Raw genomic sequence first — 57,671 nt, 5'->3', positions numbered from 1 at the left:
CTACCGCGGTGAGTGGGAGTGGACCGACGACGACCTGCCCGCGGGCGCGCGACGTCTCGAGACGTGGCGCGACGCCGTGTCCGGCAACGGCGGCCCGGACGCGACCGCGACGCTCGCGGCCGTGCGCGCGGCGCTCGCCGACGACCTCGACGCCCCGACGGCGCTCGCCGCGGTGGACGCCTGGGCCGCGGAGTCGCTGCGCCCCGGACGTGACACGTCGCGCGACGAGGAGGGCGCCCCGGGCGTCGTCGCACGCGCGGTGAACGCGCTGCTGGGCGTCCGGCTCTGACGAGCCGCCCCGCGCGCTGACGCACCCGCCCCGCGGGCGGCGCGTGCGTCAGACCGTCGGGCCCTTGCCCGGGTTGCCCCGGTCGCGGCGGCGCAGGTAGCGCTCGAACTCGCGCGCGATGGCCTCGCCGCTCGCCTCGGGCAGCTCCGCCGTGTCCTTCGCCTCCTCGAGCTGCTGGACGTACTCCGCGATCTCCGCGTCCTCCGCCGCGAGCTCGTCGACGCCGTGCTGCCACGCCTCGGCGTCCTCCGGCAGGTCGCCCAGCGGGATCGGCTCGGACAGCAGCTCCTCGATGCGCGCGAGGATCGCGAGCGTCGCCTTGGGCGACGGCGGGTGCGCCACGTAGTGCGGCACGGCCGCCCAGAGCGACACCGACTGCATCCCTCGCTCCGCCGCGGCGTGCTGGAGCACGCCGACGATGCCCGTCGGGCCCTCGTACGTGCTCGGCTCGACGTCGAGCACGGCCTGCAGGCCCACGCTCTCCGACGTCGCCGTCATGGGGATCGGCCGCGTGTGCGGCACGTCGGCGAGCAGCGCCCCGAGGGTGACGACCGTGCGCACGCCGTGCTCCTCCGCGATGTCGAGCAGCTCGCGGCAGTACCGGCGCCAGCGCATGGACGGCTCGATGCCGTGCACGAGCACCACGCGCCGACCCGTCGGCGAGAGGACCGCCGACGCGATCGTCGTCGTGGGCCACGTGATCTCGCGGCGCCCGTCGTCGTCCGTCGTGACGACCGGGCGGTTCACCTGGAAGTCGTGGTACTCCTCCGGGTCCAGCTCGTCGACGTCCTCGGCGCCCCACACCTCGTGCAGGTGCTGCAGGGCGGCCGTGGCGGCGCTCCCGGCGTCGTTCCAGCCCTCGAACGCCGCGATCATCACGGTCTGGCGGGTGCCCTCGGTCGCGTTCTCGGTCATCACCCCAGCCTATGCGGCCGGGCCCGACGACGTCGGGGCGGGTTCGCGCCCGGCGTAGCCGCCTCAGCCGCAGTCCAGCGCCGGGTAGGCGACGTCGTCCGACGACGAACGCCCGTCTCCCGTGGCCGTCACCCGCGCGCTCCCCGCGTCGAGCGCAGCCGAGCGCGCCGAGAACGACTGGTACGCGGACGCGCCGGGTGCGACGCCTGCCACGGTGCGCTCGCCGAACGGCGTGCTCAGCGTGACGTCGACGGGGGCCGTGCCGTCGTTCGTCGCGCGGACCGCGACGTAAGCCCGCCCGGCCAGGCACCGGGGGACGGCGGTCGCGGAGACGTCGGGGCCGTCGTGGGCGGCTGACAGCGCGAGGACGCCGAGCACGGCCGTGGTCGACCGCACGACGCTCGCCGCGGCGCCGGCGTCCTCGACCGCCGTGGAGCCGAGGGACAGCGCCTCCCGGACCTGGATCTGCGCCGCGTCCCAGTCACGCCGGTCCGCGGCCTCCAGCGCGTGCCGCATGCGGTCCTGGACCTGCGCCCCGACCTCCGGTGCGACCGTGCCCGCTGTGACGCGCTCGTCGACGAGGTCGACGACGTCGGTGTACCAGGAGGGGTCGGCCGCGACGTCGGTACCCACGAAGCCCGCCTCGACCGCGGCGCTGGTCGACGCGACGACGGCGTCGCGGTACTCCTCGGCGTCCGGGTACCAGGCCGCGAGGGTGGCGTCGTCCACCGGGCGGGAGCCGCCGTCGAGGAAGCAGAAGCCCGGGCCCGCGTTGGCGCCGGAGTTGATCCGCGTCGGGACGTCCTGCTGCGCGAGCCGGACGCCGCCCAGGCCCAGGCCGCGCTCGTCACGCACCACCTGGCGCGGCGTCTGGTCGGTCAGCGTGATGGGCGCCGCCGACGGCGGGGCCGTCCCGTCCGCGACCCACGCGGCCACGTGGTCGTACACCGACGCCTGGACGAGGTGCTGAGGTACCCGGGAGCCGGACGGCTCCTCGCAGGTCTTCGGCGTCCCGGGGTAACCACCGGGCGCGGAGCCGATGTCGCGGATCCGCAGCCGCCCGTAGTCGGTGATGAGCTTCCAGTCGCCGTGCGACGCGCCCGCGACCTCCCACGTGCGCCGCAGGTCGGTGTCCGGCTGGCGCTGCGCGGCCCCGAGGAGGTCGATCGCGACGTCCGTCTCGCTGTTGATCTTGAACACCGGCGTCTCGAGGTCGTCGCGCAGCAGGCCGCCCCCGCCGTGCAGCACGACGGCGTCGACCACCCCCGCGAGCGGGTCGACGGAGTTCACGTAGGACCACAGCCGCCCCGCCGACTGCGAGTGCCCGGTCGCGACGACGCGATCCGCCTCGAGCGGCCCGAGCGGCGCCGTGCCCGCGGGGTCCCGCACCGCAGCCACGGCCTGGCTGAAGACGTCCCACGAGAGGGTGTCGTCGGTCACGGTGCCGCCGTCGGTGAGGTCGAGCGTGCCGTAGCGCTCCGGGCTCCAGGCCCGCAGGCCGGTGGGGGAGTGCACGCCCGCGCGCTGCGCCGACACCCCGACCCATGCGTAGCCCTCGCGCACGAGGTGCTCGTGCGTCTGGAACCAGTCGACCTCCTGGTCCCACTGGTTCGAGACGTTGTACCACTCGGCGATCACCGTGCCGTTGAACGTCGCGGGGTCGACGGGCCGGCGCACCACGACGCGCGTGCGGAACGCGTGCCCGGTGCTGAGGACCGTCGCGTCCGTGACGCCGTCCGCCTGGTAGCGGGTCGCCTCGCCCTCGACGAAGAACTCCTCCTCGACGTAGCCGTGCGCGGCGAGGTCGTCGTCCGTCGCGAGGAAGGGGTACCCGTGCGCGGGGTCGCCGGGCGCCGTCGTCGCGGGCACCGGTCCGGTCACCACGGGGTCGGGGACGGCGGCGCTCGCGGGGAGCGCTGTCCCGGCGAGCAGGAGCACCCCGGTGAGGGTGAGCGCGAGCGGGCGGCGGACGGGGGGTGCGGACATGGCGACTCCTTCGTCGGGCCCGACGGCGGTGGCGGGCGCTCAGCAGCCTAGGGAAGCCTCACGCTTCTGTCGACCGGCGTATGAGTTCGGGAGCAGGGTCGCCAGAAGCCGGTGTTGCGCACCGGCACCCGCCCAGAGGCGGGAGAGCGAACCGCGTCGGGAGCCGTGGCGTTCCTGAGCGGGACGGACTGGCACGGGCCCCGACGGGCACGTCCTCCCCGACCTGCGGCGCGGCCCGGCGGCACCGCCGTGCGGTTAGGGTCGACGGTGCAGGGTTCGACGCACGACCAGTGATGGAGACCGCTTTGCCTTCTCGTTCCGACAGCACTTCCGCAGGTCAGCGCTCTGCTGACCGTCCCGAGGTCCCCGCGCTGCCCGAGGCGGTCCTGTGGGACATGGACGGGACGCTCGTCGACACCGAGCCCTACTGGATCGCGGCGGAGCACGAGCTCGTCGCCGCGCACGGCGGCACGTGGACGCACGACGACGCGATGTCGCTCGTCGGGAACCCGCTGCGCGAGTCGGCCCGCATCCTGCGCGAGCGCGGCGGCGTCGACCTGCCGGTCGACGAGATCGTCGCGTTCCTCATCGGGCGCGTGATCGAGCAGGTGCGCGTCGAGGTGCCGTGGCAGCCCGGCGCGCGCGAGCTCCTCACGGCGCTGCGCGAGGCGGGCGTGCCGTGCGCGCTCGTCACGATGTCCTACCGCGAGCTCGCCCAGCCGGTCGCCGAGATGGCGCCACGCGACGCGTTCCAGGTGCTGGTCTGCGGCGACGAGGTCGAGCGCGGCAAGCCCGACCCGGAGCCCTACCTCCTCGCGGCGCAGCGCCTCGGGGTCGACGTCACGCGCTGCGTCGCGATCGAGGACTCGCCCGCGGGCATCGCCTCGGCCCGCGCCGCGGGGGCCGCGACGCTGGGGGTCGAGGCGGTCGTCCCGGTCCTCCCGGCGCCCGGCCTGAGCCGGACGCCGTCGCTCGAGCTCGTCGACGTCGCGCTTTTGTCGCGGCTCGTCGCGGGCGACGCCGTCGACCTCATGGAGGACGACGCCGCCTGAGGGGCCCCTGTCCGTGCCGACCGCCGCCCGACGGCGTCGGGCCGTGCCCGCCGAGCGCATAGGCTTCCAGGGTGGACGGACCCGAACCTCGAGCACCCCGCACGCCCGCACCGGCAGGCCCGCGCACGAAGGGCTGGGTGATCGGCCGGGTCGTCGGCGCACCGGTGATCCTCACACCGTCCTGGTTCCTCGCCGCGGCGATCCTCACGGTCCTGTTCGCGCCGACGGTGCAGCGGCTCGCCCCGCACCTCGGCCCCGAGATCTACCTCGTGTCGTTCGCGTTCGTGCTGCTGCTGTTCGCGTCCGTCTTCCTGCACGAGGTCGCGCACGCGCTCGTCGCGCGCGCCCGAGGCCAGCACGTGACCGAGCTCGCGGTGACGCTCTGGGGCGGCCACACGGCGTACTCCGGGACGTCGGCGCGCCCGCTCGACGGCTTCCTCATCTCGGTCGTCGGCCCGCTGACCAACCTGGCGCTCGCGGTCGTGTTCTGGGTGACGTTCCAGGCGCAGCCGACCTTCTCCGTGCCTGCCCTCCTGCTGTACGCGGGCGCGTTCTCCAACGCCTTCGTGGGCTTCTTCAACCTCCTCCCTGGCCTCCCGCTCGACGGCGGCCAGATCCTCGAGTCCGCCGTGTGGGCCGCGACCGGGTCGCGGACGAAGGGGACGGTCGCGGCCGGCTGGGTCGGGCGCGCTGTCGCCGTCGGGGTCGTCGCGTGGGCGCTCGTGTGGCCGCTGTCCTACGGCGGGCGGCCGGACCTGTGGACCGTCGCGTGGGCGGCGCTCATCGGGGCGTTCCTGTGGAGCGGCGCGGGGCAGGCCATCTCCGTCGGCCGCACCCGGGAGGCCGTGTCCGGGCTCACCGTCCGCACCCTGGCGCGGCCCGCGGTCGCGGTGCCGTCCACGGCGACGGTCGGAGCGGTCGGGCGCGCGGTGGCGCTCGCGGGCGGACCGCACGTGGTCGCCGTGCTCGTGGACGGGGCCGGTCGGCCCCTCGGGTACGTGGACCCGGCCGCGGCCGCGGCGGTGCCGCCCGACGCCGCCGAGACGACCCCGGTCGGCGCCGTCGCCGTGCCCCTGCCCGGTGACGCGACGATCGACGCTCACCGCGAGGGGCAGGACATGCTCGCCGAGCTCTCGCGCGTCGGGCGGGACGCGGCGGTCGTCGTCGTGACCGACGGCGGCCGCGTCGTCGGCGCGCTCGAGGTCGCCCAGGTCGTCGCCGCGCTGCGCGACGCCCGGCGCGGGCGGTGACCGCCGGGTCGTCCGCGCGCGCGACCGACCGGCGTCGGGCGCGGGGCGGACGGCCCGTAGGATGGTCGCCCGTGACCTCCGAGCCCGCCACCACGCCCGGCCACCCGACCCCGCAGCCCGGTGGGGACGGCGCAGCCGCCCCCGCGCGCGGCGCGTCCGACCGCCCCGGCGCGACGGGCGCGGACGAGCGCCGCGGCCCGCTGCGCGTGGGGGACAAGGTCCAGCTCACGGACCCGCGCGGGCGTCTGCACACCATCACGCTCGCGCCGGGTGCGACGTTCCACACGCACAAGGGCTACCTGCGGCACGACGACCTCATCGGCCGCCCCGAGGGCAGCGTCGTGCGCAACACCGCCGAGATCGAGTACCTCGCGATGCGCCCGCTCCTCGCGGACTACGTGCTCTCGATGCCCCGCGGCGCCGCGGTCGTCTACCCGAAGGACGCCGGCCAGATCGTCGCGATGGCGGACATCTTCCCGGGCGCACGCGTCGTCGAGGCGGGCGTGGGCTCCGGCGCGCTGACGATGTCGCTCCTGCGCGCCGTCGGCGACGCGGGCGAGCTGCACTCGATCGAGCGGCGCGAGGACTTCGCCGCCATCGCCCGGGGCAACGTCGAGACGTTCTTCGGCGGTGCGCACCCGGCCTGGACGCTGTCCGTCGGCGACCTCGCCGACGTGCTCCCGACGGTCGCCGAGGACGGCACGGTGGACCGCGTCGTGCTCGACATGCTCGCGCCCTGGGAGAACCTCGACGTCGTCGCCCGCGCGCTCGTGCCCGGCGGCGTCCTCGTCTGCTACGTCGCCACGACGACCCAGCTCTCGCGCCTCGCCGAGGACCTGCGTGCCGACGGCCGCTACGCGGAGCCCGTCGCGTGGGAGTCGATGGTGCGCGGCTGGCACCTCGAGGGCCTCGCCGTGCGGCCGCAGCACCGCATGATCGGGCACACCGGGTTCCTGCTCACCGCACGGCGCCTCGCGGACGGCGTCGCGCCGCCCGAGCGCAAGCGGCGCCCCGCCAAGGGCGCGTACCCGACCGACGCCGAGCAGTGGTCGCCCGAGGAGCTGGGCGAGCGACCGGTCTCCGAGAAGAAGATCCGGCGCGTGCGGCGCGACGTCGGCCAGGGCCCCGAGCAGGCGTCCGGCCCGGGCGCCGGGCCGGACGTGGACGGCGTCGCGGAGCACGGCGTGCAGCAGGTCGGGGACGAGGCCGGCGAGGCGCCCGACGTGTCGGGCGCGTGACGGTCCGGTAACGATCGGGACGCCGCCGTCTCACCCTGGGTGTCGTCCGTGTGCACGGGCCAGACTTGTGCCTAAGGTCTACACCCGACCGCCGGACGATGGTCGGCACGGGCGCCTCGCGTGGCCCGTCGTCCGCCGTCCACCCCCGTGGTCGGGCGAGCCGGCGGCGAGAGGGACACCCGATGAGCGAGACATTCGGCCGTAGCGACGAGGCCCCGCAGAGCGGCGCGCGCGAGCTCGCGCTGCTCTCCGCGAAGAACGAGCGGCTCGCGGAGGCGCTGCGCGCGGCCCGGGACCAGATCCTCGACCTCAAGCGGCAGATCGACGACCTCGCCAAGCCACCGGGGACGTACGCGGTGTTCCTCGCCGCGCACCCGGACGGGTCGGTCGACGTCTCCGCGGCGGGGCGCAAGATGCACGTCGGCGCGAGCCCCAGCCTCGACGTCCAGCGGCTGCGCCCGGGCCAGGAGGTCAAGCTCAACGAGGCGATGACCGTCGTCGCCGCGGGCGGCTACGAGCGCACGGGCGAGATCGTCACGGTCAAGGAGATCCTCGACGCCGAGCGCGTGCTCGTCGTCGGTCGCGCCGACGAGGAGCGGGTCGTGCGGCTCGCCGGCTCGGTCGCGCGCACGGCGCTCCGCGTCGGGGACTCGCTCACGATCGACACACGCAGCGGCTTCGTGTTCGAGGTCATCCCGAAGTCCGAGGTCGAGGAGCTCGTCCTCGAAGAGGTCCCGGACATCGAGTACGAGGACATCGGCGGCCTCGGCCCGCAGATCGAGCAGATCCGCGACGCCGTCGAGCTGCCCTTCACGCACCCCGACCTCTTCCGCGAGCACGGACTGCACCCGCCCAAGGGCGTGCTGCTGTACGGGCCGCCCGGGTGCGGCAAGACGCTCATCGCCAAGGCCGTCGCCAACTCGCTCGCGCACACCGTGGCGCGGGCGCGGGGCGAGCAGGTCGCGGACGGCTCGGGCGCCGCCCGCAGCTACTTCCTCAACGTCAAGGGCCCCGAGCTGCTCAACAAGTACGTGGGCGAGACGGAGCGGCACATCCGGCTGATCTTCGCCCGCGCGCGGGAGAAGGCCTCCCAGGGGACGCCCGTCGTCGTCTTCTTCGACGAGATGGAGTCGTTGTTCCGCACCCGCGGCACGGGTCTGTCGTCCGACGTCGAGACGACGATCGTCCCGCAGCTCCTCGCCGAGATCGACGGCGTCGAGCGGCTGGACAACGTCATCGTCATCGGGGCGTCGAACCGCGAGGACATGATCGACCCCGCGATCCTGCGGCCGGGGCGCCTCGACGTGAAGATCAAGATCGAGCGGCCCGACGCCGAGGGCGCGAAGGAGATCTTCGCCAAGTACCTCACGGAGGACCTGCCGATCCATGCGGCCGACCTCGCCGAGCACGGCGGGAACCAGCGTGCGGCCCTCGACGCGATGATCCGCTCGGTCGTGGAGCGCATGTACTCCGAGGAGGAGGAGAACCAGTTCCTCGAGGTCACCTACGCGAGCGGCGACAAGGAGATCTTGTACTTCAAGGACTTCAACTCGGGCGCGATGATCCAGAACGTCGTGGACCGGGCGAAGAAGTCCGCGATCAAGGACCTCCTCGCCACGGGGCAGCGCGGCATCCGCGTCGACCACCTCCTCGCCGCGTGCGTCGACGAGTTCAAGGAGAACGAGGACCTGCCGAACACCACCAACCCGGACGACTGGGCGCGGATCAGCGGGAAGAAGGGCGAGCGCATCGTCTTCATCCGCACGATCGTCCAGAAGAAGGGCGAGGGCGGCTCGCCGCGCACCATCGACACGGTCACGAACACCGGCCAGTACCTGTAGCGGGGCGCGGTCGGCACGCCCGTGGACAGCGCGGCGCGGCGTCGGGCGGCCGACATAGGGTGAGCGCGTGAGCGTACGACGGGTCATGGGGATCGAGACGGAGTACGGCGTCCTGCAGCCGGGCAAGCCGATGGCGAACCCGATGCTGATGTCGAGCCAGGTCGTCACCACCTACCGGGCGCTCGCCGCGCGCAGCGACGGCGCCCGGGGCCGGGCGCGCTGGGACTACGACGACGAGGACCCGCTGCAGGACGCACGAGGGTTCCACGTGCCGCGCGCGTCGGCGCACCCGTCCCTCCTCACGGACGACCCGTCGCGGCCCGCGCCGTCGGGGCCGGTCGGGCGGGCCGCAGAGGGCGGCGCCGCCGAGGCCTCGCTGCAGGAGGTCGCGCGCCCGACCACGGAGGAGTACGACGACCCGAGCGCGGCGAACGTCATCCTCACGAACGGCGCCCGGCTCTACGTCGACCACGCGCACCCCGAGTACTCCTCGCCCGAGGTCACGGTGCCGCACGACGTCGTGTGCTGGGACGTGGCGGGGGAGCGGGTCATGCTCGCCGCGTCGCGCGAGCTGGCCCAGGTGCCGGGCGGCGGCGTCGTGCTCTACAAGAACAACGTGGACGGCAAGGGCGCGAGCTACGGCACCCACGAGAACTTCCTCGTCGACCGCGAGGTGCCGTTCGGCGTCCTCGTCGAGATGCTCACGCCGTTCCTCGTGACCCGGCAGGTGTTCGCCGGCTCGGGGCGCGTGGGCCTCGGCCCGGCGGGCGAGGAGCACGGGTTCCAGATCTCCCAGCGCGCGGACTACGTCGAGGCGGAGGTCGGCCTGGAGACGACGCTGCGCCGGCCCATCGTCAACACGCGCGACGAGCCGCACGCGGACCGGCAGCGCTGGCGCCGCCTGCACCTCATCATCGGCGACGCGAACATGTTCGAGACGGCGACGTACCTCAAGACGGGCACGACGTCGCTCGTGCTCTTCGTCGTCGAGCACCTGGAGGAGCTCGGGCAGGACGTGCGCGCCCGCCTGTCCGGGCTGCGCCTCGCGGACCCGGTCGCGGACGTCCAGCGCGTGAGCCGCGACCTCGAGCTGACGCGGCGCCTCGCGCTCGCGGACGGGCGCGAGCTGACGGCGCTCGAGATCCAGCGCGAGTACCTGGAGGTGGCGGTCGACGCGGCCGAGCGCCTCGCCGGGCCGGACGGGGTCGACGCCCCGACGCGCGACGTGCTCGCGCGGTGGCGCTCGGTGCTCGACCGCCTCGCGACCGACCGCGACGCGTGCGTGCGCGACGTCGAGTGGGTCGCCAAGCTGCGGCTCCTCGACCGCCTGCGGGAGCGCGACGGTCTCGACTGGGGCCACTCGCGCCTCGCGGCGATGGACCTCCAGTGGTCGGACGTGCGGCCCGAGCGCGGCATCTACCACCGTCTGCTCGCCGCGGACGCCGTGGACCGGGTGGTCACCGAGCGCGAGGTCGGCGCGGCGGTGCACCACGCGCCCGAGGACACGCGCGCGTTCTTCCGCGGCGAGGTCATGGCGCGCTACGGCGACCAGGTCTCCGCGGCGAGCTGGGACTCCGTGATCTTCGACGTGCCGGGCGCGCCCTCGCTCCAGCGCGTCCCGATGATGGACCCGCTGCGCGGGACGCGCGCCCACATCGGCGCGCTCCTCGACGCGAGCCCGGACGCGGCCGCGCTGCTGGCGGGTCTCGCGGGCCCGTCGTGACCGGCGGCGACTAGGCTGGACGCACGACGGCGCCCGCCCTCCGTGGAACGGGCGCCGCGTGCGAGCAGGGCCGGGAAGGGCGCGAGCCCGGACGGGGTTGGAACGGACAGAGCGTCGGCGCGAGGCCGGCCGACGGACGAGGAGGCAGCCATGGCGGGTACCGAACGCACGCACGCGTCGCACGAGGACCGGCGTCCTGACGACGAGCCCGAGGCCCCGGCGACCCCGGTCGCCCCGCAGGCGCAGTCGCGCGACGCGGAGGTGGACGCGCTCCTCGAGGAGATCGACGAGGTCCTGGAGACGAACGCGGAGTCCTTCGTCCGGGGCTTCGTGCAGAAGGGCGGCGAGTAGGAAGGGTGACGGCAACCCGATGAGCACGGACCAGCCCGGGCGCCTGCCCGACGCGTTCACGACCCCCGGGTCGTCGTCCTTCCTGGACTTCCTGTCCGGGCACGCCCCCGACCTGCTGCCGTCGCACCGCACGGCCGGGCACGCGGCGTCCGGCACGATGCCCGACGCGCCGCACGCCACCACGATCGTGGCGCTGACGTTCGGCGCCGAGGGCGTGGGCGCGGGCGTCGTCATGGCGGGGGACCGTCGCGCGACGATGGGCTCGATGATCGCGAACCGCGAGATCGAGAAGGTCTTCCCGGCCGACGAGTACTCGGCCGTGGGCATCGCCGGGACGGCGGGCATCGCCGTCGAGCTCGTGCGGCTGTTCCAGCTCGAGCTCGAGCACTACGAGAAGATCGAGGGCGCGCTGCTCTCGCTCGACGGCAAGGCCAACCGCCTGTCGACGATGATCCGGCAGAACCTCGGCCTCGCCATGCAGGGCCTCGCGGTCGTGCCCCTCTTCGCGGGGTTCGACCTCGATCGCGGCGCCGGCCGGATCTTCTCGTACGACGTCACGGGCGGCCGGTACGAGGAGCGGGCGTACCACTCGGTGGGGTCGGGCTCGGTCTTCGCGCGCGGCTCCCTGAAGAAGCTGTGGCGGACGGGCCTCGACCGGGCGGCCTCCGTGCGCGTCGCGGTCGAGGCGCTCTACGACGCGGCGGACGACGACTCGGCCACGGGCGGCCCGGACCCGGTCCGCCGGATCTGGCCGGTGGTCGCCGTCGTGACGGCCGACGGTTACGAGCGCGTGCCCGACGACGAGCTCGCGGCGGTCGTCGAGCAGATCGTGGCGGAGCGCTCCGGGGCGGGCGTGGAGCGCGGCCGTCCCCCGGTGACGAACGCCGAGGCCGTCCCGCACGACCTCCCGCAGGACCACCCGACCGGAGGTGACGACGCGTGAACATGCCCTTCTACGTCTCGCCCGAGCAGCTGATGAAGGACCGGGCGGACTTCGCGCGCAAGGGCATCGCGCGCGGCCGGTCCGTCGTGGTCCTCGCGTACGAGGACGGCATCGCCTTCGCGACGGAGAACCCGTCGCGCGCGCTGCACAAGATCTCGGAGATCTACGACCGCATCGCGTTCGCCGCGGTGGGCAAGTACAACGAGTTCGAGAACCTGCGCGTCGCCGGGGTGCGGTACGCAGACCTGCGCGGCTACTCCTACGACCGGACGGACGTCAACGCGCGCGGCCTGGCGAACGCGTACGCCCAGACGCTCGGCACGGTGTTCACCACGGAGTCGAAGCCGCTCGAGGTCGAGCTCGTCGTCGCGGAGGTCGGTCGCACGGCGGAGCAGGACCAGCTCTACCGGATCTCCTACGACGGCTCGGTCGCCGACGAGCAGGGCGTGGTCGTCATGGGCGGCCAGGCCGACCAGCTCGGCCGGGTCCTCGAGGACGCGTGGCGGCCCGGTCTCGGCCTCGCCGAGGTGCTGCGCCTGGCGGTGCACGCGCTCGCGTCCGGCGGCGACGGGGACGAGACGCGCACCATCCCGGCCGCGCAGCTCGAGGTGGCCGTCCTCGACCGCACGCGACCCCGGCGTGCGTTCCGCCGGCTCACGGGCGCCGTCCTCGAGGGCCTCCTCGCTGATGCTGATGCTGATGCTGACGGAGACGACGCGGCGAGCGCCACGGACGGGCCCGCCGAGGGTGCGCCCGGCGACGCGACGGGCGCCGGCCCGACGGACGAGGGGTAGCGCCGCATGGACCGCAGGATCTTCGGGCTGGAGACCGAGTACGGCGTGACGTGCGCGTCCGACGACGGGCGCGGGCTCTCGGCGGACGAGGTCGCCCGGTACCTGTTCCGCAAGGTGGTCGCCTGGGGCCGCTCGTCGAACGTGTTCCTGCGCAACGGCTCCCGGCTGTACCTCGACGTCGGCTCGCACCCCGAGTACGCGACGGCCGAGTGCGACGACGTCCGCCAGCTCGTCGCGTACGACCGCGGCGGCGAGCGGATCCTCGAGGGCCTCGTCGCGGACGCGCAGCAGCGGCTCGAGCACGAGGGCCTGCCGGGCCGGATCCACCTGTTCAAGAACAACACCGACTCGGCGGGCAACTCGTACGGCTGCCACGAGAACTACCTCGTGCGACGACAGGGCGACTTCGCGCGCCTGTCGGACGTCCTCGTGCCGTTCCTCATCACGCGCCAGGTCCTCACGGGCGCCGGCAAGGTCCTCGCGACGCCTCGCGGCGCCGTGTACTGCCTGTCCCAGCGCGCCGACCACATCTGGGAGGCGGTGTCGAGCGCGACGACCAGGTCGCGCCCGATCATCAACACGCGCGACGAGCCGCACGCCGACGCCGAGAGCTACCGCCGCCTGCACGTGATCGTCGGCGACTCCTCGATGGCGGAGACGACGACCATGCTCAAGGTCGGCTCGACCGACCTCATCCTGCGGATGGTGGAGGCGGGGGTCCCGATGCGGGACCTGGCGCTCGAGAACCCCATCCGGTCGATCCGCGAGATCAGCCACGACATGACGGGCAAGCACCCTGTCCAGCTGGCGAGCGGCCGGACGGTCACCGCGATCGACCTCCAGGGGGAGTACCTCCAGCGGGTGCGCGAGTTCGTCGAGCAGGACGTCTCGCCGACGCCGGTCGTCAAGCAGGTGCTCGACCTGTGGGAGCGCGGGCTGCGCGCCCTCGAGACGGGCGACCTCTCGCTCGTCGACCGCGAGCTGGACTGGGTCATCAAGTACCGCCTGATCCAGCGCTACCAGGCGAAGCACGGTCTCGAGCTCGACGACCCGCGGATCGCGCGCCTCGACCTCGCCTACCACGACATCTCGCGCACCGAGGGGCTGTACAACCTGCTCGCGGCGCGCGGCATGGTCGAGCGGGTCACCACGGACCTCGAGGTGTTCGAGTCGACGGCCGTGCCGCCGCAGACCACGCGAGCCAAGCTGCGCGGCGACTTCGTGCGCGCCGCCCAGGAGGCCCGCCGCGACTACACGGTGGACTGGGTGCACCTCAAGCTCAACGACCAGGCGCAGCGCACCGTGCTGTGCAAGGACCCGTTCCGGAACGTCGACGAGCGCGTGGAGCGCCTCATCGAGTCGATGTGATGCAGGACGTGATGTGACGAACCTGGCCCTCGCGGCCGGGCGCCCTCCGGGCGTCCGGCGCGCTCGTCGTGCGCCCGCGTCCCGGGCAGTGCTCGTGCTGCTCGTGGCGTTCCTCGCCGCCGTCGTGCTCGGTGCGTGCACGGAGCCCGAGGACGCGACGGAGACGCCGCTCAACACCGACCTCACGGTCGCCGGATCGTCCGGCGCGCCCCCGGCGCTCGAGTACCGCGCCCCGCTCGACGTGCCGGACGCGTCGTCGGAGGTGGTGTGGCCGGGCGCCGGGGCCGAGCTCGTGGACGGCGGGCCGCTGCTGCTCAACCTCTACGCGGAGGACCTGCGCGACGGCACCGTCCTGCAGAACACGTACACGGACGCGCCGCGCTGGCGCACCCTGACCGACGAGTCGGTCGGCCGCGAGCTGCGAGACCTCCTGCGCGGGCAGCGCGTGGGGGCGCGCCTCCTGCGCCTCGAGGTGGACGACGGCGTCCCCGTCGCCCTGGTCGTCGACGTCCTGCCGACGCGCGCGTCCGGGGAGGCGGTCGAGCCGATCGACGGGCTGCCCACCGTCACGCTCGACGCGGAGGGCGCGCCGAGCGTCGCCGTCCCGTCGGAGGCCGCGGCGCCCGCGGGCCTCGTCGTGCAGCCGCTCGTCCGCGGCGACGGCCGTCAGGTCGAGGTCGGTCAGGTGGTCACCGTCCGGTACACGGGCGTGCGCTGGTCCGACGGCGAGGTCTTCGACTCGACGTGGACGGAGGGGACCGCGCCCCTGTCGGTGATGATCGGCATCGGCGAGGTCATCGAGGGCTGGGAGCAGGGGCTCCTCGAGCAGTCGGTGGGGAGCCAGGTGCTCCTCGTCGTGCCGCCCGACCTCGCCTACGGCGCGACCGCCAACCCGCTGGCGGGCGAGACGCTCGTCTACGTCGTCGACATCCTCGACGCCCAGTTCCCCGTGACCGAGGAGAGCGCGCCCGAGAGCCCGGGCGGCACCGACACGGCCGACGACACGACCGGCACCGACACGACCGGCACCGACACGACCGGCACCGACACGACCGGCACCGACACGACCGGCGCAGCGCCGGCCGACCGAGGAGAGTCCCCATGACCGTCGCGATCCGCGTGATCCCGTGCCTCGACGTCGACGCGGGACGCGTCGTCAAGGGCGTGAACTTCGAGAACCTGCGGGACGCGGGCGACCCCGTCGAGCTCGCCGCCCGCTACGACACGGAGGGTGCGGACGAGCTGACGTTCCTCGACGTCTCCGCGTCGTCCGGCAACCGGGAGACGACGTACGACGTCGTGCGCCGCACCGCCGAGCAGGTCTTCGTCCCGCTCACGGTCGGTGGCGGGGTCCGTTCGGCGGACGACGTGGACCGCCTCCTGCGCGCGGGCGCGGACAAGGTCGGCGTGAACACGGCGGCGATCGCCCGCCCGGAGCTCATCGCGGAGATCGCCGACCGCTTCGGGAGCCAGGTGCTCGTGCTCTCGGTGGACGCGCGCCGCACGACCGGCGACGTGCGGACGGAGTCCGGCTACGAGGTGACGACCCACGGCGGGCGGCGCGGCACGGGGATCGACGCCGTGGAGTGGGCGTCTCGCGCCGCGGGGCTGGGCGCGGGGGAGATCCTGCTCAACTCGATGGACGCGGACGGCACCACCGCCGGCTTCGACCTCGAGATGCTCGCCGCGGTGCGCTCGGAGGTGCGCGTGCCCCTCGTCGCGAGCGGCGGCGCGGGCACGCCCGAGCACTTCGTGGCGGCGGCGCGCGCCGGGGCGGACGCGGTGCTCGCCGCGAGCGTCTTCCACTTCGGCGCCCTCACCGTCGGCCAGGTGAAGGACGCGATGCGGGCGCAGGGCGTGCAGGTGCGCTGACCGGCGCGGACGCCCGGCGGCGGTGTCGGGAGCCCGTGAGAGGATCGGGCCACCCCCTGAACGAAAGACGAGGACCGTCCCGTGCCCGGCAGCAGGACGCGCCCCACCGGCGCCGACGCCCCGCCCGCCCCGACCGACCCGCCGGCCACCGCCGCCCGGCACGACCAGCCCCGCGACCGGCTCCCCGCCGAGCCGTCGGTCCGGCGCCCGCACGCCCTCACCGGCTCCCGCGTCCGCCGCTCGCTCGCGCTCATGGGGCGCGGCATCCGCGACGAGCCGCGCACGTACGTGCTGGCGATCGGGTCCTCCGCGCTGTTCGGCGCGCTGACCGTCGCCGTGAGCAGCGCGGTCGGCAGGGTCACCGACGAGGTCGTGGTGCCCGCGCTCGCGGGCGACGCGGCCGCACGGAGCCGCATCTGGGTCGCGGGCCTCGTGCTGGCCGGCATCGCGCTCTCGCTCGCGGTGAGCGTCGCCGCGCGGCGCATCTTCGCGGGCAACGGGTACGCCGCGCTGCAGGCGCGCCACCGCACCGCGGTGACCCGCCAGTACCTGCGCCTGCCGATGTCGTGGCACCGCTCGCACCCGGCCGGACAGCTGCTGTCGAACGCGAACTCCGACGTCGAGGCGGCGACGGGCGTCTTCAACCCGCTGCCGTTCGCGCTGGGCGTCGTCGTCATGATCGGCGTCGCCGCGGTGATGCTCTTCCGGGTGGACGTCTGGCTCGCGTGCGCGGCGCTCGTCGTCATCCCCGTCGCCGTCGCCGTGAACATCGTGTTCCAGCGCTACATGTCGCCGGCCATCACGCGGGCGCAGCAGCTGCGCGCCGAGGTCTCGGACGTCGCGCACGAGAGCTTCGAGGCCGCGCTCCTCGTCACGTCGCTCGGCACCGCGGACCGCGAGGAGCGCCGCTTCGCCGAGCGCACCGACGAGCTGCGCGCCGCGAACGTGCGGGTCGGCGTCGTGCGGGCGTTCTTCGACCCCGTCATCGAGCTCCTGCCGTCGCTCGGCACGCTCCTCGTCCTCGGCGTGGGGACGGTGCGCCTCACCGCGGGCGACGTCGCGCCGGGCGACATCATCACCGCCGCGTACCTGCTGACCGTGATGGCCGTGCCGGTCCGCGCGTTCGGCTGGGTCCTCGGCGAGCTCCCGCGCGCGCTCGTCGGGTACGAGCGCATCAGCCGCGTCGTCGACGCGGGCGGCGTGCTGCGCCCCGGGACCACGGCCCTGACCGGGTCCGGTGCCGGGCTGGGCGTGCGGCTCGAGGGCGTCGGGGTCGACGTCCGGGCGGGCGGCCGCGAGCTCACGCTGCTCGACGGCGTGGACCTGACCGTCGCGCCGGGGACGACCGTCGCCGTCGTCGGCCCGACGGGTGCCGGCAAGACGACGCTCGTCTCGCTCCTCGCGCGGCTCTCGGACCCGACGCGCGGGCGCGTGCTCCTCGACGGCACCGACGTGCGCGACGTGCGCGAGGCGGACCTCACGACGCAGGTCGCCCTCGTCGTGCAGCAGGCCTTCCTGTTCGAGGACACGGTGCGCGCCAACGTCACGCTCGTCGACGAGGGCGACCCCGGCCCGGACGACGCGGAGGTCTGGGCGGCCCTGCGCCTCGCGCGCGTGGACGACGTCGTCGAGCGGCTCCCGGAGGGTCTCGACGCCCCGCTCGGGGAGCGGGGGGCCAACCTGTCCGGCGGCCAGCGCCAGCGTCTCGCGATCGCGCGGGCGCTCGTCCGGCGGCCGCGCCTGCTCGTCCTCGACGACGCGACCTCGGCCGTCGACCCGCGGGTCGAGCAGGAGATCCTCGCGGGCGTCGCGCGGGGCGGCGACGACCGCCCGACGGTCGTCATGGTCGCCTACCGCATGTCGAGCGTCGCGCTCGCGGACGTCGTCGTGCACGTGGAGTCCGGGCGGGTGGTGGACGTCGGCACGCACGACGAGCTGCTCGCTCGCGACCCCGGGTACCGCGAGCTCGCGACCGCGTACGCGCGCGAGGCGGAGCGCCGCGAGCACGAGCGCGCCGACGCCACGGACGACTCCGTCCGCGACGCAGGCGAGGACGAGCAGGTCCGTGACGGCCGCCGCGAGGACGACCTCGTGCGGCAGGAGGAGACGGAGGAGGACGACGTCGTGCGGCACGTCGAGACGGGGGCGCTGGAGGAATGACCCGGACCACCACCACCCGACCCGGGCGGGCGCCCCGCCGGGCCGCGGGTGCCGCCGTCGACGGCGGTGCCGCGGACGTCCGCACCGGCGACGCGCGCATCGCCTCGGCGAGCTCCCTGGGCGTCCTCGCGACGCTGCGTCGCGGCGTGCAGGTGTCGCCGCAGATCCTCACCGGCATCTGGGTGACCCTCGGACTCGCCGTCGCCGCCGCGCTGGGCCGGGTCGTCGTACCCGTGACCGTGCAGCAGACCATCGACACGGGCGTGCTCGCCGACGGCGGTCCGGACACCACGCGTGTCGCGGTGCTCGTCAGCGTCGCCGCCGGGATCCTCGTCCTCGCGGGGCTGTGCTCGGCGCTCGTCAACGTGCGCCTGTTCCGGTCGACCGAGGCCGGCCTCGCCGCGCTGCGCGTGCGCGCGTTCCGCCACGTGCACGACCTGTCGGTCCTCACGCAGAACTCCGAGCGACGGGGGTCGCTCGTCTCGCGCGTCACGAGCGACGTCGACACGATCTCGCTGTTCGTGCAGTGGGGCGGCATCATGCTGCTCGTCTCGGTGCTCCAGATCGGCGTCGCGACGGTGCTCATGGCGGTGTACTCGTGGCAGCTCACGCTCGTGGTGTGGGCGTGCTTCGTGCCGCTGTTCCTCGTCCTGCGCCCCGCGCAGGCGCGGGTCAACGACGCGTACACCCAGGTCCGCGCGCGGGTCGGCGCGATGCTCGGCGCCATCTCGGAGTCCGTCGTCGGTGCGGAGACCATCCGCGCGTACGGCGCCGGGGCACGGACGGCGCGTCGGGTCGACGCCGCGGTCGACGCGACCCGGCGCGCGATGGTCCGGGCGCAGAAGCTGGTCGCCGTCGTCTTCTCGAGCGGCGTGCTCGTCGCGAACCTCGTGCTCGCGGTCGTCGTGGTCGTCGGCTCGCTGCTCGGTGTGGCGGGCGACATCTCGGTGGGCCAGCTCCTCGCCTTCCTGTTCCTCGTCCAGCTCTTCACCGGGCCGGTCCAGATGGCGACGGAGATCCTCAACGAGCTGCAGAACGCGGTGGCGGGCTGGCGCCGCGTCCTCGCCGTCCTGGAGACGCCGGTCGAGGTCACCGACAAGGGCGCCGACGGCGTGCGCAGCCCACGCGGCCCGGCCCACGTGCGTCTCGAGGACGTCCGGTTCGCCTACCCCGACGGGCCCGAGGTGCTGCACGGCGTCGACCTCGACCTGCCGGCGCGTGCGTCGGTCGCCGTCGTCGGCGCGACCGGCTCGGGCAAGACGACGATCGCGAAGCTCGTCACGCGGCTCATGGACCCGACGGGCGGACGCGTCCTCCTGGACGGCACCGACCTGCGAGACCTGTCGGTCGCGTCCCTGCGCGAGCGCGTCGTGCTCGTGCCGCAGGAGGGCTTCCTCTTCGACGGGACGCTCGCCGACAACGTCGCCTACGGGCTCCGCGGTGCGGCCGAGGAGGAGCCGGCGGCCGCGCGTCGCGCCCGGATCGAGGCGGCCGTCGAGCGGCTCGGCCTCACCGACTGGGTCGCGGACCTCCCGGACGGGCTCGACTCCTCGGTCGGGCAGCGAGGCGAGTCCCTCTCCGCGGGCGAGCGGCAGCTCGTCGCGCTCGTGCGGGCGTACCTGGCCGAGGCGGACCTGCTGGTCCTCGACGAGGCGACGTCCGCCGTCGACCCGGCGACGGAGGTCCGGATCGCGCGGGCGCTCGCGTCGCTCACCGCGGGCCGGTCGACCCTGACGATCGCGCACCGCCTCTCCACGGCCGAGGCGGCCGACCTCGTCGTCGTCGTCGACGCCGGCCACGTCGTCGAGGTGGGTCACCACGACGACCTCGCCCGCGCGGGCGGGGTCTACGCCCGCATGCACGACGCCTGGGTCTCCCAGACCCGCTGACCGTCCGGGCCGGGCGACCGACGTCACGCCCGGTCGGGCGAGACGGGGGACCGGCGGCGGCCCGGCGTCTGGCAGGATTCTCGGGTGCCCGACTCCACGACCGGCCCGCAGACCACGACCCCGTCCGCGCTCGACCCCGAGGTCGCCGCGCGGCTCAAGCGCGACGACGCCGGACTGGTCGCCGCGATCGTCCAGCAGCACGACACCGGCGAGGTGCTCATGCTCGGCTGGATGGACGACGAGGCGCTCCACCGCACCCTGACGACCGGCCGGGTGACGTTCTGGAGCCGGTCGCGCCAGGAGTACTGGCGCAAGGGCGACACCTCGGGGCACGTCCAGGTGGTGCGCTCGGTCGCGCTCGACTGCGACGGCGACGCGCTCCTCGTGCGCGTGCACCAGGTCGGCGCTGCGTGCCACACGGGCACGCGCACGTGCTTCGAGGCCGGGGGAGACTTGGGCGCCGTCGTCGGCGAGCTGCCGTCCGCACCCGGTGCCCCGGGAGCTGCCCCGGGACCGGACCCCGAGGAGGAGAACCAGTGAGCACGACCGTCGACCCGGCCGGCACCACCACCGTCCCCGCGGGCGGGCCCGCCTGGGGCACGACGTGGCCCGTGCTCGACGGCTTCCGCGCGCTCGCCCGCTCCCGCCGGGTCGTCCCGGTCGTGCGGCGCCTCCTGGCCGACGACGTCACCCCCGTCGGGCTCTACCGCACACTCGCGCAGGGGCGCCCGGGCACGTTCGTGCTCGAGTCCGCGGAGTCGGACGGGCGCTGGGCCCGGTACTCGTTCGTCGGCGTCGCGTCCCGCGCGACCCTCACGGCACGTGACGGCCGCGCGGTGTGGTCGGGCGACGTGCCCGCCGGGGTACCGCGCGAGGGCGACGTGGTCGACGTGCTGGAGGCGACGCTCGACGTGCTGCGCACGCCCGCGGTCGACGGTCTCCCGCCGCTCACGGGCGGGCTCGCCGGGGCGATCGGGTGGGACGTCATCCGGCACTGGGAGCCGACGCTGCCGTCGCACGCGCCCGACGAGCTGGGCGTCCCGGAGCTCACGCTGTGCCTCGCGACGGACCTCGCGGTCGTCGACCATGCGGAGGGCAGCGTGTGGCTCGTGGCGAACGCGATCAACTTCGACGACACGGACGAGCGGGTCGACGAGGCGTACGCCGACGCGGTGCGGCGCCTCGACGCGATGCAGGCGCGCCTCGTCGCGGGCGGTGCGCACGTCGCGTCGGTCGTGGCCGCCGACGCCGTCGAGCCCGAGCTCGAGTTCCGCTCGACGCGCGACGAGTTCGAGGCGTCCGTCGTGGCGGGCAAGGACGCGATCCGCGAGGGCGAGGTCTTCCAGGTCGTCCTCTCCCAGCGCCTGGACCTCGACTGCCCGGCGGACCCGCTCGACGTGTATCGGGCGCTGCGCACGATCAACCCGAGCCCGTACATGTACTACTTCCAGCTCACGGACGCCGACGGGCGCGACTTCGCGGTCGTCGGGTCGAGCCCGGAGACGCTGGTCAAGGTCGAGGACGGGCGGGTCACGACGTTCCCCATCGCGGGCTCGCGGCCGCGCGGCGCGACGCCCGAGGAGGACGTCGCGCTCGGGGAGGAGCTGCGCGAGGACCCCAAGGAGCTCGCGGAGCACATCATGCTCGTCGACCTCTCGCGCAACGACCTCGTCAAGGTCTGCGAACCGACGTCGGTCGAGGTCGTGGAGTTCCTGGCGACCAAGCGGTTCAGCCACATCATGCACCTGTGCTCGACGGTCGTCGGCACGCTGCGCGACGGCGCGACGGCGCTCGACGCCTTCCGGGCCACGTTCCCCGCGGGGACGCTCTCGGGCGCGCCCAAGCCGCGCGCCATCGCCCTCATCGACGAGCTCGAGCCCGCCTCGCGCGGGATCTACGGTGGGACGGCCGGGTACTTCGACTTCGACGGGAACATGGACATGGCGATCGCCATCCGCACGGCGCTGATCCGCGACGGGCGCGCGAGCGTCCAGGCCGGCGGCGGGATCGTCGCCGACTCCGTGCCCGCGCTCGAGTACGCGGAGTCGCGCAACAAGGCGGCCGCGGCAGTCCGCGCCGTGCAGGTCGCGGCGCGGCTGCGGGAGCTCGCGTGAGCCGCCCGGGCGGTCCGGCCCGCCGCACGGCCATCTGGGTCCTGCTGCTCCTCGGTGGCGCGACCCTCGCCGCGGCCGTGCCCACGTGGCTGCGCACGACGGGTGCCACCGCGCTGGACCCGCAGGTCGACGTCGCGGTGGCCGGCACGTCGGCCGCCCCCGGCGTGAGCGCGGCCGCGCTCGTGCTCGTCGCAGCCGCGCTCGCGCTCGGTCTCGTGGGGCGGGTCGGCCGGTGGGTCGTCCTGGCGGTCGCGGCGGCCAGCGGCGTCGTCGCCACGGTCTCCGCGCTGAGCGTCGCGATCGACCCGGAGCCGACCGCCCGGTCGGCGGTCGCCGAGGCGACGGGCGTGACGGAGCTGACCGCACCGGTCGAGCTCACCGCGGCGCCCTGGGCGGCAGCGGTGCTCGGTGTGCTCACGGTGCTCGTCGTGGTGTGGGTCGCCCTCGGTGCACGGTCGTGGGCGGGCGCCTCGACCCGGCACGAGCGGGCCGGGGCGGCACCCGCGACGGGAGCCGGCACACCGGCGGGCGAGACGTCCGAGGCCGCGGGTGCGACGGGCCCCAGCGACGTCGACGACGTCTCCGACCACGACGCGTGGGACGCGCTCTCCCGCGGCGAGGACCCGACGGACCGCTGAGCAGCGCGGACGTGTCCGACGCGACGTGCGCCCCGCGACGGGACGGGCCCCGGCCCGGTCCGATAGGCTCTGACCACATCTTGACGAAAGGCACGACCCTCATGGCCGAGAACCAGCAGACCACCGAGATCGCCTACCTGCCGCCCGCGGCACCGCCCACGAACCACGGCCACACCGTCGCCGCGTGGTTCACCATGATCGGCATCATGGTCGGCGCGTTCGTGGCCGCGATCGGTGTCCTCCTCCCGGCCATCGCTCAGGTGTCCGGCGTCTGGCTCTTCTGGGTCGGCATGGGCGTCGTGGCCGTGGCGCTCGTCGGCGGCCTCGTGCTCCGGAACATGGGGTACGGGCAGAAGAAGCAGGGCGCGCGGTGACGCAGCCGCCGGGACCGGGCGCTCACGACGGCACGCCCCCGCAGGACGGGTCGCAGGCGCCGTACGGCTCGTCGGTGCCCGGCGGCCCGCAGCACCCCGGCCCGCAGGGGCCTGACCAGGGCTACCCCGGGCAGCAGCAGCCCGGCCAGCCGTACCCGGGCCAGTCGCAGCAGGCGTACCCGGGCCAGCAGTACCCCGGACAGCAGTACCCCGGACAGCAGTACCCCGGACAGCAGTACCCCGGACAGCAGTACCCGGCGGGCGCCTACGCGCCGCCGCCGTACTACCCGAAGAACAACCTCGCGATCTGGTCGCTCGTCCTGGGCATCGCCGCGTTCGTGCTCAGCTGCGGCTTCTTCACGGGCATCCCCGCGGTGATCGTGGGCAACGCGGCGAAGCGTGCCGTCGCGGAGGGCCAGGCGGACAACGACGGCATGGCGACGGCGGGGATCATCCTCGGCTGGGTCGCGATCGGCCTGTCCGCGCTCGGCCTGGTGCTCCTGCTGGCGTTCTTCCCCGCCGTCCTGGCCTGGGTCGGCACGATCCCCGACCAGTACTGACGGGGACGGTCACGTGACGTCCGAGGCGGTGGGCCGACGGCGGGTGCCGCGCGAAGCCATGGCGCCGCTCGCCGTGGGCGCGCTCGTCGCCGCCGCGACCGCTTACGTGGGGGCTGTCGACCCGAACCGCCCCGGCCACTACGTCACGTGCCCGCTGCTCGCACTGACGGGCCTCGCGTGCCCCGGGTGCGGAGGCCTGCGCGCCACCCACGAGCTGGTGCACCTCGACCTGGCCGCGGCGTGGTCCATGAACCCGATCTGGGTCGTCGTCGCCCCGCTGCTCGTCGTGCTGTGGGGCCTGTGGCTCGTGCGCGCCTGGCGCGGGCGTCCCGGACCGCGCGTGCCGGCGTGGGTGGCGTGGACGTCGCTCGCCGTGCTCGTGCTCTTTGGGGTGCTGCGCAACGTGCCCGCCCTGGTCCCGTGGCTCGGTCCGCTGGCCGCCTGAGCAGACGGCCGCGACCACGAGCTGCCGCGCTGCGCGCGTCTCGGGGGCTGGGCCGTGGTCATCGTCACTCGGGGGCGGCTCTACGATGGCAGGTACCTCCCTGTCAACGGGTCGGCCCGAACCTGTGGGTGCACGCCGGCCGACCGGCCCGGCAGGGGGCGGACGACACGGGGAGTGGTGGGACGATGACGGTGCTGGACGACATCGTCGCGGGCGTGCGCGAGGACCTCGCGGCACGCCAGGCGACGACCTCGCTCGACGAGCTCAAGGAACGAGCCGCCCGCGTCCCCGGTGCGCTCGAGTGCGTGAGCCGGCTCAAGGCGGACGACGCGGTGGCCGTCATCGCCGAGGTGAAGCGGTCGAGCCCCAGCAAGGGTGCGCTCGCGTCCATCTCCGACCCGGCCGAGCTCGCGGGAGAGTACGAGAAGGGCGGCGCCGCCGCGATCTCGGTGCTCACCGAGCAGCGGCGTTTCAACGGGAGCCTCGCGGACCTGGACGCCGTCCGGGCGCGGGTCGACGTCCCCGTGCTCCGCAAGGACTTCGTCGTGACGCCGTACCAGGTGTGGGAGGCACGCGCGCACGGCGCGGACATCGTGCTCCTCATCGTCGCCGCGCTCGAGCAGACGGTGCTGACGTCGCTCGTCGAGCGCGTGCACTCGCTCGGCATGACCGCGCTCGTCGAGGTCCACACGCTCGACGAGGTGACGCGCGCGCTCGACGCCGGGGCCCGGGTCGTCGGCGTGAACTCGCGCGACCTCAAGACGCTCGACGTCGACCGCACGACCTTCGCGCGACTCGCGCCCGCGATCCCCGACGAGGTCGTCCGTGTGGCCGAGTCCGGCGTGCGCGGCCCCCACGACGTCATGGACTACGCCCGTTCCGGCGCGCACGCGGTGCTCGTCGGCGAGGCGCTCGTGACCGACGACGCGCCGCGCGCCTCCGTCGCCGACCTCGTCGCGGCCGGGTCGCACCCGTCGCTGTGGTCCGTGCGGCCCTGAGGCACGACGGCACCGTCCGTCACGTCACAGGCGCCGCGCCCCGGCCCAGCACACCCCACCATCCAGGAGGACCGGCCCCGTGCCCGACTCGACACCATCGACCACCCCGCGGAGCGACGCGCACTCCGTCCGTGCGGACCTGACGCGCTCCCTCGCGACCCAGGAGGGTCCCTACTTCGGCGAGTTCGGCGGGCGCTTCGTGCCCGAGGCGCTCGTCGCCGCGCTCGACGAGCTCGAGACCGAGTACCGCAAGGCGCTCGACGACCCGGCGTTCGTCACGGAGCTCGCGCGCCTGCAGCGCGAGTACACGGGCCGCCCGAGCCCGCTCACGGAGGTGCCGCGCTTCGCGGAGCACGCCGGGGGCTCGCGCGTGTTCCTCAAGCGCGAGGACCTCAACCACACGGGCTCGCACAAGATCAACAACGTCCTCGGCCAGGCGCTGCTCGTGAAGCGCATGGGCAAGAAGCGCGTGATCGCCGAGACGGGCGCGGGCCAGCACGGCGTCGCGACGGCGACGGCCGCGGCCCTGCTCGACCTCGAGTGCGTCGTCTACATGGGCGAGGAGGACACGCGGCGCCAGGCGCTGAACGTCGCGCGCATGCGCCTGCTCGGCGCCGAGGTCGTCCCCGTGACGATCGGCCAGCGCACCCTCAAGGACGCGATCAACGAGGCGCTGCGCGACTGGGTCGCCAACGTCGACACGACGCACTACCTGCTGGGCACCGTGACCGGGCCGCACCCGTTCCCCGAGATGGTGCGCGAGTTCCACCGCGTCATCGGCGAGGAGGCGCGCACGCAGATCCTCGACCGGATCGGGCGCCTGCCCGACGCGCTCGCGGCGTGCGTGGGCGGCGGCTCGAACGCGCTCGGGCTCTTCAACGCCTTCCTCGACGACGAGGGCGTGGAGCTCTTCGGCTTCGAGGCGGGCGGCGAGGGCATCGAGACGGGCCGGCACGCGGCACGCTTCAGCGGCGGCGCACCGGGCGTCCTGCACGGCGCGCGCTCGTACCTCCTCCAGGACGAGGACGGACAGACGCTGCCGAGCCACTCGGTGTCCGCGGGCCTCGACTACCCGAGCGTCGGCCCCGCCCACTCGTGGCTCCACGACCTCGGGCGCGCGACGTACCTGCCCGTGACCGACTCCGAGGCGATGGACGCCTTCCGCCTGCTGTGCCGCACGGAGGGGATCATCCCCGCGATCGAGTCGGCCCACGCCCTCGCGGGCGCGCTGCGGATCGGGCGCGAGGCCGCGGCCGCAGGCCGCACGGACCACGTGATCCTGGTGAACCTCTCGGGGCGCGGGGACAAGGACGTGGCGACCGCCGCCCGGTGGTTCGACCTCGTGGACGACGACGCGATCGCCGAGACGGCGACGGGCACGGAGGGACAGCTGTGAGCGCCGCCCAGACCCAGGACGCACCCGGGGCGCCGGCGACCGCGTCGGCCACCGCGCGACGCCTGCTCGAGCTGCGCGCGGAGGGACGCGCGGGGCTCGTCGGCTACCTGCCCGTCGGCTTCCCGACGGTCGAGCGCTCCGTCGAGGCGGCGCTCGCGCTCGTCGAGTCGGGCGTGGACGTGCTCGAGCTCGGCATCCCCTACACGGACCCCGTCATGGACGGCCCCGTCATCCAGGCCGCGGCCCAGGCGGCGCTCGACGGCGGCGCGCGCGTCGCGGACGTCTTCCGCGTCGTCGCGGCCGTCACGGAGCGCACGGGCGGGCGCGTGCCGGTGCTCGTCATGACGTACTGGAACCCCGTGCTGCGCTACGGCGTCGACGCGTTCGCGCGCGACCTCGCCGCGGCCGGGGGAGCCGGTCTCATCACGGCCGACCTCGTCCCCGACGAGGGCCGCGACTGGCTGGACGCCGCCGAGGCGCACGGCCTGGACCGCGTCTTCCTCGTCGCGCCGAGCTCGACGCCGGAGCGCCTGCAGCTCACGGCGCGCGCGTCGCGCGGCTTCGTCTACGCCGCCTCCACGATGGGCGTCACGGGCGTGCGCGCCGCCGTCGGGCCCCAGGCCGCACGGCTCGTCGCGGACACGCGGGCGGCGGGCGCCGACCTCGTGTGCGTCGGCCTCGGCGTCTCCACGGCAGAGCAGGCCGCGGAGGTCGCGCGCTACGCCGACGGCGTCATCGTCGGGTCGGCGTTCGTCCGTCCCCTGCTGGGCGACGCGCCGTGGGACGAGCGGCTCGCCGCGCTCCGCACGGTCGCCGCCTCGCTGGCCGCCGGGGTGCGCTCCGCCCGCCCCGCGGAACCCGGGACGACGACGCCCGGCGGGGTGGTCGCATGAGCGCCGCGCTCGCCGTCGGGCAGCTCGTGGAGGCGGCGGGTGCCCTGCCCGCTGCGATCCCGAGCCCGAGCCAGCACACCTGGTACCTCGGGCCGTTCCCGATCCGCGCCTACGCGCTCGCGATCCTCGCCGGGATCGGCGTCGCCCTGTGGCTCACGCGCCGCCGCTGGGTCGAGCGCGGGGGAGAGGCCGACGACGTCCTGGAGATCGCCTTCTGGGCGGTCCCGTTCGGGATCGTCGGCGGGCGGCTCTACCACGTGTTCTCGACGCCCGACCCGTACTGGGGCCCGAACGGCGACCCCGTCCGCGCGCTGTACGTGTGGGAGGGCGGCCTCGGCATCTGGGGCGCGGTCGCGCTCGGTGCCGTCGGCGCGTACATCGGGTGCCGGCGCCAGCGAGTGAGCTTCCCGGCGTTCGCGGACGCGCTCGCCCCCGGCCTGCTGCTCGCGCAGGCCGTCGGTCGCCTCGGCAACTGGTTCAACCAGGAGCTGTTCGGCTCGCCCACGACGCTGCCGTGGGGCCTGCGGGTCGACGACTCGGTCGCCGCGGCGGCCGGCTACCCGCCGGGCACGCTGTTCCACCCGACCTTCCTCTACGAGATGGTCTGGAACATCGCCGCTGCCCTGCTCCTGATCTACCTGGACCGTCGGTTCCGGCTCGGTCATGGTCGGGTATTCTGGCTCTACGTCTTCGTCTACACGCTCGGTCGGGTGTGGATCGAGATGCTGCGCATCGACGAGGCCGAGCTCGTCCTCGGTCTCCGGCTGAACGTCTGGACCTCGATCCTGGTCGGTGTCGGTGCGTTGGTAGCGTTTATCGTTGTCGGGCGTCGCCACCCCGGGCGCGAGGAGACGGTGTCCCTCGACGCGCCGGGCGAGGCGCCCGCCACGGAGACCACGGAGCCGGTCGAGGAGTCGACCGACGCCGCGGACCCCGAGAAGACCGCGGACTCCGACGACTCGGAGGAGTCCGAGCAGGCAGATGCCGCGCGACCAGACCCCGGTCGCTGAGCCTCCGTCACTCAACGGCGAATCCGCCGGGCGACCGCCCGGTGGTTCCGTCATGTCCACCAGGGCCGACGACGTCCCGAACCCCCCAGCTGGAACCAGCCCGGCCGTCTCGGTCGGGCGCCTGTGAGGACGGTGTTGATGACCACGCCGCAGTATCGGGACGCGCACCGGGCACCCGCCCTGTCCGCCCCTCCCACGGCATCCGGTCTGTACGACCCCGCCGCCGAGCACGACGCGTGCGGCGTCGCCTTCGTGGCGACGCTCCGCGGCACGCCCGGACGCGACATCGTGGACGCGGGGCTCACGGCCCTGCTCAACCTGGACCACCGCGGCGCGGTCGGCGCCGAGGAGAACAGCGGTGACGGCGCGGGGATCCTCACGCAGATCCCCGACGCCTTCGTCCGCGACGTGGTCGACGCCGAGCTCCCGCCCGCCGGGCACTACGCCATCGGCATGGCGTTCCTCCCGCAGGACCCCGAGGCGGCCGCGACCACCGCCCGCGCGGTCGAGGCGATCGCCGCCGAGGAGAAGCTCGAGGTCCTCGCCTGGCGCGACGTGCCCGTGACGGCCGACCTCGTCGGCCCGAGCGCCCGAGCGTCGATGCCCCTGTTCCGTCAGGTCGTCGTGGCCGACCCGTCGCGCGAGCTCGCCGGGGTCGACCTCGACCGCCGGACCTACCGCCTGCGCAAGCGGGCGGAGAACGAGCTCGGTCTCTTCTTCGCGTCGCTGTCGGCCCGCACGCTCACCTACAAGGGCATGCTCACGACGGCGCAGCTCGAGCCGTTCTTCCCGGACCTGTCCGACCCGCGGTACGCGAGCGAGATCGCGCTCGTGCACTCGCGGTTCTCGACGAACACGTTCCCGTCCTGGCCGCTCGCGCAGCCGTTCCGGATGATCGCGCACAACGGCGAGATCAACACGGTGCGCGGCAACCGGAACTGGATGGCCGCGCGCGAGGGCACCCTCGCGAGCGACGCCCTCGGCGACCTCGCGCCGCTCCTGCCGGTGTGCTCCGACGGCTCCAGCGACTCGGCGAGCTTCGACGAGGTGCTGGAGCTGCTGCACCTGTCGGGCCGCTCGCTGCCGCACGCCGTGCTCATGATGGTCCCGGAGGCGTGGGAGAACCACGCCGAGATGGACCCGGACCTGCGCGCGTTCTACGAGTACCACTCGACGCTCATGGAGCCGTGGGACGGCCCCGCGTGCCTCAACTTCACCGACGGCACCCTCATCGGCGCGGTCCTCGACCGCAACGGCCTGCGCCCCGGGCGCTACTGGGTCACGGAGGACGGCCTCGTCGTGCTCGCGAGCGAGGCGGGCGTGCTCGACCTCGACCCGGCGACGATCGTCCGCAAGGGCCGCCTCGAGCCGGGCCGCATGTTCCTCGTCGACACCGGCCAGGGCCGGATCATCGAGGACGAGGAGATCAAGTCCCAGCTCGCCGCGCAGCGCCCGTACGCGCGGTGGGTCGCGGAGAACGCGGTCTACCTCGACCAGCTGCCCGAGCGCGAGCACGTCGCGCACAGCCCCGCGTCGGTCGAGCGCCGCCAGCGTGCCTTCGGGTACACGCAGGAGGAGCTCAAGGTCATCCTCACGCCGATGGCCAACACGGGCGCCGAGCCGCTGGGCGCCATGGGCACCGACACGCCCATCGCGGTCCTCGCGAAGCGGCCGCGCCTGCTCTTCGACTACTTCACGCAGATGTTCGCGCAGGTGACGAACCCGCCGCTGGACGCGATCCGCGAGGAGCTCGTCACGTCGATCGGCGGCGCGATCGGCCCCGAGCCGAACCTGCTCGTCGACACCCCGGAGCACGCGCGCAAGCTCATGCTGCCGTTCCCGGTGCTCGACAACGACCAGCTCGCGAAGATCATCCGCGTCGACAAGGACCCGAACCTCGCGGGCGTCTTCCGCGCCGTGACGATCAAGGGCCTGTACCGCGTCGCGGGCGGCGGCGAGTCGCTGCTCGCCCGGCTCGAGGAGATCTTCGCCGAGGTCGACGCGCACGTCGCCGCCGGCGCGAGCTTCATCGTGCTGTCGGACCGCGACTCGGACGCCGAGCACGCGCCGATCCCGTCGCTCCTGCTGTCGAGCGCGGTGCACCACCACCTCCTGCGGCGCCACACGCGCACGCAGGTGTCGCTCGTCGTCGAGGCGGGCGACGTGCGCGAGGTGCACCACGTCGCGCTCCTCATCGGCTACGGCGCGGCCGCGGTGAACCCCTACCTCGCCATGGAGACCGTCGAGGACCTCGCGCGCCGCGGCTACCTCGCGGTCGACCCGGCCAAGGCCGTCGCGAACCTCATCAAGGGCCTCGGCAAGGGCGTCCTCAAGGTCATGAGCAAGATGGGCATCTCGACCATCTCCTCGTACCGCGGCGCGCAGGTCTTCGAGGCCGTGGGCCTGTCGCACGACCTCGTGCAGGCGTTCTTCACGGGCACGACGTCGCGTCTCAGCGGCATCGGCCTCGACGTCGTCGCGGCCGAGGTCGCGGCGCGCCACGTGGACGCCTACCCGCGCTCCGGAAACCACCGGCCGCACGTCCGCCTCACCACGGGCGGCGAGTACCAGTGGCGCCGCGACAGCGAGGAGCACCTGTTCGACCCGGAGACGGTGTTCCGGCTCCAGCACTCGACGCGCGAGCGCCGGTTCGACATCTTCCGCGAGTACACGCACCGCGTGGACGAGCAGTCCTCGCGGCTCATGACCCTGCGCGGCCTCCTCGAGCTCCGCGAGGGCGAGCGCCCCGCGGTCCCGCTCGACGAGGTCGAGCCGGTGAGCGAGATCGTCAAGCGCTTCAACACCGGCGCGATGTCCTACGGCTCCATCTCGGCCGAGGCGCACGAGACCCTCGCGATCGCGATGAACCGCCTCGGCGGCCGGTCGAACACGGGCGAGGGCGGCGAGGACCCGGAGCGCCTGTACGACCCGGAGCGTCGCTCGAAGGTCAAGCAGATCGCGTCAGGGCGCTTCGGCGTCACGAGCGAGTACCTGACGAACGCGGACGACATCCAGATCAAGCTCGCCCAGGGCGCCAAGCCCGGCGAGGGCGGTCAGCTCCCGGGCCACAAGGTGTACCCGTGGGTCGCGAAGACCCGGCACTCGACGCCGGGCGTCGGCCTCATCTCGCCGCCGCCGCACCACGACATCTACTCGATCGAGGACCTCGCGCAGCTCATCCACGACGCGAAGAACGCGAACCCGGCCGCGCGCGTCCACGTCAAGCTCGTCTCCGAGTTCGGCGTCGGCACGGTCGCGACGGGCGTGTCGAAGGCGCACGCGGACGTCGTCCTCATCTCGGGTCACGACGGCGGCACGGGCGCGAGCCCGCTCACGTCGCTCAAGCACGCGGGCACGCCGTGGGAGATCGGCCTCGCCGAGACGCAGCAGACCCTCGTGCTGAACAACCTGCGCGACCGCATCGTCGTGCAGGTCGACGGGCAGATGAAGACCGGGCGCGACGTCGTCGTGGCCGCGCTGCTCGGGGCCGAGGAGTTCGGCTTCGCGACCGCGCCGATGGTCGTCTCGGGCTGCGTCATGATGCGCGTGTGCCACCTGGACACGTGCCCGGTGGGCGTCGCGACGCAGAACCCGGAGCTGCGGGCTCGGTTCACGGGCAAGCCGGAGTTCGTCGTGAACTTCTTCGAGTTCATCGCGGAGGAGGTGCGCGAGTACCTGGCGCGCCTCGGGTTCCGGAGCATCGAGGAGGCGATCGGCCACGTCGAGTACCTCGACACGCGCCAGGCGATCGACCACTGGAAGGCGCAGGGTCTCGACCTCGCGCCCATCCTCGAGAAGCCCGTCCCCGTCGAGGGCGCGTCGCTGCGGAACACCACGACGCAGGACCACGGCCTGGAGAAGGCGCTCGACAACCAGCTCGTCGCGCTGGCCGAGGACGCGCTGGAGCGGCGCGAGCCGGTCCGGATCTCGCTGCCGGTGCGCAACGTCAACCGCACGGTCGGGACGATGCTCGGCCACGAGGTGACCAAGCGCTTCCGCGGCGAGGGCCTGCCGGACGACACGATCGACGTCACCCTCACCGGGTCCGCCGGCCAGTCGCTCGGCGCGTTCCTCCCGCGCGGCGTCACGCTGCGCCTGTTCGGCGACGCGAACGACTACGTCGGCAAGGGCCTGTCAGGCGGCCGGATCGTCGTGCGGCCGGACCGCAACGCGGTCCTCACCGGGTCGAGCAACGTCGTCGCGGGGAACGTCATCGGCTACGGCGCGACGTCGGGCGAGATCTTCCTGCGCGGCCGGGTGGGCGAGCGCTTCGGCGTGCGCAACTCCGGTGCGACGCTCGTCGTCGAGGGCGTGGGCGACCACGGGTGCGAGTACATGACGGGCGGCACGGTCGTCGTGCTCGGCCCGACCGGGCGCAACTTCGGCGCCGGCATGTCCGGTGGCACCGCCTACGTGCTCGACCTGCGCGAGAGCGCCGTGAACACGAGCGCGCTCGCGACCGGCGAGCTCGGGCTGAGCCCGCTCGAGGACGCCGAGGTCGCGCTCGTCGAGCAGCTCGTCCGCCGTCACCACGAGGAGACCGGCTCGCCGCTCGCGGCCGAGCTGCTCGAGGACTTCACCACGGCGGTGCAGCGCTTCACGCGCGTGCTGCCGACCGACTTCGCCCGCATGCGGTCGGCGCTCGAGAAGGCCGAGTCGGCCGGTCTCGACCCGGCCGCGCCGGGCGTGTGGGACCAGATCTTGGAGGTGGCCCGTGGCTGACCCCCGCGGATTCCTGAAGGTGCGGGAGCGCGAGCTCCCGCCCAACCGCCCGGTGGCCGTGCGCCTGCGGGACTGGAAGGACGTGCACGCGCACCTCGAGGAGGGGCAGCCGTTCCTCAAGGAGCAGGCGGGCCGCTGCATGGACTGCGGCATCCCGTTCTGCCACCAGGGCTGCCCGCTCGGGAACCTCATCCCCGAGTGGAACGACCTCGTCTACCGCGAGCAGTGGGCCGACGCGATCGACCGCCTCCACGAGACGAACAACTTCCCGGAGTTCACCGGTCGCGTGTGCCCGGCGCCGTGCGAGTCGAGCTGCGTGCTCGGCATCAACCAGCCGCCGGTGACGATCAAGAACGTCGAGGTCTCGATCATCGACGAGGCGTTCGAGCGCGGGTACGTCACGCCGCAGGTGCCCCAGCGGCTCACGGGCTTCACGGTCGCGGTCGTCGGGTCCGGTCCCGCCGGGCTCGCCGCCGCGCAGCAGCTCACGCGCGCCGGGCACACCGTCGCGGTCTACGAGCGCGACGACGCCGTCGGGGGTCTGCTGCGCTACGGCATCCCCGACTTCAAGCTCGAGAAGCACCACATCGACCGTCGCGTCGCGCAGATGGAGGCCGAGGGCACGCGGTTCCGCCCCGGCGTCGAGATCGGCGTCGACATCACGTGGGACGACCTGCGGGCGCGGTACGACGCCGTCGTGGTCGCGACCGGCGCGACCGTGCCGCGCGACCTGTCGGTGCCGGGGCGCGAGCTGGGCGGCATCCACTACGCGATGGACTTCCTGCACCAGGCGAACGCCGTCGTGGCCGGGCGCGAGGTGCCCGACCAGATCACGGCCACCGGCAAGCACGTCATCGTCATCGGTGGTGGCGACACGGGTTCGGACTGCCTCGGCACCTCGCTGCGCCAGGGCGCGGCGAGCGTCACGACGCTCGCGATCGGCAAGCAGCCGCCGCTCGAGCGGTCCGCGACCCAGCCGTGGCCCACGGACCCGATCGTGTTCGAGGTGTCCTCGTCCCACGAGGAGGGCGGCGAGCGTGAGTTCCTCGCGTCGACCGTCGCGTTCCTCGGCGACGAGAACGGGGCCGTGCGCGCGCTGCGCGTCGCGGAGACCGAGTACCTGCCCGACGGCCGTCGCGTGCCCAAGGAGGGCACCGAGCGCGAGATCCCCGCGGACCTCGTGCTCGTCGCGATGGGCTTCACGGGGCCGGAGACGGCTGCCCTCACGACCCAGACGGGCGCGGACCTCACGGGGCGCGGCCTCGTGGCGCGCGGCGACGACTTCGCGTCGTCGCTGCCCGGGGTCTTCGTGGCCGGCGACGCCGGTCGTGGGCAGTCGTTGATCGTGTGGGCGATCGCCGAGGGGCGGGCGGCGGCGGCATCCGTCGACGCCTACCTTCAGGGAGGGACCGAGCTGCCCGCGCCCGTGCGCGCGAACACCGTGTCCTTGCGCGCTTGACGTGCACCCCGACGTCGGATGTCCGGCGCCGGGACGATGAGCGGGGCATCCTAGGGAGGGGCACCCCGCGACGACCGGCTCCTGGCCGGTCGGAAGACTAGAGGCTGGAGATATGCGCAGAGCAAAGATCGTCTGCACCATCGGACCCGCGACCGAGTCGAAGGAGCAGCTCCGCGCGCTCGTCGACGCGGGCATGGACGTGGCGCGGATCAACCGCAGCCACGGCAGCGCCGAGGAGCACGCGGCCGTCTACCACGGCGTGCGCGAGGCCGCCGCCGAGTCGGGCCGCTCCGTGGCGGTCCTCGTCGACCTCCAGGGGCCGAAGATCCGTCTGGGCCGCTTCGCGGGAGACGAGAAGCACTGGCTCGAGGAGGGTGACACCTTCACGATCACGACCGAGGACGTCGTCGGCACCAAGGAGCTCGTCTCCACGACGCACAAGGGCCTGCCGGGCGACGCCCGCGTCGGTGACCCGATCCTCATCGACGACGGCAAGGTGCTCGTCCGCGTCACCGCCGTCGAGGGCCCGCGCGTCGTCACGCGCGTCGAGGTCGCCGGCCCGGTGTCGAACAACAAGGGCCTGAACCTCCCGGGTGTCGCGGTCTCCGTGCCGGCGCTCTCCGAGAAGGACCAGGACGACCTGCGCTGGGCCCTCAAGCTCGGCGCCGACATCATCGCGCTGTCGTTCGTGCGGTCCGCGAAGGACTTCGAGGACGTCAAGCGGATCATGGACGAGGAGGGCCGCACGGTCCCCGTCGTCGCGAAGATCGAGAAGCCGCAGGCCGTCGAGAACCTCGCCGAGATCGTCGACGCGTTCGACGGCGTCATGGTCGCCCGTGGTGACCTCGCGGTCGAGCTCCCGCTGGAGCAGGTGCCGCTCGTCCAGAAGCGCATCGTCGAGCTCGCGCGTCGCAACGCGAAGCCCGTCATCGTCGCCACCCAGGTGCTCGAGTCCATGACGAACTCGCCGCGCCCGACGCGCGCCGAGGCGTCCGACTGCGCCAACGCCGTCCTCGACGGCGCCGACGCGGTCATGCTCTCGGGCGAGACGAGCGTGGGCGAGTACCCGATCCTCACGGTCCAGACGATGGCCCGGATCATCGAGGCGACGGAGGAGGCGGGCCGCGAGCGCATCGCGCCGCTCGGCTCGACCCCGCACACCCGCGGTGGCGCCATCACGCGCGCTGCGGCCGAGATCGGCGAGATCCTCGGTGCGAAGTACCTCGCGACGTTCACGCAGTCGGGCGACTCGGCGCGCCGCATGTCGCGCCTGCGCTCGTCCATCCCGCTGCTCGCGTTCACGCCGCGCGAGCACGTGCGCAACGTCCTGTCGCTCACGTGGGGCACCCAGACCTACCAGGTGCCCGAGGTGGAGAACACCGACGCGATGGTCGGCCAGGTCGACACGACCCTGCAGGCCAACGGCCTCGCCGAGGTCGGCGACCTCGTGGTGGTCGTCTCCGGCGCCCCCGTGGGCCAGCCGGGCACGACGAACTCGATCCTCGTGCACAAGATCGGCGACCACTCCGACACCCGGAACTGACGTCCGGAGCTCGCACCGGAGCTGACGCCGCGCGCCCGACCCGGGCGCTCGTGCTGCCCGACGGCGGCGCCCCCTGCGCGGGGGCGCCGCCGTCGGTCGTCCTGCGCCTCCGGGAAAGCCCGCGACACGGCCCGCGGCGCACCCCTACCCTCGCGGGATGCGTGCCGTGCCTGCGTCCCTGGACCCCGCGGTCGTGCGTCGGGTCGACGCGCGGCTCGACGCCGTCGTGCGCGACGAGGGCGTGACGGTGCCGCTCGCGGTGGAGAGCGGCAGCCGGGCGTGGGGGTTCCCGTCGCCGGACTCGGACTACGACTGCCGCTTCGTGTACGTGCGGTCCGAGGCCGACTACCTCGACCCCTGGCCGCGGCGCGACGTCGTCGAGACGCCGCTCGACGCGGTGCTGGACGTCAACGGGTGGGACCTCGTCAAGGCGGTGCGGCTGCTCGTGCGCGGGAACGCGACGCTGCTGGAGTGGCTGCGCTCGCCGATCGTGTACCGCGGCGACGTCGCGTTCCAGGCGGACCTGCTCGCGCTCGCCGAGCGGGTGGTCCACCGCGACGCCCTGCGGCGGCACTACCTGCACGTCGCGCTCTGCCAGCGGGAGCGCTGGTGGACGGCGGACGACGTGCCGCTCAAGAAGTTCTTCTACGTCCTGCGCCCGGCCGCGACGCTGCGCTGGCTGCGCGTGCGGTCGGACGCCGTCCCGCCCATGCGCCTCGCGACGCTGCTCGACGAGGGCGAGGCGCCGAGCGCGGTGGTGCGGGAGGCGTCCGGGCTCGTCGCGCTCAAGGCGGTCTCGCGCGAGATGGGCGCGGGCCCCGTCCCGGCCGTGCTCCGCCGGTTCGTCGACGACGAGCTCGCCGCCGCCTCGGCGGCCACGACGGCGCCGGGGGCCGAGCCTCTGACGGCTCGGTCGGTGGCGGGGGAGCTCTTCCGGTCGGCGGTCGCCCGGTACGGCCCCGGCGGGTCGCGGTCGGCGCCGACGAACGGGCACGGCGTCCGGTCGGCCTCGGTGCCGTCCGACGAGCGGGGGCCTCGCTCGAGCGAGCACGGCAGGTCGGCCCTACCCTCACGTGGGTGACCAGCGAGCAGATCGAGGACGTCGACCAGGACCTGTACGCGGCGGCGAGCGACCCCGACGCCGACGGCGCGGCGGCAGCCGCGCGCGAGGCGACCTTCCGCGCGCTCGTCGCGCGCCGGGACGCGCGCGAGACCGCGGAGGCGGCCGCGAGCGTGTGCGAGCAGGTGCAGCAGGTGGCGGAGGCCGCCGAACGGAGCGCGCAGGACGCGCTGACGTCCGCGACCGTCGCGCGCTCCGCCGCTCTCCTCGGCGACGAGGCGATCGCCCGGCAGGCGGCGCGCGACGCGAGCGCCGCCGCCCGGGAGGCCGCGCGCGAGGCGGTCGTGCTGGACTCGGCACGGCCCGAGCTCTAGACGCCCGTGCTTCCCGCAGGCGGGGCCCGCCGTCCGTCCGTGCCGTCCGGAGTCCCGCGGTGGCGCGCGTCCGCGCCCTCTACAGTGGTGGCCCAGCGCTCGGCGACCGCTCGGTGCTGACCACCCAGCCACCGGTCGACGGTGGGAGAGCGAGGTCTGCCGTGCCCCGAGCGCGTCGGCGTGAGCGCTCGTCGGCGGGCACGGTCCTCCCGGCCCTCCAGGAGCGGTACGACCTGATCGACGGGGTGCGGGTGTACTCCGTCGTGGCGAAGCCGGGCCGGGCGGACCGCCCGGAGGGCCGCCACGTACCCGCCGACGTGGTCCTCGTGCACGGGCTCGCGCTGTCGACGCGATACCTGGAGCCGGGTGTTCGGCGGCTCGGTACGGACCGTCGCACCGCCGCCCTGGACCTGCCGGGCGTCGGCCGCAGCGGCCGCCCGCCGCACCTGCCGTCGATGGCCGAGATGGCGGACGTCGTGGCCCGCTGGATGGACGGGCTCGGCATGACGGGCGCGGACGTCGTCGGGCACTCGTTGGGCTGCCAGATCGTCAGTCATCTCGCGGCGGAGCGGCCCGACCTGGTCCGGCGGGTCGTCCTCGTCGGTCCCTCCCGGGACCCGGAGCACCCCCGGTGGTGGCAGAGCGCGTGGCGCCTGCTCCTCGACGGCCCGCGCGAGAGGTGGTCGCTGCTGCCGATCGCCGTCGTGGACTACCTGCGGGCCGGTCCGGTCGCGGCGGTGCGGGCCCTGAAGCAGGCGCGCCGCGCCGAGGTCAGCCACCTGGTGCAGAGCATCACGCAGCCCGTCCTCGTGCTCGTCGGGGACCGCGACCCGCTCGTCTCGGGGACGTGGGCCCGCCGCCTCGTCGACGCGCTGCCCGACGGGCGGCTCGTCACGGTCCCGGGGGCTCCGCACGGGCTGCCGTACTCCAGCGTCGAGTCGTTCGTCGCGACCACGCGGGACTTCCTCGACCGCGAGGAGCCGTGACGTCGAGCACCGCACGTCCACCGAGATGAGGGGTGCCCCGGGTGGGATTCGAACCCACACTGGATCGGGTTTGAGCCGAACGCCTCTGCCGGTTGGGCTACCGGGGCCGTGCGCGGAGCGGACCTGTCGGTCTCCGCCGCGCGGGCACCATCGAACCACACACGCGTGCCTTCACGAGAATCACACTCCCCGGAGGGTGAAACGCGGGGGCGGCACCCGGTGCGGCGCACTACGATGAGTCCCGTGAGTGACCAGACAGCGCAGCCCGAGGACAAGCAGCCGCTCGACCTGCCCCCGATGATCGAGCCCGAGCCCGCCGCCACCCCCGCCCCGTCGGGTCGTGCCGCGCGCCGCGCCGTCGTCGCGGAGGACGAGGCCCTGATCCGTCTCGACGTCGTCGAGACGCTGCGGGACGCCGGGTTCGACGTCGTCGGCGAGGCCGGCGACGGCGCGACGGCGGTGAAGCTGGCGCTCGAGCTCAAGCCCGACGTCGTGGTCATGGACGTGAAGATGCCCGAGCTCGACGGCATCTCCGCGGCGGAGCAGATCGGCAAGGCGCACGCCGCCCCGGTCGTCCTGCTGACGGCGTTCTCGCAGGCGGAGCTCGTCGAGCGGGCGCGCGACGCGGGCGCCATGGCGTACGTCGTCAAGCCGTTCACGCCGGCGGACCTGCTGCCCGCGGTCGAGATCGCGATCTCGCGCTACTCGCAGATCACGGCCCTCGAGTCCGAGGTGGCCGACCTCGCGGAGCGCTTCGAGACGCGCAAGCGCGTCGACCGCGCGAAGGGCCTGCTCATGACCAAGATGGGCCTGTCGGAGCCGGAGTCGTTCCGCTGGATCCAGAAGACGTCGATGGACCGCCGCCTCACGATGCGCGAGGTCGCGGACGCCGTCATCGAGCAGGTCGGCGGCGCCTGAGCCGCCGGCCGCGCCCGGTGCGCCGCGCGGGGTCCTGATCAGGACCTTTGTCACGGGGCTCCGGGCGGGCTATCGTCTTGGACTGGCGTCCAGCAGTTCCGGGGCGGTGAACACGGTCGCCACGTAGTGCTCAGTCGACGGCCGACGGTGCTGTCCGAGCGACGTGGACCTTTTCACGCCCCACGTCCCTCGGTGCCGCCGGTCCACGGTGCGAACGAGGAGGAGCGCAGTGCGCCCAGCAGTGGAGGTCAGGCCCGCGGTCGGCGACGACCTGCCGGGGATCGCTGTGCTGTGCTCGGAGGCACGCCGCGAGTCGGCGTCGGGGGCGCAGATCTGCGCACCCGACGAGGACCGCCTGGTCCGGCACCTGTCGGTGCTGCTCACCCTGCCCGGCGGCAACGTGCTCGTCGCCCTGCACGACGGCCGCCCCGTCGGGTTCGTCCTGGCCCGCGTGCTCGACCCGCACCTGTTCGCGGACGAACCGAGCCTGTACGTCGAGGCGGTGTACGTGGGGGAGGACGCCCGGCGCCGCGGGGTGGGCCACGCGCTCCTCAGCGCGACGGCCGAGCTCGCCGCGTCGTCCGGCGCGACGCACGTCTACTCCGTGCCGATCCCCGGTTCCCGTGGGGTGCAGCGCTTCCTCGCGCGGCTGGGCTTCGGCCCGGTGGCCGGGCACCGCGTCGTCTCGACGGCGGTCCTGCAGCGCCGGCTCGCGGCCGACCTCACCCCCGCCCGCCGGGGCACGCGCTCGCTCGAGGACCTCATCGCGCGCCGTCGGCGCGCCCGCACCGAGACCATGTCCGGGCCGGTCGACCTGCGCGAGTTCCAGGCCGAGTACAACCGCCGCGCGGGCGTGGTGACGCCGGCCGACACGCGCGAGACCCTGCCCGGCTGAGCCTGGCGCCCGCGTCCTGCGGCCGGTGTCGCCCGGTCAGCCCTGCGCGAGGATCAGGCACGTGAGGCGCGCCGTGCACACGCGGCGACCCTCGTCGTCGGACACGACGATCTCGTAGCTTGCCGTCGTGCGTCCGCGGTGCACCGCCACCGCCTCGCCGTGCACCCAGCCGTCGCGCACCCCCCGGTGGTGCGTCGCGTTCACCTCGATGCCCACGGCCGCGCGGCCGGGCCCCCCGTGCAGCTGCGCGGCGATGGACCCCAGCGTCTCGGCGAGGACGACGGACGCACCCCCGTGCAACAGCCCCGCGGGCTGCGTGTTGCCCGCCACGGGCATGCGGGCCGTGACACGGTCGGCCCCCACCTCGCCCAGCTCGATGCCCATGCGCTCGATGAGCGTCCCCTCGGTGCGCAGGCCCATCGCCTCGTAGGCGTGGCGCGGGGTGTCGGGTGTCGACGGGGTGGCGGGGGACGGCGTCCCGGTCGGGGCGGCGTTCTGGTCGGAGCCGTGCGTGTGGGTCATGGGCGATAGGTTGGCACCCGTGACGACCTCCGCGCGACCTCGCCTCCTGCTCATCGACGGACACTCCATGGCCTACCGCGCGTTCTTCGCGCTCCCGGCGGAGAACTTCTCGACGACCACGGGGCAGCACACGAACGCGGTCTACGGGTTCACCTCGATGCTCATCAACCTCCTGCGGGACGAGGAGCCCACGCACGTCGCCGTCGCGTTCGACGCCGGGCGCCAGTCCTTCCGCACCGAGATCCTGCCCAGCTACAAGGGCACACGGGAGTCCACGCCCGAGCCGTTCCGGGGCCAGGTGCCGCTCATCAAGGAGATCCTGGAGACGCTGCACATCCCCACGCTCGAGCGCGAGGGCTACGAGGCCGACGACATCTTCGCCACCCTGGCGACGCAGGGCGCCGCCGCCGGGATGGAGGTGCTCGTCTGCTCGGGGGACCGGGACTCGTTCCAGCTCGTCGGCCCGGACGTCACGGTGCTCTACCCGAAGAAGGGCGTCTCGGAGCTCGCGCGCATGGACAGCGCCGCCGTCGTCGAGAAGTACGGCGTGCCGCCCGAGCGCTACCCGGACCTCGCCGCCCTCGTCGGCGAGACGTCCGACAACCTGCCGGGCATCCCCGGCGTCGGCCCCAAGACGGCCGCCAAGTGGATCACGGCGTACGGCGACCTGGACGGCCTGCTGGACCACGCGGACGAGATCAAGGGCAAGGCGGGGGAGAACCTCCGGGCGCACCTCGACCAGGTCCGCCTCAACCGACAGCTCAACGCGCTCCTGCTCGACCTCGAGCTGCCCGTCGGCCCCGACGACCTCGCGACCCGTCCCTGGGACCGCGAGGCCGCCCACCGCGTGCTCGACGCCCTCGAGTTCCGCGCCCTGCGCGACCGGCTCTTCGCGATCGCCCCCGAGGGCGAGGTCGAGGCCGAGGCGGGGTTCGACGTCGCGCTCGCCACCGTCCTGCCGGGGGGCCTGGGCGCCTGGCTGACCGAGCACGGCGCGCGCCCGCTCGGCGTCGAGGTGGCCGGCAAGGCCGTTCCGGGCGGCGGGGACGCCTGGGGCCTCGCGGTGTCCGACGACGCGGGGGCGGCCGTCGCGCTCGAGCTCGCCGACGTGGCGGGCGCCGACGACGAGGCGCTCGCCGCGTGGCTCGCCGACCCGGAGCGGCCCAAGGTCGTGCACGGTGCGAAGTCGGCCTGGCACGAGCTCGCGGCGCGGGGCTACGACCTCGCCGGCGTCACGTTCGACACGGAGCTCGCCGCGTACCTGTGCCACCCCGACCAGCGCGGCTACGACCTGGGCGACCTCGTCGTGCGGCACCTGCACCGTGAGCTGCGCCCGGACACCGAGGCCGGCAACGACGCCCAGGGCGCGCTCGACCTCTCGCTCGACGGCAGCGGCGAGCAGGAGAGGGACGCGGTGCGTGCCCTCGCCGTCGCCCAGCTCGGCGAGGTCCTCGCGGGGGAGCTCGAGGACCGGGGGGCCACGACGCTCCTCGCCGACCTCGAGCTGCCGCTGTCCCAGGTGCTCGCGCGCATGGAGCAGCGTGGGATCGCGGCGGACGTCACGTACCTGCGCGAGCTCGAGCAGCACTTCGGCGACCTCGTCGCGACGGCCGCGTCGGAGGCGTACGCCGTCATCGGGCGCGAGGTGAACCTGGGCTCTCCCAAGCAGCTCCAGGAGGTGCTGTTCGACCAGCTGGGGATGCCCAAGACGAAGAAGATCAAGACGGGCTACACGACCGACGCGTCAGCGCTCGCGGACCTCTTCGTCAAGACGCAGCACCCGTTCCTCGAGCACCTGCTCGCGCACCGCGACGCCTCGCGGCTGCGCCAGACGGTCGAGGGGCTGCTGAAGTCCGTCGCCGACGACGGCCGCATCCACACGACGTTCCAGCAGACGATCGCGGCGACGGGCCGGCTCAGCTCGACCGACCCCAACCTGCAGAACATCCCGATCCGCACCGAGGCAGGCCGGCGCATCCGGCGTGCGTTCGTCGTCGGCGAGGGCTACGAGACCCTCATGACGGCTGACTACAGCCAGATCGAGATGCGCATCATGGCGCACCTCTCGGGCGACGAGGGCCTCATCGAGGCGTTCCGGTCCGGGGAGGACCTGCACTCCTACGTCGGGTCGCGCGTGTTCGAGGTCCCGGCGGCCGAGGTCACGCCCGCGATGCGCTCGAAGATCAAGGCGATGTCGTACGGCCTCGCGTACGGGCTGTCGGCGTTCGGGCTCTCGCAGCAGCTCACCATCGAGGTGGGCGAGGCCCAGAAGCTCATGGACGACTACTTCGAGCGCTTCGGCGGCGTGCGCGACTACCTCACGGGCGTCGTCGACGAGGCGCGGGCCACGGGCTACACGGCGACCATCCTCGGGCGCCGCCGGTACCTGCCCGACCTCACGAGCGACAACCGGCAGCGCCGCCAGATGGCGGAGCGCATGGCCCTCAACGCGCCCATCCAGGGCAGCGCGGCCGACATCATCAAGGTCGCGATGCTCAACGTGCAGCGCGCGATCGACGAGCGCGGGCTCCGGTCGCGGCTGCTCCTCCAGGTGCACGACGAGCTCGTGGTCGAGGTGGCTCCGGGCGAGCGCGACGCGGTCGAGGAGGTGCTGCGCACGCAGATGGGCGCGGCCGCCGAGCTGGACGTGCCGCTCGACGTCTCGGTCGGCGTCGGGGCCACGTGGCACGAGGCGGGCCACTGATCCAGGCGACTCAGCCCGGGAGGCGCGTGCGGAAGATCGCCGTCCCGGGCAGGTAGGTGCCGCGCACCGGGCCCCAGCCGCCCCACACCTCGGAGTTTTCGGCGGGCCACTCGGGCTCGACGACGTCGCGCAGCTCCAGCCCGGCGGCGACGACCTCGCGCACGTGGTCGCCCAGGGTGCGGTGGTACTCGGCGTAGACGACCCGGCCGGCGGCGTCGGTCTCGACGTAGGGCCTGCGGTCGAAGTAGGAGCGGTTCGCGGTCAGCCCGTGCTCGCTCGGGTCGTCGGGGAACGCCCACCGGGTCGGGTGTGTCACCGAGAACGTCCACGTGCCGCCGGGCCGCAGCACGCGCGCGACCTCGCGGTGGACGGCCGCCGCGTCGGGCACGAACGGGATCGCGCCGAACGACGTGAACGCCGCGTCGAACGTGGCGTCGGCGAACGGGAGCCGGCGCGCGTCGGCCTGGACGACCGGGACGCGCACGCCCGTCGCCCGGTCCAGGGCCGCCCCCGCGGCGAGCATGCCGGCGGACACGTCCGTCGCGACGACCTTCGCCCCCTGCGTCACGAGCCAGCGCGAGCACTGCGCCGCGCCCGCGCCGACCTCGAGAACGCGGCGCCCGGCGACGTCGCCGAGCAGCCGCGCGTCGCGCTCCCGCAGGCCCTCCGGGCACCAGCAGAAGTCCGCCGCGCCGAGGAAGGACCCGTGCTCGTCGAGGTACTCCTGCGCGTTCGCGTCCCACCACTCTCGGCCGGCACGTCCGCCCTCGGACGCGGGCACGTCGCGGTAGCCGGCGTCGGCGGTCGGCCCGGGCGGGATGGCCGCGGAGGGCGGCACGGACGAGGAGGACGCGCTCATGCGCCCATTCTCCCGGTCCACCGCGATGCCGCCCGGCACCTCGACGACCACGTCGCCCACCGACGCCGCTGACCGCCGTCGCCCACCGACGCTGCCGACCGCCGTCGGCCACCGCCGCCACCGCCCACCGCAGCCGCCCACCGCCGTCGGCCTCACGTCGGCGTCCTTGCGGGCGGGAACGGGCCGGCGACCGAACACGGGGCGCCCGCCGCACGGCCCGTCCGGTCGGGACCTTGGTCGTCGGCGTGCCCGCGGACCGGGACGGGCGGTGACCTGTCGCGCGGGGGTGGCTAGGGTTGAGGGTGACGCGGTGCCGCGGAGGTCGGCACCTCCGTCGACGCCCGGCATGCGCGCGAGGACGCGCGACGCGACGACGAGACGGAGGAACAGGTGCGCATCGGACTTCTCACCGGCGGGGGCGACTGCCCCGGCCTGAACGCGGCGATCCGGGCCGTGGTCAAGCAGGGGACGGGGGAGTACGGGCACACCATCATCGGCTTCCGCAACGGCTGGCGCGGCGTCGTCGACGGCGACGTGCACCCGCTCGGCCGCCAGGACATCCGGAACGTCCTACCCGTGGGCGGCACGCTGCTCGGCACGGCGCGGTTCCACCCGCGCGAGGAGGACGGCAGCATGGACGCCGTGCTCGCGACCGTCGAGGCAGAGCACCTCGACGCGCTGATCTGCATCGGCGGCGACGGCACGCTGCACGCGGCGAGCCGCGTCGCGGAGGCGGGCGTGAAGATCGTCGCCATCCCCAAGACGATCGACAACGACGTCGAGGGCACGGACCTGTCGATCGGGTTCCACACCGCCGTGAACATCGCGACGGAGGCGCTGGACCGCGTGCACACGACGGCGGAGAGCCACAACCGCGTCATGGTGGTCGAGGTCATGGGGCGCCACGCCGGCTGGATCGCGGTCAACGCGGGCATCGCCGGCGGCGCGGAGGTCGTGCTCGCGCCGGAGCAGCCGTTCGACATCGACCAGGTCGTGAAGTTCCTCCGGCACCGGCACCGCGCCCACGCGAACTTCTCGATCGTCGTCGTGGCCGAGGGCGCCGTGCCGCGCGAGGGGTCGTCGATGGAGTTCACGCAGCAGCTCGGCCGGTTCGGCGAGATCGTCGCCGGGTCCATCGGGGAGCGCGTGAGCGCCGAGATCGCGGAGCGCACCGGGTTCGACACCCGGCTCACGGTGCTCGGGCACGTGCAGCGCGGCGGAGAGCCGACGCCGACCGACCGGATCCTCGGCAGCCGCTTCGGCGTCGCGGCCGTGGACGCCGTGAGCGCGGGGACGTCGGGCGTCATGACGGCGCTGCGGGGCGAGCGCGTCGAGCTCGTGCCGCTGGCGGAGGTCGCGGGCCGCCCCAAGCGGGTCCCGGAAGAGCTGCTGCGCGTCGCGCGCGTGCTCGCGTGACGCGGAACCGGTAGCCGGGACGCCCCGGCGGGGGGCGCGAGACCGCGTTGACCGCCGGGGTGACACCCGGATAAGGTGGACGGCGGTGCGCTGCGCCCGCCTTCATCCCGAGCCACGACGTCGACCACGGCGTCGGAGCGTCCGGGGGCGTCGGTGGGAGACGCGCCGAGAAACCCTACCCGCTCGACTACACCTGTCCGCATCGGAGCATCGAACTCAATGACCATCTCTACCCCCGCGAAGTCCGCACCCCAGGTTGCCGTCAACGACATCGGCACCGAGGAGGACTTCCTCGCCGCCGTTGACGCGACCATCAAGTACTTCAACGACGGCGACATCGTCGAAGGCACGATCGTCAAGGTGGACCGCGACGAGGTCCTCCTCGACATCGGCTACAAGACCGAGGGCGTCATCCCCTCCCGCGAGCTGTCCATCAAGCACGACGTGGACCCCGGTGAGGTCGTCAACGTCGGCGACGCGGTCGAGGCCCTCGTCCTCCAGAAGGAGGACAAGGAAGGCCGTCTGATCCTGTCCAAGAAGCGCGCCCAGTACGAGCGCGCCTGGGGCACGATCGAGAAGATCAAGGAGGAGGACGGCGTCGTCACCGGCACCGTCATCGAGGTCGTCAAGGGTGGTCTCATCCTCGACATCGGCCTCCGTGGCTTCCTCCCGGCCTCCCTGGTGGAGATGCGTCGCGTCCGCGACCTCCAGCCGTACGTCGGCAAGGAGATCGAGGCGAAGATCATCGAGCTCGACAAGAACCGCAACAACGTCGTCCTCTCGCGCCGTGCCTGGCTCGAGCAGACGCAGTCCGAGGTCCGCTCCACCTTCCTGCAGACGCTGCAGAAGGGTCAGGTGCGCCCCGGTGTCGTCTCCTCGATCGTCAACTTCGGTGCGTTCGTGGACCTCGGCGGTGTCGACGGTCTCGTGCACGTCTCCGAGCTGTCCTGGAAGCACATCGACCACCCGTCCGAGGTCGTCGAGGTCGGCCAGGAGGTCACGGTCGAGGTCCTGGACGTCGACTTCGACCGCGAGCGCGTCTCGCTGTCGCTGAAGGCGACGCAGGAGGACCCGTGGCAGACGTTCGCCCGGACCCACGCGATCGGTCAGGTCGTGCCGGGCAAGGTCACCAAGCTCGTCCCGTTCGGTGCGTTCGTGCGCGTCGAGGACGGCATCGAGGGCCTCGTGCACATCTCGGAGCTGGCCGTGCGCCACGTCGAGCTGCCGGAGCAGGTCGTCAACGTCGGTGACGAGGTCTTCGTCAAGGTCATCGACATCGACCTCGAGCGCCGCCGCATCTCGCTGTCGCTCAAGCAGGCCAACGAGGGCGTGGACCCGGAGTCGGACGACTTCGACCCCGCGCTCTACGGCATGGCCGCCGAGTACGACGAGCAGGGGAACTACAAGTACCCCGAGGGCTTCGACCCGGAGACCAACGAGTGGCTCGAGGGCTTCGAGGCGCAGCGCGAGGCGTGGGAGGCGGAGTACGCCAAGGCGCACGAGCGCTGGGAGGCGCACCGCAAGCAGGTCGCGGAGGCCGTCAAGGCCGACTACGACGCCGCGTCGGGCGAGAGCACGAGCTCCTCGAGCTCGTCGTCGTCCTCCAGCACGTCCTACTCGTCGGCCCCGGCCGCCGAGGCGACGGGCACGCTCGCGTCGGACGAGGCGCTCGCCGCGCTCCGCGAGAAGCTCACGGGCAACTGACTCGGCCGGCGGCCCCGCGCGGGACGCCACGCTGAGCAGACGAAGGCCCGCCACCCCTCGGGGTGGCGGGCCTTCGCCATGTCCGCACGCACGCACCCTGGCACCCACGGCGCCGACCAGGTGGTTCCGGTCCGTCAGCGGCCGCGGACGAGCCGGGACCGCCTGGTCGACGAGCCGGGACCGCCTGGTCGGCGGTGGGCGGTCAGGCTGTTGCCGTCGCCGGCTCGGGGGCCGGGACGGTGGCCGGGTCGGTGCCCGACGGCGCGGGCGAGTCGGCGAACTGCGTCCGGTAGAGCGTGGCGTAGCGTCCGCCACGCGCCAGGAGCTCGGTGTGCGTGCCCGTCTCGACGACGCGGCCGGCGTCGAGCACGACGATGAGGTCGGCCTCGCGGACGGTCGAGAGCCGGTGGGCGATGACGAGCGAGGTCCGCCCGCGCAGCGCCTCGGCGAGCGCGGCCTGGACCGCCGCCTCGGAGTCCGAGTCGAGGTGCGCCGTCGCCTCGTCGAGGACGACGAGCTGCGGGGCCTTGAGGAACACCCGCGCGATCGCGAGGCGCTGCCGCTCGCCGCCGGACATCCGGTAGCCGCGGTCGCCCACGACGGTGTCCATGCCGGACGGCAGCGCGGCGACGACGTCCCACACGTGCGCACGGCGCAGCGCGGACTCGAGCTCGGCGTCCGTCGCGTCGGGCTTGGCGTACCGCAGGTTCTCCGCGATCGAGTCGTGGAAGAGGTGCGCCTCCTGCGTGACGACGCCGACGGCGTCGTGCAGGCTCTCCTGCGTGACGTCGCGCAGGTCGCGACCGGCGATCCGCACGTGGCCGGCGCTCGGGTCGTACATGCGCGTCACGAGCTGCGACACGGTGGTCTTGCCCGCGCCGGACGACCCGACGAGCGCGACCATCGCGCCCGCGGGCACGGAGAACGAGACGTCGTGGAGCGTGTCGGTCGTCGGGTCGGTGCCCTCCACCGCCACGGACTCGAGCGAGGCGAGGGAGACCTCGGCCGCGCTCGGGTAGCGGAAGGTCACGCCGTCGAGCTCGAGGCTCGCGCCCTCGCGTGCGACGTCCGCGGCGAGGTCGTCGGCGTCGGGGGCGTCCGTCACGGTGGGCTCGAGGTCGAGCACCTCGAGCACGCGCTCGAAGCTGACGAGCGCAGTCATGACGTCGACCTGGACGTTCGACATGGCCGTGAGGGGGCCGTAGAGACGGCCCAGGTAGGCGGTCAGCGCGACTACGGTGCCGACGGTGAGCGAGCCCGAGATGGCCATGACGCCACCGAGGCCGTAGACGATCGCGACGGCGACGGACGCGACGACGGTCAGCCCGACGCGGAACACGGTCCCGTACATGGCCTGGCGCACCCCGATGTCGCGGACCCGGCGCGCCTGGGCGGCGAACCGGGACGACTCGCGGTCCGGGTCGCCGAACACCTTGACGAGGTGGGCGCCCGCCACGTTGAAGCGCTCGTTCATCGTCTGCGCCGCCTCGGCGTTGAGCTCGTAGCTCTCGCGCGTGATCGCGGCGAGGCGCTTGCCGACCCAGCGGGCGGGCAGGACGAAGGCGGGCAGGAGGGTGAGCGCGAGGAGCGTGAGCTGCCACGACATCGAGAGCATCGCGGCGAGCACGAACACGACGGTGAGCAGGTTGGAGAACACGTTCGACAGGGTCGACGTGAACGCCTGCTGCGCGCCGAGGACGTCGCCGTTGAGACGCTGGACGAGCGCACCGGTGCGCGTCCGGCTGAAGAAGGCGAGCGGCATGCGCTGGACGTGGTCGAAGACGGCGGTGCGCAGGTCGACGATGAGCCCTTCGCCGATGCGCGAGGAGAACCAGCGCTGCGCGACGCCGAGCGCGCCGGAGAGCACGGCGAGACCGGCCGCGACGGCCGAGAGGGCGACGACGAGGCCGACGTCCCCGGCGGTGATGCCGTCGTCGATGATGCGCCGGAAGAGCAGCGGGGTGACCGCTCCCGCGGCGGCGTCGACGGAGATGAGCACGAGGAACGCGGCGAGCTGGCGCCGGTAGGGCCGGGCGAACGCGAGCACCCGGCGGATCGTGCCGCGGTGCAGCCGCCGGGAGGTGACGGAGGAGTCCTGGCGGAAGGAGCGCATGCCGCGCGGGCCGCCGTGGCCGGGGAGGGGTGAGGGGAAGGACATGAGGCCTCCTGGGTGGGGGAGGGGCGCGTCGTCCGCGGCGGCGGTGGCCGTCCGGCGGGCGCGGTCCGAGGATCGCTCGCGCGATTCGATAGTGAGTCTAACTCACAATGAGCCGATACCACAAGTGAGCCCGGTTTCGGTACGCTCGCCTCGTGACGACCGACCCGAGCCAGCCTGCCACGCCGGGCGTACCTCCGGGCGGCCAGGCCGCCTCCACCGACGAGGCGGGGGAGTTCCTCGCGCTCCTGCACGCCGCGCTGCGCAGCGTGCGCCGCGAGGCGAGCGAGCGGCTCGAGCCCGCGGGGACGACGCCCGGCCAGTTCCGGATGCTGCGCTTCCTCTCCCGCTGCGACGGACCGTGCCGGCTCGGCGCGGTGGCGTCGGCCCTCGACGTCGCGCCGCGCTCGGTCACCTCGAAGGTCGACGACGCCGAGCGGGCCGGTCTCGTGCGTCGCACCCCCGACCCGCAGGACCGGCGCGCGACGCTCGTCGAGCTCACACCGCGTGGGCGTGAGGTCGTCGAGCAGGTCGGGGCGGAGCGCTCCTCGAGCGCGGGCACCCTGCTGGCCCGCCTGGACGCGCACGAGCGTGCCGAGCTGCTCCGGCTCCTGCGCGCCGTCGCGGGCGAGCGGCCCGGCGGCGACGCCAGCCCCGAGCAGTCCACGGGAGCCAGGTCCCGCGGCTGAGCGTCCCGCGGTGACCGGCGCGTGCCCCGGCGCGGTGCCGTGCGCCGGCTGGCAGGATGGACGCATGTTTCGCATCGGCCTGACCGGAGGAATAGCAGCGGGGAAGTCCGTCGCGCTCGCCCGCTTCGCCGAGCTGGGCGCGGTGGTCGTCGACTACGACGCCCTCGCGCGCGACGCCGTCGCGCCCGGCACCGTCGGGCTCGACGAGGTCGTCGAGGCGTTCGGCCCCGAGGTGCTCGACGAGGACGGCGCGCTCGACCGGCCCGCGCTCGGGCGCGTGGTGTTCGGGGACGACGCCGCGCGCGAGCGGCTCAACGCGATCGTCCACCCCGAGGTGCGCCGGCTCGCCGCCGAGCGCGAGGCCGCCGCCGGCGCGGCCGACCCGCGGGCCGTCGTCGTGCACGACATCCCGCTCCTCGTCGAGACGGGCGACCCGGCGCGGTTCCACTGCGTCGTGGTCGTGCACACGCCCGAGGACGTCCGGGTGGACCGCCTCGTCTCGTCGCGCGGGCTGAGCGAGGACGAGGCGCGTGCGCGGCTCGCCGCGCAGGCCGACGACGCCGCCCGGCTCGCGGCCGCGGACGTCACCCTCGACGGGTCGGGCGAGCCCGACGCGCTGCGCGCGCAGGTCGACGCGCTCTGGGCGCGTGTGCGCGCGGAGGTCGACGCGGAGGCGCGGGCGGAGATCGAGGAGCGCGAGGCGTGACGGTCGTGGTGAGCGGCTTCGAGCCCTTCGGCGGCGACGCGACGAACCCCTCCTGGGAGACGGCCGAGCGGCTCGCCGCGCGCGGCGAGGACCTCGTGGGGGACCGCGTGGTCGCCGTGCGGCTCCCCGTGACGTTCGCCGGTGCCTGGCCCGCGCTCGAGGCCGCCGTCCGCGAGCACGACCCCCAGGTCGTCGTCGCGCTGGGGCTCGCGGGCGGTTCCGGGCGCGTGCGCCTCGAACGCGTGGCCGTGAACGTGCGCGACGCCCGGATCCCCGACAACGCCGGAGCGCAGCCGGTCGACGTCCCCGTCGTGCCGGGGGCGCCCGTGGGGCGCTGGTCCACGCTCCCGCTCAAGGCGTCGCTCCTCGCGGTCCGGGAGGTCGGCGTCCCCGTGGAGGTGTCCGGGACGGCGGGCACGTACGTGTGCAACGACGTGTTCTACGCCCTCATGCACCACTGGGGCTCCGTACCGGGTCGCCGTGCGGGCTTCGTCCACGTGCCGGAGGCCCGTGTGCTGCCGGTCGAGGACCAGGTGACGGCCGTCGCCGCCGTCGTCCGCCAGGCTCTGCGCGGCGCGCCCGAGCCGCGTGTCGCCGCAGGCACCGTGAGCTGAGCGGGCGCCGGGGCCGACAGGTCTTCCTGCCGGCCCCGGCGCCGCGGACGTCAGCTCGCCGCGCGGCGTCGGGCGACGACGACGAGCAGCGTCGCGCCCCCCGCGAGCAGCAGCGCCGCCACCACGGCGAGCACGACGACGGACGCGCCGGTCGAGGCCAGCCCGCTCCCCGGCGCCGCCTCCCCGGTGGGCGCGGCCGACGGCGTCGGGTCCGCGCTCGCGACGGGCGTCGCCTCCGGGGAGGGCGTGCTCTCCGCCGCAGGCTCGCCCGGCGCCTCGGCACCGGGGGTCTCGGCGGCGGTGGGGGGCGTCGTCGTCGCGGTGTCGCCCGGGGTCGGCACCTCGGGCGACGGCTCCGGCTCGGGCTCCGTGACGACGGGGACCGGCTCGCACGGGCCCGCGAACGGGTAGTTGTGGTGCTCGATGCCGGCCCCGCCGGTGTACGCGACCGCGCCGTTCGCGAGGACGCGACCGTTGGTCGAGGTGGAGACCGTGAGCGTCGCGTCGGTGCGCGGGACGACGATCGTGCCGGGGAACTGGTCGTTCGTGCCGAGCGCGACCTGCGTCGCGTCCGGGAACGCCCAGAGGAAGTGCGACGACAGGTACTGGGTCGCCTGGTAGAGGCGCACGCCGTCGTACGCGACGTACGCGAGGGACGGGATGCGCACCGTGGAGCCGCTCACGCTGAGCAGCACCGGGCCGGTGCCCGTGACGTGCAGCTCGCGCAGCGACGCGGCACCCTCCGCCGTGAGCGCGTACCGCGCGCCCGCCTCGAGGGTCAGGACGCCGTTCTCGGGGGCGACCGCCTCGGCGCCGTCGACGGCGTCGGCCGCGATGCCGTCGACGAGCGCGGGGAGCTCGTCGTAGGGCGCGAGCGCCGCGTCCCGGCCCACGCCCTGCCGCACGGACCCGTGCGTGCCGAGCGCGTTCGCGCTCTCCGTGCTCGGCGCGGCGCCCGTGATCGTGCCGCCCACCACGACGTTCCCGCCGCGCGACGCGTGGAACCCGACCTGCGTGTTCCGCGCGGTGGCGAGGTCGCCGCCGACGACGAGCATGTCGGTCCCGCCCGCGGGGGTGATCCCCGAGCCGCCGCCGCCCGCTGTCCCGACGTTGAGGGAGCCCGCCCCGGCGAGGTCGGCGTCCCCGCCGACGACGACGCGGCCCTCGAGCTCGGTCGCGGTCGTGACGGTGAGCCCGCCGCCGGCCCAGATGCCGACCCCCGTGTCCTCCACGGCCGTGAGCTCGTACACGCCGACGGGGCGGGTCGTGGCGTCCGCGGAGCAGACGTCGTCCGCGTCCACGGCAGGGGTGGCGCTCGCGGGCGCGGCGAGGCCGGCCGTGAGGGCCAGGGTCGTGAGGGCGAGCAGGGGGATTCCGCGGGGGCGCGCGGGGTGCAGGCGCATGAGGGCTCCAGGTCGAGGGGTCGGTGGCCGTGCTGACGAGAGCTGCGCGCGGGTCGCGACGCCCACGGCCGGCCGGTCACCGGGGCTCCACGGGCGTCGGGGAGCGGGCAGGTCGAGAGAACACTAGGGGTTCGGCACCACGCCTTCCAAATTGCGCGCGGGTGAAGTCGGGTGTAGGTGGCACGCGGTCGGTCGAGGCCCTCCCGCGAACGATGTGGGTGGCTGGACGTACCGTGGACCCATGCGTCCCGTGACCGATCTCCAGCGCGCCACCGCTCCGTTCGAGGTCATCTCCGAGTATCAGCCGTCGGGCGACCAGCCCACGGCCATCGCGGACCTCTCGCAGCGCGTCCGCGCGGGCGAGAAGGACGTCGTGCTGCTCGGCGCCACCGGTACGGGGAAGTCCGCCACGACGGCCTGGCTGATCGAGGAGCTGCAGCGCCCCACGCTCGTCATGGCCCCCAACAAGACGCTCGCCGCCCAGCTCGCCACGGAGTTCCGTGAGCTGCTGCCGAACAACGCGGTCGAGTACTTCGTCTCGTACTACGACTACTACCAGCCCGAGGCGTACATCGCGCAGACGGACACTTACATCGAGAAGGACTCGTCGATCAACGACGAGGTGGAGCGGCTGCGACACTCCGCGACGAGCTCGCTGCTCACGCGCCGGGACGTCGTCGTCGTGGCGTCGGTGTCGTGCATCTACGGTCTTGGCACCCCGCAGGAGTACGTCGACCGGATGGTGCGCCTCGACGTCGGCATGCAGGTGGAGCGCGACGACCTGCTGCGGCAGTTCGTCACCATGCAGTACACGCGCAACGACATGGCGTTCACGCGCGGTACGTTCCGCGTGCGCGGCGACACGGTCGAGATCATCCCGGTCTACGAGGAGCTCGCGGTCCGCATCGAGTTCTTCGGCGACGAGATCGAGAGCATCCAGACGCTGCACCCCCTCACGGGCGAGGTCATCCGCTCCGAACCGAGCATCCACGTGTTTCCCGCGACGCACTACGTCGCGGGTCCGGAGCGCATGGAGCGCGCGATCTCCTCGATCGAGACCGAGCTCGCGGAGCGGCTCGACGAGCTCGAGCGGCAGAACAAGCTGCTCGAGGCACAGCGCCTGCGCATGCGCACCACCTACGACATCGAGATGATGCGCCAGATCGGCACGTGCTCCGGGATCGAGAACTACTCCCGGCACATCGACGGCCGGGAGGCGGGTTCGCCTCCGAACACGCTGCTCGACTACTTCCCGGAGGACTTCCTCCTCGTCATCGACGAGTCGCACGTGACCGTGCCGCAGATCGGGGCGATGTTCGAGGGCGACATGTCGCGCAAGCGCAGCCTGGTGGACCACGGGTTCCGCCTGCCGAGCGCGATGGACAACCGCCCGCTGCGGTGGGAGGAGTTCGTCGAGCGCATCGGCCAGACGGTGTACCTGTCGGCCACGCCGGGTGACTACGAGCTCTCGATGGCAGACGGCGTGGTCGAGCAGATCATCCGCCCGACGGGCCTCGTCGACCCGGAGGTGATCGTCAAACCGACCACCGGCCAGATCGACGACCTCCTGCACGAGATCCGCGAGCGGGTCGACCGCGACGAGCGCGTGCTGGTCACGACGCTCACCAAGAAGATGGCCGAGGACCTCACGGACTACCTGCTCGAGAAGGACGTCCGGGTCCGCTACCTCCACTCCGAGGTCGACACGCTGCGCCGCGTCGAGCTGCTGCGCGAGCTGCGCCTCGGCGAGTACGACGTGCTCGTCGGCATCAACCTGCTGCGCGAGGGTCTCGACCTGCCGGAGGTCTCGCTCGTCGCGATCCTGGACGCCGACAAGGAGGGCTTCCTGCGCTCGCCCAAGTCGCTCATCCAGACGATCGGCCGCGCGGCCCGTAACGTGTCCGGCCAGGTGCACATGTACGCGGACCGGATCACGCCGGCGATGGCCGCGGCGATCGAGGAGACCGAGCGCCGCCGCGAGAAGCAGATCGCGTACAACACCGAGCACGGGGTCGACCCGACGCCGCTGCGCAAGCGCATCTCCGACGTGACGGACATGCTCGCGCGCGAGGACGTGGACACCGCCGAGCTCCTGGCCGGCGGCTACCGCCAGCCGGGCAAGGGCGCGAAGGGCAAGGCTCCGGTGCCGGGCGGGCCGAAGGAGGGGGCGTCGTCGGGCAACCGGCTCGCGGGCGCCGCGGCGAGCGACCTCGCGGAGCTTATCCAGGAGCTGAGCGACCAGATGCACGCGGCCGCGGGCGAGCTCCAGTTCGAGCTCGCGGCGCGGCTGCGTGACGAGATCTCGGGGCTCAAGAAGGAGCTGCGCCAGATGCACGCGGCGACGGCCTGATCGGTTCTGGGGGACCGGCCCGGCGTCGTCGTGGGCGCGCCCGCGGAACAGTCCGCGGTGGCGTGGTGTTGTCACACGAGCAGGAGCGATGGCCTATGCTGGCTCCTCGTTGAAGGGGAGTATTCCTCCGCGGTGATGTCGTCATCACGGTCGGCGCAGTCGTCGGCCCGGTGTCACCGGTCCCGCAACTACCAGCCCGCGTCACGGACGCGCGCGTGGCGGTGCGTGGCGGAAGAGACCTTCGGTACTCAGTGCTACGTACCGGAGGTTTCTGCATGGACGTCCCCGTCTGGGCCTGGCTCGTCACCATCGGCGTGATCCTCGCGATGCTCGCCGTCGACTACGTCGGGCACGTGCGCACGCCGCACGCCCCGAGCCTGCGCGAGGCCAGCTGGTGGTCCGCGGGCTACGTCGCCGTCGCGGTGCTGTTCGGCGGCATCGTCTGGGCCGTCTGGGGCTCGACGTACGGCGGCGAGTACTTCGCCGGCTACATCACCGAGAAGAGCCTGTCGGTCGACAACCTCTTCGTCTTCGTGCTCATCATGACGAGCTTCCGCGTCCCGCGGCTGTACCAGCAGAAGGTCCTGCTGATCGGCATCACGATCGCGCTCGTCCTGCGCACGATCTTCATCCTCCTGGGCGCGGCGCTCATCGAGAACTTCAGCTGGATCTTCTACGTCTTCGGCGCGTTCCTGCTGTACACGGCGTGGACGCAGGTGAAGGCGGGCTCCGGCCACGACGAGGAGTTCCACGAGAACGGCGCGCTCAAGCTGACCCGCCGCCTGTTCCCGACGACGGAGACGTACGTCGAGGACAAGATGACGACCAAGATCGACGGGAAGCGCTTCATCACCCCGATGCTCATCGTGATGATCGCGATCGGCAGCGCGGACCTGCTCTTCGCCGTCGACTCGATCCCCGCGATCTTCGGCCTCACGCAGGAGACGTACCTCGTGTTCGCGGCCAACGCGTTCTCGCTGCTGGGCCTGCGCCAGCTCTACTTCCTCATCGACGGCCTGCTCGACCGCCTCGTCTACCTCGCCTACGGCCTCGCGGCGATCCTCGGCTTCATCGGCGTGAAGCTGCTCATCCACGCGCTGCACAAGAACGAGGTGCCGTTCATCAACGGCGGTGAGCACATCACCGTCATCCCGGAGATCCCGACCGCCCTGTCCCTCGGGTTCATCGTCGTCGTGCTCGCGATCACCACGATCGCGAGCCTGGCCAAGGACCGCGCCGACCGTCGGCGCGAGGCCGAGATCTCGGAGGGCTAGCCACCGATGGTTCACGAACTCCCCGTCTGGTTCGAGTGGGCGTCGCTCTCGGCGCTCGCCGTCCTGCTCCTCGTCGACCTGTTCGTCGTCGGGCGCCGGCCGCACGTCCCGTCCATGCGCGAGAGCGCGCTGTGGGTCGGGTTCTACGTCGCGCTCGCGCTCGTCTTCGGGGCGGTCGTCGGAGCGGTGGGGGGCGCGGCCCCGGCCGGGGAGTTCTACGCGGGGTGGCTCACGGAGTACAGCCTCTCCGTGGACAACCTGTTCGTGTTCGTCATCATCATGGCGCGCTTCGCGGTCCCGCGAGAGCAGCAGCAGCGCGTCCTCATGGTCGGGATCATCGTCGCGCTCGTCCTGCGGGGGGCGTTCATCCTGGCGGGCGCGGCGATCATCTCGCAGTTCGTGTGGGTGTTCTACCTGTTCGGCGCGTTCCTCGTGTACACGGCGATCAAGCTCGTGGCGGGGGGCGACGAACCCGAGGAGTACCACGAGAACCGGGCCGTGCGGGCGCTGCGCCGGGTCCTGCCGCTCGGCACCCGGTACGACGGCGGCCGGCTGCGCACGGTCGAGGACGGCAAGCGAGTCTTCACGCCGCTCGTCGTCGTGTTCCTCGCGATCGGCAGCACCGACCTGCTGTTCGCGTTCGACTCCATCCCTGCCATCTTCGGGCTCACGCAGGACCCGTTCATCGTCTTCACGACGAACGTGTTCGCCCTGATGGGCCTGCGCCAGCTCTACTTCCTGCTGGGGGGCCTGCTCGAGCGGCTCGTCTACCTGCCGATCGGGCTGGCCGTCATCCTCGGCTTCATCGGCGTCAAGCTCATCCTCGAGGCGCTGCACGAGAACACGCTGCCGTTCATCAACGGCGGCGAGCACCTCGAGGCGGTGCCGACGGTCCCCATCTGGCTCTCGCTCGTGGTGATCGTCGGGGCGCTCGCGGTGACGACCGTCGCGAGCCTGCTGCGCACCCGTGCGCTGCACGCGCAGGGCGCGTCGTCGGGCGTCGTGGAGCCCGGCACCGCGGCGCCGTCCGCGGAGGACGCCACGGAGACCGTGACCGACGAGGCGCCCGCGGCGGGGGAGACCCCGCCGCGGGGCGGCGCGGGCCCCCGCGGGAGCGCCGCGCGCTAGCTGTACTGACCCGCTGCGTTGTTGACGCGGTCGATGGGGCGAATGCCGCCGATGCCAAGGTGGGGTCGGTTCATGTTGTAGTGCTCGAGCC

General features: G+C 73.7%; 47 protein-coding genes and 1 tRNA gene (1 of these 48 running past the window's edge). 41 read left to right on the top strand and 7 right to left on the bottom strand.

Annotated features, from left to right (window positions below):
* Positions 1-289, top strand: partial view of a cysteine--1-D-myo-inosityl 2-amino-2-deoxy-alpha-D-glucopyranoside ligase gene (gene mshC / locus ACZ4MO_RS16765; protein ID WP_175009777.1) — the 3' portion only. It extends 986 nt beyond the left edge of the window; the window shows 289 of its 1,275 coding nt (coding positions 987-1,275); its start codon lies beyond the left edge, outside the window; it ends in the stop codon at positions 287-289.
* Positions 290-337: 48 nt separating this feature from the next.
* Here mshC and ACZ4MO_RS16760 read toward each other — a convergent pair whose 3' ends face one another.
* On the bottom strand, positions 338-1,204 hold the full coding sequence (locus tag ACZ4MO_RS16760; protein ID WP_175009776.1) for a PAC2 family protein: 867 nt from the start codon (positions 1,202-1,204) through the stop codon (positions 338-340).
* Positions 1,205-1,267: 63 nt separating this feature from the next.
* Entirely contained in the window at positions 1,268-3,190 is a 1,923-nt protein-coding gene (locus ACZ4MO_RS16755) for an alpha/beta hydrolase domain-containing protein (protein WP_175009775.1), read from the bottom strand.
* 305 nt (positions 3,191-3,495) lie between these two features.
* On the opposite strand from ACZ4MO_RS16755, the gene ACZ4MO_RS16750 reads away from it, so the two are divergent.
* From ACZ4MO_RS16750 to ACZ4MO_RS16610, 29 genes are all read left to right on the top strand, one after another.
* On the top strand, positions 3,496-4,242 hold the full coding sequence (locus tag ACZ4MO_RS16750) for an HAD family hydrolase (RefSeq protein ID WP_499279261.1): 747 nt from the start codon (positions 3,496-3,498) through the stop codon (positions 4,240-4,242).
* A gap of 71 nt (positions 4,243-4,313) precedes the next feature.
* Positions 4,314-5,492 carry a site-2 protease family protein gene (locus ACZ4MO_RS16745; protein WP_175010056.1) on the top strand — a complete coding sequence of 393 codons (1,179 nt, stop codon included), beginning with the start codon at positions 4,314-4,316 and terminating at the stop codon, positions 5,490-5,492.
* A 200-nt stretch (positions 5,493-5,692) separates the two neighbouring features.
* Positions 5,693-6,730 carry a tRNA (adenine-N1)-methyltransferase gene (locus ACZ4MO_RS16740; protein ID WP_255437397.1) on the top strand — a complete coding sequence of 346 codons (1,038 nt, stop codon included), beginning with the start codon at positions 5,693-5,695 and terminating at the stop codon, positions 6,728-6,730.
* Positions 6,731-6,912: 182 nt separating this feature from the next.
* Positions 6,913-8,571, top strand: coding sequence for a proteasome ATPase (gene arc, locus ACZ4MO_RS16735; RefSeq protein WP_074806775.1), 1,659 nt, complete (start codon positions 6,913-6,915; stop codon positions 8,569-8,571).
* Between the two features lie 67 nt (positions 8,572-8,638).
* Positions 8,639-10,294, top strand: coding sequence for a depupylase/deamidase Dop (dop, locus tag ACZ4MO_RS16730; RefSeq protein WP_499279259.1), 1,656 nt, complete (start codon positions 8,639-8,641; stop codon positions 10,292-10,294).
* Between the two features lie 150 nt (positions 10,295-10,444).
* Positions 10,445-10,645, top strand: a complete 201-nt coding sequence (locus ACZ4MO_RS16725) for a ubiquitin-like protein Pup (protein WP_021479766.1) — start codon at positions 10,445-10,447, stop codon at positions 10,643-10,645.
* A 19-nt stretch (positions 10,646-10,664) separates the two neighbouring features.
* A complete protein-coding gene (prcB, locus tag ACZ4MO_RS16720) occupies positions 10,665-11,588 on the top strand; it encodes a proteasome subunit beta (RefSeq protein WP_083385061.1) in 924 nt (307 codons plus the stop codon).
* 2 nt (positions 11,589-11,590) lie between these two features.
* The gene (gene prcA, locus ACZ4MO_RS16715) at positions 11,591-12,382 is read left to right on the top strand and encodes a proteasome subunit alpha (RefSeq protein ID WP_499279289.1); all 792 of its coding nucleotides are present in this window, start codon (positions 11,591-11,593) and stop codon (positions 12,380-12,382) included.
* A 6-nt stretch (positions 12,383-12,388) separates the two neighbouring features.
* Entirely contained in the window at positions 12,389-13,750 is a 1,362-nt protein-coding gene (gene pafA / locus ACZ4MO_RS16710; RefSeq protein WP_074806769.1) for a Pup--protein ligase, read from the top strand.
* Positions 13,751-13,763: 13 nt separating this feature from the next.
* Positions 13,764-14,855, top strand: a complete 1,092-nt coding sequence (locus ACZ4MO_RS16705) for an FKBP-type peptidyl-prolyl cis-trans isomerase (protein ID WP_255437395.1) — start codon at positions 13,764-13,766, stop codon at positions 14,853-14,855.
* Positions 14,852-15,622 (top strand): imidazole glycerol phosphate synthase subunit HisF, encoded by a 771-nt coding sequence (gene hisF, locus ACZ4MO_RS16700; protein WP_175010052.1) that lies wholly within the window; start codon positions 14,852-14,854, stop codon positions 15,620-15,622. Before ACZ4MO_RS16705 ends, hisF begins: the two co-directional genes overlap by 4 nt.
* Before the next feature lie 81 nt (positions 15,623-15,703).
* Positions 15,704-17,782, top strand: a complete 2,079-nt coding sequence (locus ACZ4MO_RS16695) for an ABC transporter ATP-binding protein (RefSeq protein ID WP_499279256.1) — start codon at positions 15,704-15,706, stop codon at positions 17,780-17,782.
* Positions 17,779-19,671 carry an ABC transporter transmembrane domain-containing protein gene (locus ACZ4MO_RS16690; protein ID WP_175010051.1) on the top strand — a complete coding sequence of 631 codons (1,893 nt, stop codon included), beginning with the start codon at positions 17,779-17,781 and terminating at the stop codon, positions 19,669-19,671. The genes ACZ4MO_RS16695 and ACZ4MO_RS16690 overlap by 4 nt, the downstream gene beginning before the upstream one ends.
* A gap of 84 nt (positions 19,672-19,755) precedes the next feature.
* Entirely contained in the window at positions 19,756-20,211 is a 456-nt protein-coding gene (hisI, locus tag ACZ4MO_RS16685; RefSeq protein ID WP_108046887.1) for a phosphoribosyl-AMP cyclohydrolase, read from the top strand.
* On the top strand, positions 20,208-21,785 hold the full coding sequence (locus tag ACZ4MO_RS16680) for an anthranilate synthase component I (protein WP_175010050.1): 1,578 nt from the start codon (positions 20,208-20,210) through the stop codon (positions 21,783-21,785). The genes hisI and ACZ4MO_RS16680 overlap by 4 nt, the downstream gene beginning before the upstream one ends.
* Positions 21,782-22,423, top strand: a complete 642-nt coding sequence (locus tag ACZ4MO_RS16675; RefSeq protein ID WP_175010049.1) for a Trp biosynthesis-associated membrane protein — start codon at positions 21,782-21,784, stop codon at positions 22,421-22,423. The genes ACZ4MO_RS16680 and ACZ4MO_RS16675 overlap by 4 nt, the downstream gene beginning before the upstream one ends.
* An 80-nt stretch (positions 22,424-22,503) precedes the next feature.
* Positions 22,504-22,797 (top strand): HGxxPAAW family protein, encoded by a 294-nt coding sequence (locus ACZ4MO_RS16670; RefSeq protein WP_342779615.1) that lies wholly within the window; start codon positions 22,504-22,506, stop codon positions 22,795-22,797.
* Positions 22,794-23,357: a DUF4190 domain-containing protein gene (locus ACZ4MO_RS16665; RefSeq protein ID WP_175010048.1), complete on the top strand. Its 564-nt coding sequence runs from the start codon at positions 22,794-22,796 to the stop codon at positions 23,355-23,357. Before ACZ4MO_RS16670 ends, ACZ4MO_RS16665 begins: the two co-directional genes overlap by 4 nt.
* Positions 23,358-23,370: 13 nt before the next feature.
* Positions 23,371-23,802 carry a DUF2752 domain-containing protein gene (locus ACZ4MO_RS16660; RefSeq protein WP_255437394.1) on the top strand — a complete coding sequence of 144 codons (432 nt, stop codon included), beginning with the start codon at positions 23,371-23,373 and terminating at the stop codon, positions 23,800-23,802.
* A gap of 185 nt (positions 23,803-23,987) precedes the next feature.
* On the top strand, positions 23,988-24,800 hold the full coding sequence (gene trpC / locus ACZ4MO_RS16655; RefSeq protein WP_074806749.1) for an indole-3-glycerol phosphate synthase TrpC: 813 nt from the start codon (positions 23,988-23,990) through the stop codon (positions 24,798-24,800).
* 139 nt (positions 24,801-24,939) lie between these two features.
* Positions 24,940-26,196, top strand: coding sequence for a tryptophan synthase subunit beta (gene trpB, locus ACZ4MO_RS16650; RefSeq protein ID WP_108046952.1), 1,257 nt, complete (start codon positions 24,940-24,942; stop codon positions 26,194-26,196).
* The gene (trpA, locus tag ACZ4MO_RS16645) at positions 26,193-27,089 is read left to right on the top strand and encodes a tryptophan synthase subunit alpha (RefSeq protein ID WP_175010047.1); all 897 of its coding nucleotides are present in this window, start codon (positions 26,193-26,195) and stop codon (positions 27,087-27,089) included. The genes trpB and trpA overlap by 4 nt, the downstream gene beginning before the upstream one ends.
* Positions 27,086-28,099 (top strand): prolipoprotein diacylglyceryl transferase, encoded by a 1,014-nt coding sequence (lgt, locus tag ACZ4MO_RS16640; protein ID WP_175010046.1) that lies wholly within the window; start codon positions 27,086-27,088, stop codon positions 28,097-28,099. Before trpA ends, lgt begins: the two co-directional genes overlap by 4 nt.
* Before the next feature lie 138 nt (positions 28,100-28,237).
* Entirely contained in the window at positions 28,238-32,821 is a 4,584-nt protein-coding gene (gene gltB, locus ACZ4MO_RS16635) for a glutamate synthase large subunit (RefSeq protein WP_175010045.1), read from the top strand.
* A complete protein-coding gene (locus ACZ4MO_RS16630) occupies positions 32,814-34,280 on the top strand; it encodes a glutamate synthase small subunit (RefSeq protein WP_175010044.1) in 1,467 nt (488 codons plus the stop codon). Before gltB ends, ACZ4MO_RS16630 begins: the two co-directional genes overlap by 8 nt.
* A gap of 112 nt (positions 34,281-34,392) precedes the next feature.
* Positions 34,393-35,823, top strand: coding sequence for a pyruvate kinase (pyk, locus tag ACZ4MO_RS16625; RefSeq protein ID WP_144683736.1), 1,431 nt, complete (start codon positions 34,393-34,395; stop codon positions 35,821-35,823).
* A gap of 157 nt (positions 35,824-35,980) precedes the next feature.
* Positions 35,981-36,904, top strand: a complete 924-nt coding sequence (locus tag ACZ4MO_RS16620) for a DNA polymerase beta superfamily protein (RefSeq protein ID WP_175010043.1) — start codon at positions 35,981-35,983, stop codon at positions 36,902-36,904.
* On the top strand, positions 36,901-37,257 hold the full coding sequence (locus ACZ4MO_RS16615) for a hypothetical protein (protein WP_186810511.1): 357 nt from the start codon (positions 36,901-36,903) through the stop codon (positions 37,255-37,257). The genes ACZ4MO_RS16620 and ACZ4MO_RS16615 overlap by 4 nt, the downstream gene beginning before the upstream one ends.
* A 161-nt stretch (positions 37,258-37,418) precedes the next feature.
* Positions 37,419-38,243: an alpha/beta fold hydrolase gene (locus ACZ4MO_RS16610; protein WP_186810510.1), complete on the top strand. Its 825-nt coding sequence runs from the start codon at positions 37,419-37,421 to the stop codon at positions 38,241-38,243.
* Between the two features lie 33 nt (positions 38,244-38,276).
* On the opposite strand, the gene ACZ4MO_RS16605 is transcribed toward ACZ4MO_RS16610, so the two are convergent.
* Positions 38,277-38,350, bottom strand: a tRNA-Leu gene (locus ACZ4MO_RS16605).
* 190 nt (positions 38,351-38,540) lie between these two features.
* On the opposite strand from ACZ4MO_RS16605, the gene ACZ4MO_RS16600 reads away from it, so the two are divergent.
* Both ACZ4MO_RS16600 and ACZ4MO_RS16595 read left to right on the top strand, forming a co-directional pair.
* The gene (locus ACZ4MO_RS16600) at positions 38,541-39,161 is read left to right on the top strand and encodes an ANTAR domain-containing response regulator (protein ID WP_228086484.1); all 621 of its coding nucleotides are present in this window, start codon (positions 38,541-38,543) and stop codon (positions 39,159-39,161) included.
* Between the two features lie 229 nt (positions 39,162-39,390).
* Positions 39,391-40,056, top strand: a complete 666-nt coding sequence (locus ACZ4MO_RS16595; RefSeq protein WP_157837895.1) for a GNAT family N-acetyltransferase — start codon at positions 39,391-39,393, stop codon at positions 40,054-40,056.
* A gap of 36 nt (positions 40,057-40,092) precedes the next feature.
* Here ACZ4MO_RS16595 and ACZ4MO_RS16590 read toward each other — a convergent pair whose 3' ends face one another.
* On the bottom strand, positions 40,093-40,476 hold the full coding sequence (locus ACZ4MO_RS16590) for a hotdog fold thioesterase (protein WP_108046864.1): 384 nt from the start codon (positions 40,474-40,476) through the stop codon (positions 40,093-40,095).
* Between the two features lie 100 nt (positions 40,477-40,576).
* Here ACZ4MO_RS16590 and polA point away from each other — a divergent pair, with 100 nt between their 5' ends.
* The gene (gene polA / locus ACZ4MO_RS16585) at positions 40,577-43,282 is read left to right on the top strand and encodes a DNA polymerase I (RefSeq protein ID WP_175010039.1); all 2,706 of its coding nucleotides are present in this window, start codon (positions 40,577-40,579) and stop codon (positions 43,280-43,282) included.
* A 10-nt stretch (positions 43,283-43,292) separates the two neighbouring features.
* Here polA and ACZ4MO_RS16580 read toward each other — a convergent pair whose 3' ends face one another.
* A complete protein-coding gene (locus ACZ4MO_RS16580; RefSeq protein WP_175010038.1) occupies positions 43,293-44,141 on the bottom strand; it encodes a methyltransferase domain-containing protein in 849 nt (282 codons plus the stop codon).
* 390 nt (positions 44,142-44,531) lie between these two features.
* On the opposite strand from ACZ4MO_RS16580, the gene ACZ4MO_RS16575 reads away from it, so the two are divergent.
* Complete coding sequence (locus ACZ4MO_RS16575; protein ID WP_034651013.1) at positions 44,532-45,557, top strand: 6-phosphofructokinase; 1,026 nt, start codon at positions 44,532-44,534, stop codon at positions 45,555-45,557.
* A 219-nt stretch (positions 45,558-45,776) separates the two neighbouring features.
* Positions 45,777-47,261, top strand: a complete 1,485-nt coding sequence (gene rpsA, locus ACZ4MO_RS16570) for a 30S ribosomal protein S1 (protein WP_175010037.1) — start codon at positions 45,777-45,779, stop codon at positions 47,259-47,261.
* A 202-nt stretch (positions 47,262-47,463) separates the two neighbouring features.
* On the opposite strand, the gene ACZ4MO_RS16565 is transcribed toward rpsA, so the two are convergent.
* Positions 47,464-49,419 (bottom strand): ABC transporter transmembrane domain-containing protein, encoded by a 1,956-nt coding sequence (locus ACZ4MO_RS16565; protein ID WP_175010036.1) that lies wholly within the window; start codon positions 49,417-49,419, stop codon positions 47,464-47,466.
* A 152-nt stretch (positions 49,420-49,571) separates the two neighbouring features.
* Between ACZ4MO_RS16565 and ACZ4MO_RS16560 the strand changes: the two genes are divergently transcribed.
* The 3 genes from ACZ4MO_RS16560 to ACZ4MO_RS16550 all read left to right on the top strand — a co-directional run bounded on the left by ACZ4MO_RS16560 (position 49,572) and on the right by ACZ4MO_RS16550 (position 51,425).
* Complete coding sequence (locus ACZ4MO_RS16560; RefSeq protein ID WP_175010035.1) at positions 49,572-50,105, top strand: MarR family transcriptional regulator; 534 nt, start codon at positions 49,572-49,574, stop codon at positions 50,103-50,105.
* 64 nt (positions 50,106-50,169) lie between these two features.
* Complete coding sequence (gene coaE / locus ACZ4MO_RS16555; protein WP_175010034.1) at positions 50,170-50,811, top strand: dephospho-CoA kinase; 642 nt, start codon at positions 50,170-50,172, stop codon at positions 50,809-50,811.
* Entirely contained in the window at positions 50,808-51,425 is a 618-nt protein-coding gene (locus tag ACZ4MO_RS16550; protein ID WP_175010033.1) for a pyroglutamyl-peptidase I family protein, read from the top strand. Before coaE ends, ACZ4MO_RS16550 begins: the two co-directional genes overlap by 4 nt.
* A 50-nt stretch (positions 51,426-51,475) precedes the next feature.
* On the opposite strand, the gene ACZ4MO_RS16545 is transcribed toward ACZ4MO_RS16550, so the two are convergent.
* Positions 51,476-52,828 (bottom strand): choice-of-anchor A family protein, encoded by a 1,353-nt coding sequence (locus ACZ4MO_RS16545; RefSeq protein WP_175010032.1) that lies wholly within the window; start codon positions 52,826-52,828, stop codon positions 51,476-51,478.
* Between the two features lie 241 nt (positions 52,829-53,069).
* Here ACZ4MO_RS16545 and uvrB point away from each other — a divergent pair, with 241 nt between their 5' ends.
* The 3 genes from uvrB to ACZ4MO_RS16530 all read left to right on the top strand — a co-directional run bounded on the left by uvrB (position 53,070) and on the right by ACZ4MO_RS16530 (position 57,580).
* Positions 53,070-55,178, top strand: a complete 2,109-nt coding sequence (gene uvrB / locus ACZ4MO_RS16540; protein ID WP_499279249.1) for an excinuclease ABC subunit UvrB — start codon at positions 53,070-53,072, stop codon at positions 55,176-55,178.
* Positions 55,179-55,453: 275 nt separating this feature from the next.
* Positions 55,454-56,452 (top strand): TerC family protein, encoded by a 999-nt coding sequence (locus ACZ4MO_RS16535; protein WP_175010030.1) that lies wholly within the window; start codon positions 55,454-55,456, stop codon positions 56,450-56,452.
* Between the two features lie 6 nt (positions 56,453-56,458).
* The gene (locus tag ACZ4MO_RS16530; RefSeq protein ID WP_175010029.1) at positions 56,459-57,580 is read left to right on the top strand and encodes a TerC/Alx family metal homeostasis membrane protein; all 1,122 of its coding nucleotides are present in this window, start codon (positions 56,459-56,461) and stop codon (positions 57,578-57,580) included.
* Positions 57,581-57,671: the final 91 nt, after the last annotated feature.

Source organism: Sphaerisporangium cinnabarinum (genome assembly GCF_055567015.1).
Note: the sequence above shows the minus strand (reverse complement) of the source record. Positions and strands in the feature narration are given on the sequence as shown.

Coding starts and splice junctions, on each gene's coding strand:
- ACZ4MO_RS16590 (WP_108046864.1), bottom strand. CDS start 40,476: ATGGGCCTGCGCACCGAGGGGACGCTCATCGAGCGCATGGGCATCGAG.
- ACZ4MO_RS16600 (WP_228086484.1), top strand. CDS start 38,541: ATGATCGAGCCCGAGCCCGCCGCCACCCCCGCCCCGTCGGGTCGTGCC.
- polA (WP_175010039.1), top strand. CDS start 40,577: ATGGGCGATAGGTTGGCACCCGTGACGACCTCCGCGCGACCTCGCCTC.
- uvrB (WP_499279249.1), top strand. CDS start 53,070: ATGCGTCCCGTGACCGATCTCCAGCGCGCCACCGCTCCGTTCGAGGTC.
- prcA (WP_499279289.1), top strand. CDS start 11,591: ATGCCCTTCTACGTCTCGCCCGAGCAGCTGATGAAGGACCGGGCGGAC.
- ACZ4MO_RS16755 (WP_175009775.1), bottom strand. CDS start 3,190: ATGTCCGCACCCCCCGTCCGCCGCCCGCTCGCGCTCACCCTCACCGGG.
- ACZ4MO_RS16725 (WP_021479766.1), top strand. CDS start 10,445: ATGGCGGGTACCGAACGCACGCACGCGTCGCACGAGGACCGGCGTCCT.
- rpsA (WP_175010037.1), top strand. CDS start 45,777: ATGACCATCTCTACCCCCGCGAAGTCCGCACCCCAGGTTGCCGTCAAC.
- ACZ4MO_RS16760 (WP_175009776.1), bottom strand. CDS start 1,204: ATGACCGAGAACGCGACCGAGGGCACCCGCCAGACCGTGATGATCGCG.
- ACZ4MO_RS16530 (WP_175010029.1), top strand. CDS start 56,459: ATGGTTCACGAACTCCCCGTCTGGTTCGAGTGGGCGTCGCTCTCGGCG.
- ACZ4MO_RS16535 (WP_175010030.1), top strand. CDS start 55,454: ATGGACGTCCCCGTCTGGGCCTGGCTCGTCACCATCGGCGTGATCCTC.
- trpC (WP_074806749.1), top strand. CDS start 23,988: ATGACGGTGCTGGACGACATCGTCGCGGGCGTGCGCGAGGACCTCGCG.
- pyk (WP_144683736.1), top strand. CDS start 34,393: ATGCGCAGAGCAAAGATCGTCTGCACCATCGGACCCGCGACCGAGTCG.
- ACZ4MO_RS16545 (WP_175010032.1), bottom strand. CDS start 52,828: ATGCGCCTGCACCCCGCGCGCCCCCGCGGAATCCCCCTGCTCGCCCTC.
- pafA (WP_074806769.1), top strand. CDS start 12,389: ATGGACCGCAGGATCTTCGGGCTGGAGACCGAGTACGGCGTGACGTGC.
- ACZ4MO_RS16690 (WP_175010051.1), top strand. CDS start 17,779: ATGACCCGGACCACCACCACCCGACCCGGGCGGGCGCCCCGCCGGGCC.
- ACZ4MO_RS16565 (WP_175010036.1), bottom strand. CDS start 49,419: ATGTCCTTCCCCTCACCCCTCCCCGGCCACGGCGGCCCGCGCGGCATG.
- hisF (WP_175010052.1), top strand. CDS start 14,852: ATGACCGTCGCGATCCGCGTGATCCCGTGCCTCGACGTCGACGCGGGA.
- ACZ4MO_RS16620 (WP_175010043.1), top strand. CDS start 35,981: ATGCGTGCCGTGCCTGCGTCCCTGGACCCCGCGGTCGTGCGTCGGGTC.
- coaE (WP_175010034.1), top strand. CDS start 50,170: ATGTTTCGCATCGGCCTGACCGGAGGAATAGCAGCGGGGAAGTCCGTC.
- gltB (WP_175010045.1), top strand. CDS start 28,238: ATGACCACGCCGCAGTATCGGGACGCGCACCGGGCACCCGCCCTGTCC.
- ACZ4MO_RS16580 (WP_175010038.1), bottom strand. CDS start 44,141: ATGAGCGCGTCCTCCTCGTCCGTGCCGCCCTCCGCGGCCATCCCGCCC.
- lgt (WP_175010046.1), top strand. CDS start 27,086: ATGAGCGCCGCGCTCGCCGTCGGGCAGCTCGTGGAGGCGGCGGGTGCC.
- arc (WP_074806775.1), top strand. CDS start 6,913: ATGAGCGAGACATTCGGCCGTAGCGACGAGGCCCCGCAGAGCGGCGCG.
- prcB (WP_083385061.1), top strand. CDS start 10,665: ATGAGCACGGACCAGCCCGGGCGCCTGCCCGACGCGTTCACGACCCCC.